This window comes from Geodermatophilus dictyosporus (assembly GCF_900115505.1).
In the GTDB taxonomy this organism is placed as follows: Bacteria; Actinomycetota; Actinomycetes; order Mycobacteriales; family Geodermatophilaceae; genus Geodermatophilus; species Geodermatophilus dictyosporus.
This window is the reverse complement of sequence record NZ_FOWQ01000008.1, coordinates 1-57671: the sequence shown is the minus strand read 5'-3', so window position 1 is coordinate 57671 and position 57671 is coordinate 1. Positions and strand designations below refer to the sequence as shown.

The following is a 57671-nucleotide window of genomic DNA, read 5'->3' as shown; positions in this document are numbered from 1 at the left end:
CCGGCCGGTCGCCTCCGGGTCCTGGTGCGGGTCCTGGTGCGGGTCCTGGTGCGGGTCCTGGTGCGCGTCCTGGTGCGGGTCCTGCAGCGGGTCGCTCTCCACGACGTCGTCCTCGACGAGCTCCTCGTCGGTGACGACCTCGCCCGTATCGGGCGTCAGCGGCGCCGGGTCGGAGCTGCCGGGGTCGACGTCGTCGGCCGACAGCGTGCCGGAGGGGCCACCGGCCCCGTCGGCGGCGGGCGGCATGGCGCGGTCGACGAACGGGATGGTCGGGCAGTCCTTCCAGAGCCGCTCGAGCGCGTAGTAGGCCCGCTCCTCGGCGTGCTGGACGTGCACGACGACGTCCACGAAGTCCAGGAGCACCCAGCGGGCCTCGGCCACACCCTCGCGGCGCACCGGCTTCACCCCGTGCCGGCGCAGCCGCTCCTCGACCTCGTCGACGATCGCCTGGACCTGCCGCTCGTTGGGCGCGGCGGCCAGCACGAACGCGTCGGTGATCGCCAGCCGGTCGCTGACGTCGACGATCGAGACGTCGGTCGCGAGCTTGTCGGCGGCGGCCTGGGCCGCGAGCAGCGCGGTCGACCGCGCCTCGGCCGAGGCGGTCATCGGGGCACCTCCTGGAGGTGGGGAGCTGGTGGGTCGGTGGGGTCGGAGGGGGACGGTCCGGGTGCGCGGTCGTGGGCCGGCCGGCCCCCGCGGGATCCGCCGGTGGGGCGGGCGCCGGACGCGGAGCGGTAGAGCCCGCGCTTCTCGATGTACTGCACGACGCCGTCGGGCACGAGGTACCAGACCGGCATCCCCCGGGCGACGCGGTCACGGCAGTCGCTGGAGCTGATGGCCAGGGCCGGGATCTCGACCAGGCTGACCGAGCCCTCGGGCAGGTGCCCGTCGGCCAGCGTGTACCCGGGCCGGGTGACGCCGACGAAGTGCGCCAGGCGCAGGAAGCGCTCGCTGTCGCGCCAGCTGAGGATCTGCGCCAGCGCGTCGGCGCCGGTGATGAAGAACAGCTCGGCGTCGGGGCGCTGCTCGTGCAGGTCGGTCAGCGTGTCGATGGTGTAGGTCGGGCCCTGGCGGTCGACGTCGACCCGGCTGACGGAGAATCGCGGGTTGGAGGCGGTGGCGATGACCGTCATGAGGTAGCGGTCCTCGGCGGCGCTGACCACGCGCTCGCTCTTCTGCCAGGGCTGGCCGGTGGGGACGAACACCACCTCGTCGAGGCCGAACAGGCCGGCGACCTCGCTGGCGGCCACCAGGTGCCCGTGGTGGACGGGGTCGAACGTCCCACCCATCACCCCGATCCGGCTGCCGGCCACCGATCGAGCCTAGCCGGGTAGCCCGGACGCGGCCCGCGAGGACCCGGGGCGGGAAGAGGGGGACGGCCGGCCCGGCGCCCGGGTGCGGACCGCGCCGCACCCGGGCCGCCGGGACCGCCCCGGCCGTGACCGGCACCCCCGTGCCGTCGGTCACGGGTGCCCGGCTCCTCTCGGACGCCGGGTCCGACCCGCGGCCGGACCCCGCGACGGGCACCACGCTGACAACGGCGCGGCACCGTTGCGGTCACGCCCGACGGACCGGGAAGCACGCCCGCGTGCCCCGCCGAGGCGGCGGGTCGGCGTGCGCGTCAGAGGGTGGTGACGAAGTCCGCCAGCTGCGTGGCGTTGCGGCACTCGACCATGTCGATGACGTCACCGTAGCGGTCGGCCGCCGAGTCCCCGCTCCCCCAGAGCCGCCGCGGCTCGGGGTTGAGCCAGTGGGCGGAGCGGGCCCGCTTCACCAGGTCGGCGAGCACCGGCAGCCCGGGCTGCCGGTAGTTGGTCCGCCCGTCGCCGAGCACCAGCAGCGACGTCTTGGGGCCCACCGCCGACGGCCAGCGGTCGGCGAAGACCTCCAGGGCGTTGCCGTAGTCGCTGTGCCCGTCGAAGGCCACGACGTCGGCCTCGCGGCCGATGCGGGCGACCGCGTCGGACACGTCGGCGCCGGGCCGGAAGAAGCGGGTGACCTCGTCGGTCGCGTCGACGAAGGCGAACGCCCGGACACCGGAGAAGTGCTCGCGCAGCGCCTGGGTGAGCATCAGCGTGAAGTGGCTGAACCCGGCCACCGACCCGCTGACGTCGCAGAGCACCACGAGCTCGGGCTTGTGCACCTTCCGCGGCCGGTGGTGGGTCACCACCGGCACCCCGCCGGTGCCCAGCGACGCCCGCACCGTCCGCCGGAAGTCCAGCCGCCCGACGCGGCCCATCCGCCGCCGCGCCGACAGCCGCACGGCCAGCCGCCGGGCCAGCGGCGCCACCGTCCGCCGGAGCTCGGCGAGGTCGGCCTGCTGCGCGCGCAGGAAGTCGACCTGGTCGGCCAGCGGGCGCACCGCGCTCCTGGCCACCCGCTCGCGGCCGCGCTCGGCCGCCGCCCGCCGGCGCACCTCGGCGTCCACCGCGGCACGGAAGGCGGCCAGCCGCTCGCGCACCGTCTGCCGGGCCACCTGCTCGGCCAGCCCGCCGCGGCCGCCGTCTGCGAGCAGGCCGGCCAGCAGCTGGGCGACCAGCGTGTCCGGCGACAGGGCCCGCATCACCCGGTAGCCGAAGTAGGACTGGCCCGACGGCGAGGCCGGCGCCCGCCCCAGCAGGTCGACCGCCTGCCGGGCGAAGCGGCGCAGCGCCTCGTCGTCACCGTCCAGCAGCAGCCGGGCGAGCTCCTCGCGCATCCGCCGGGCGAGGTCGCCCTCGTCGCCGTGCCCGTCCGGCAGGTCCAGCGTCGAGGCGGGGTCGTCGTCCCCGGGCCCGCCGTCGCCGTCCGGCGGGTCGACGGCGGGGCGGTCGGCCAGCGGCCACCACAGGTCGAACAGCACGTCGTAGGCCGGCCGCTGGGCCGCCCGCTGCAGCAGCACCGCCGCCAGCCCGTGCCGCAGCTGCTCGCGCTCGAGCAGGTCGACGACGGTGAGGATCTCCGCGGCGTCGACGGCCTGGCTGATGCCCACCGGGATGCCGGCCTCGCGCACCGCGCGCACGAACCCGTCGAGGTGACCGGCGAGACCACCGGTGGCGGCCGCGCCGGACGACGTCGCCGCGGTCATCAGTTGAGCCGCAGCTCGGCGGCGGCGCGGTCCTGGTCGCTGGCGTGCTTGAGCACCACGCCCAGCGTCGAGCGCACCGCCGCCTCGTCGAGGGTGTCCAGGCCCAGCTCGAGCAGCGTCTGCGCCCAGTCCAGGGTCTCCGAGATCGACGGCGACTTCTTCAGCTCCAGTGCCCGCAGCGCCCGGATCGTGCGCACCAGCTGCTCGGCCAGCCCCGGCGCGAGGTCGGGCACCCGGGAGAGCACGATCTCGCGCTCCCGCTCGGCCGACGGGTAGTCCAGCGACAGGTACAGGCAGCGCCGCTTGAGCGCCTCGGACAGCTCGCGGGTGGCGTTGGAGGTGAGCACCACGGTCGGCCGGCGGGTCGCGGTCACGGTGCCGAGCTCGGGGATGGTCACCTGGAAGTCGCTGAGCACCTCCAGCAGCAGGCCCTCCACCTCGACGTCGGCCTTGTCGGTCTCGTCGATGAGCAGCACCGTGGGCTCGGTGCGCCGGATGGCGGTCAGCAGCGGCCGGGAGAGCAGGAACTCCTCGCCGAAGACGTCGTCGTGCACGGCGTGCCAGTCGGCGCCGTCGGACCCCTGGGCGGCCTGGATGCGCAGCAGCTGCTTCTTGTAGTTCCACTCGTAGAGGGCGCGCGCCTCATCGAGCCCCTCGTAGCACTGCAGCCGGATCAGCTCCGAGCCGGTGGCCGCCGCCAGCGCCTTGGCCAGCTCCGTCTTGCCGGTCCCGGCCGGGCCCTCGACGAGCAGCGGCTTGCCCAGCCGGTCGGCGAGGAAGACCGTCGTGGCGATCTGGGCGTCGGGCAGGTACCCGGCGGTCGCCAGCCGCTTGCCCACGTCGGCGACCGAGGAGAACTGGGGCATCTGCGACGGCGGGCGGGGCATGCGGCTCCTCAGGGGACGGGTGGGCCTCAGCGGGTGTGGCCGCTGCCCGTGACGACGTAGGTGGTGCTGGTCAGCTCCGGCAGGCCCAGCGGCCCGCGGGCGTGCAGCTTCTGGGTGGAGATGCCGATCTCGGCGCCGAAGCCGAACTCGCCCCCGTCGGTGAACCGGGTGGAGGCGTTGACCATCACCGCGGCGGAGTCGACCCCGGCGGTGAACGCGGCGATGGCGGCCGCGGAGTCGGCGACGATCGCCTCGGTGTGCCCGCTGCTCCACCGGGCGACGTGGTCGAGGGCGGCGGGCAGGTCGTCGACCACCCGCACGGCCATGTCCATCGACAGGTACTCGGCGGCCCAGTCCTCGTCGGTGGCGGGGACGACCGCGTCGTGGGCGGCGCGTGCCGCGTCGTCGCCGTGCAGGGTGACCCCGGCGTCCACCAGGGCGGACAGCAGGCGGGGCAGGAACGCGACGTCGCGGTGCACCAGCAGCGTCTCGGCGGAGTTGCAGACGCTCACGCGCGAGGTCTTGGAGTCCAGCACGACCGCCTCGGCCATCGCGGCGTCGGCGGAGACGTCGACGTAGACGTGGCAGTTGCCGACGCCGGTCTCGATCACCGGCACCTGCGCCTCGCGGACGACGCGCTGGATGAGCGAGGCGCCCCCGCGCGGGATGACCAGGTCGACGTGGCCGCGGGCGGACAGCAGCTCCCCGACCGAGGCGCGGTCGGCCGGCAGGAGCTCGACCGAGCCGTCCGGCAGCCCGGCCTTCTCCCCCGCCTCGGCGAGGACGGCGACCAGCGCGGCGTTGGTGCGGTAGGCCGAGGCCGAGCCGCGCAGCAGGGCCGCGTTGCCGCTCTTGAGGCACAGGCCCGCGGCGTCGACGGTCACGTTGGGCCGGGCCTCGTAGACGATGCCGACCACGCCGAAGGGCACCCGCACCTGCCGCAGCTGCAGCCCGTTGGGCAGCCGCGAGCCGCGGACGACGTCGCCGACGGGGTCGGGCAGGGCCACCAGCTCGCGCAGCGCGGCGGCGACCCCGGCCACCCGGGCGGGGTCCAGGCGCAGCCGGTCGACCGTCGAGGCCGGCGTCCCCTCGGCCACCGCGGCCTCGACGTCGAGCGCGTTGGCGGCGAGCACCTCGTCGGTGCGCTCGACCAGCGCGTCGGCCATCGCGGCCAGCGCGGCGTCCTTGACGTCGGTCGGCAGGGTGCGCAGCACGCGGGCAGCGGCGCGGGCACGCAGGGCGGCGGCCCCGATCAGGGGGAGCTCGGCGACGTCGGGCACGTCCCGGAGGGTACGCGCAGGACCGGTCGCCCGGACCCTTCGCCGGACGTGTGAGAATGGTTCTCATGCCCGGGATCCCGACGCGCGCCGTCGCCTCCGCCGCCGCTGCCGCCTCCGCCCTGCTGCTCGCCGGCTGCGGCTCCGACGACGCGCAGGCCGGCGCCGCCGACGGCGTCGGCGTGGTCGCCGCCTTCTACCCCCTGCAGTGGGCCGCCGAGCGGGTCGGTGGGGACCGCGTCGACGTCACGTCGCTCACCCCGCCGGGCGCCGAGCCGCACGACCTGGAGCTCACCCCGCAGGACGTCGCCACGCTCAGCGGGACCGACCTGCTCGTCTACCTCGAGGGCTTCCAGCCCGCGCTCGACGACGCCGCCGCCGAGGCCGGGGACGCCGCCTGGGACGCCGGGCAGGCCGCCGACCTCTCGCTGACCACCGAGGCGCACGAGCACGAGGGCGAGACCGAGGAGGAGCACGCCGAGCACGCCGACGAGGAGGTGCCCGACCCGCACTTCTGGCTCGACCCCACCCGCCTCGCCGACGTCGGCGACGCCCTGGCCGACCGCCTCGCGGAGGTCGACCCCGACGGCGCGGCCACCTTCCGCGACAACGCCGCGGCGCTGCGCACCGACCTCGAGGCCCTCGACGCCGAGATGGCGCAGGGCCTGTCGGACTGCGCGTCCACCACGATGGTCACCAGCCACGAGGCCTTCGGCTACCTCGCCGACCGCTACGGCCTCGACGTCGTCGGCATCAGCGGCCTGAGCCCCTCGGCCGAGCCCGACCCGGCGCAGCTCGCCGAGATCTCTACGCTGGTCCAGGAGCGCGGGGTGACGACCGTCTACACCGAGACCCTCGTCGACCCCGCCGTCGCCGAGACCGTCGCCGAGGAGGCCGGTGTGCAGACCGCCGTCCTCGACCCGCTGGAGGGGCTGACCGACGAGTCGGCCGGCTCGGACTACCTCGAGGTCATGCGGGCCGACCTGGCCACGCTGCGGGAGGGGCAGGGCTGCGCGTGACCGACCCCGCGATCCGGCTGGCCGGGGCCACCATCGGCTACGGCGACGTGGCGATCGTCCGCGACGCCGACCTGACGGTGCGGCGCGGCGAGGCGGTCGCGGTCCTCGGCTCCAACGGCTCGGGCAAGACCACCCTGTCGCGAGGCCTGCTCGGCCTGGCCACCGTCCTCGGCGGCACCGTCGAGGTGCTCGGTGCCCCCGTCGGCCGGTTGCGCGAGCGGGGCCGTGTGGGCTACGTGCCGCAGCGGCACACCGTCAGCGGGGCGATGCCGGCCACGGTGCGCGAGGTGGTCGGCGTCGGCCGGCTGCCGCGGCTGGGCCTGTTCGGCCGGCCCGGCGCCCGGGACCGGGCCGCCGTGGCCGAGGCCGTCGAGGCCGTCGGCCTGGCCGACCGGCTGGCCGACCCGGTGGCCGCGCTGTCGGGGGGCCAGCAGCGGCGGGTGCTCGTGGCGCGCGCCCTGGCCGCCGAGCCCGAGCTGCTGGTCATGGACGAGCCGACCGCGGGCGTGGACGCGGCGAGCCAGGCGGCGCTGGCCGACGTGCTGGCGCGGGTCTCGGCGGCCGGGACGACACTGCTCGTCGTGACCCACGAGACCGGCCCGCTGGCCGGCGTGCTCACCCGCGCCGTCGTCGTGGACTCCGGACGGCTCACCTACGACGGCCCCCTGGCCGGGGCGGGGACCGCCGGCCCGGACTGCCACCACCCGGACGAGGCCGCGCGGCCGCCGGTCCGCGGCTACCGCCTCGACCAGCCGCGGCCGGCGCCCGACGCCGTGCGCCTGCGCCACGGGAGCCGCTAGGTGGAACTGCTCGAGTACGGGTTCATGCAGCGGGCGCTGCTGGCCAGCCTCATGGTCGGCCTGGTCGCGCCCGCCGTCGGCGTCTTCCTCGTGCAGCGGCGGCTGTCGCTGCTCGGCGACGGGCTCGGCCACGTCGCGCTGACCGGTGTCGGCGTCGGTGTGCTCACCTCCAGCGCGCCGGTCGGCACGGCGCTGGTCGCCGCCGTGCTGGGCGCGGTGCTCATCGAGCTGGTCCGCGCCCGCGGGCGCACCAGCGGCGACGTCGCCCTCGCCGTCCTCTTCTACGGGGGCATCGCCGGCGGCGTCGTCCTGCTGTCGCTGGCACCGCGGGGGCAGGCGACCAACCTCGACGCCTACCTCTTCGGCGCCATCACCACGACCACGGCCGCCGACGTCGCCGTCTTCGCGGTCATCTCCGGGGTCGTGCTCGCCGTGGTGTGGCTGCTCGGCCGGCGGCTGTACGCGGTGAGCGACGACGAGGAGTACGCGCGCGCCGTCGGGCTGCCGGTGCTGCCGCTCAACATCGTGCTGGCCGCGCTGGTGGCCTCGACGGTCGTGCTGTCGATGCGGGTCGTCGGGCTGCTGCTGATCAGCGCGCTGATGATCCTGCCCAGCGCCGTCGCCCAGCTCGTGGGCCGCAGCTTCCGCAGCACCCTGTACCTCGCCTGCGGCGTCGGCGTGGTGGTCAGCGTCGCCGGGACCGCCGGCTCGTACTACACCGGCACCCCGTCGGGCGGCACGATCGTGCTGCTGGCCATCGCGCTGTTCCTCGTCGTCACCGCCGGGGTCGCGCTGCGCGACGCGACGGCGCGGCGGCGGCACGGCCGCCAGGTCGAGGTGCACGCCGCCCACCCGCACGAGCACGGCGAGGGGTGCGGGCACCGGCCGGTGCCGCACGGCGACCACGTCGACTACGACCACGACGGGCACCTGCACGCGCCGCACCGGACCGGCACCGGCACCCACTACGACGAGCACGACGGATCCGCCCACCCGCCCGCCGCCGTCGTCCCGCCGGTGGGGAGGGAGCGGCCGTGAGCGCGGCCGAGGTCCCCGCCCGCCGGCAGACACGGCAGCGGACGGCGGTGCTGGCGCTGCTCGACGAGCTCGACGGCTTCCGCACCGCCCAGGATCTGCACGCGCAGCTGCGCGAGCGCGGCGACGGCGTCGGCCTGGCGACCGTCTACCGGGCGCTGCAGGCCCTGGTCGACGACGGCCTGGTCGACGTGCTGCGCAGCGAGGTCGGCGAGGCCGCCTACCGGCGCTGCTCGCCGGTGCACCACCACCACCTGGTCTGCCGGTCGTGCGGGCGCACCGTGGAGGTGGCCGACCCGCCGGTCGAGCGCTGGGCCGCCCGGGTGGCCGCCGAGCACGGCTTCGCCGACGTCCAGCACCAGCTCGAGGTGTTCGGCACCTGCGCGGCCTGCGCCGCCCAGCGCTGAGGCCCGCTCAGCGGTAGGGGTCGGTCAGCTCGCGGAGCCGGGTGAGCGCCGCGCGCAGCTGGGCCGTGGCCTCCTCGCCCAGGTGCGCCGTCCACTCGGCCTCGACCTCGGCCTCCACCCGGCGGGCGACCGCCACCAGCTGCTCCCCGCGCTCGGCGATCTGCACCAGCCGCGCGCGGGCGTCGGTCGGGTCGGGCACGCGGCGCACGTAGCCGGCGCGCTGGAGCTGGTCGACGAGGTGACCGGCCGTCTGCTTGGTGACCAGCGCCTGCTCGGCCAGGTCGGTCAGCCGGGTGCCGGAGGGGCCGATGCGGGCGGCGAGGCGCGCCTGGGCGAGGGTGAGGTCGTCGAAGCCCTCGGCCGCCACCGTGGCGAGCAGCCGGGCCTCCATCGCCCGGTGCGGGTAGAAGCAGAGCAGGGCCAGGTTCTGGTGGTCCCCGTCCGGCCCGGCCACGCAACCCCCTTGACGATGGTCAGATCTTCTGACTAACTGGTCAGATCATCGTACCAACTGCGAGGAGGTCGTCGTGGACCTCGACGACGTGTGGCGCAGCATCGACGCGGAACGGGCGAGCCTGGCCGACCTGCTCGACGACCTCACGCCGGCGGAGTGGGAGACGCCGTCCCTCTGCACGCGCTGGCGGGTGCGCGACGTCGCGGCGCACCTGACGCTGGCGCACTCGAGACTCCGGGAGGTGATCGTCCCGGCGATCCGGGCAGGCGGCAGCTTCGACCGGATGGTCCGCGACTCCGCGCTGCGCCTCGGCCCGCTGCCCGACGCCGAGTACGGCCGGCGGATCCGGGCGATGGTCGGCTCCCGGCGGCGGGCACCGTTCGTCAGCCCGGTCGAGCCCCTCCTCGACGTCCTCGTGCACGGCCAGGACATCGCCCTCCCCCTGGGCCGGCAGCGGCCGGTCCCCCCGGTCCCCGCGGCCCTGGCGGCGCAGCGGGTCTGGGACCTGCACTTCCTGTTCCGGGCGCGCACGCGCCTGGCCGGCCTGCAGCTGCGGGCCACCGACGGCGACCTCGTGCTGGGCGAGGGCGCACCGGTCGAGGGCACGACCGGCGACCTGCTCCTGCTGGTCGCCGGCCGCACCGCCACGGTGCACCGGCTCTCCGGCGCGGGGGTGCAACGGCTGCCGACGGCGACGGGCCGCCGGGAGGAGTCGAGGAGGACGACATGACCCTGGGTGTGATCACCGACGTGTCCGCACCGGTGGAGACCTACGACGCGCTGCACGCGGCGATGCTCGGGCGGACGGACCCGGCCGTCGACGGCCTGCTGCTGCACCTGGCCCGGGCGACCGCGGACGGCTTCCAGGTGATCGACGTGTGGGAGTCGCGCGAGGCCTACGAGCGCGGCATCCGCGAGGTGGTCGGGCCGGTGTCCGCGGAGGTGCTGGGCGGACGCGCCCGGCCGCCCTCGACGACCACCGAGTTCGAGGTCCGCGGCCTCGTGCTGCCGCGGGCCGGCATCGCCGTCTGACCGCTGCATCCAGCCCGTCGGGGAGGAGGATGAGGTGGTCTAGGCGGTGATCGAGGACGCGTCGGCACCGGCGGAGGCGTACGACCCGGTGGAGCTGTACGACGCCGTGCACCGGCTGCACCCGGAGCGCACCGGTGGGGACGTCGACGGCCGGCTGGTCCACCTGGCCTGGCCGACCGCCGACGGGCTGCGGGTGGTCGAGGTGTGGGACTCCCGCGAGCAGTACGACCGCCACGGCCGGGAGGACGTCGGGCCGCTGGCCGCGGGGGTCCTCGCGGGACGGCCGTGGCCGACCGTGGTGGTCACCCGGCTCGACGTCCGCGGACTGGTGGTCCCGGCCGGAGGGGTGGTGGTCCCCGCCGGCGGAGCGGCCCGGTGCGGCGGTCCTCCGTTCAGTTGAGCGCGCGGGTCCCGGGCGGGAGGACGCCCCCGGCGACCATCTCGGCCGCGGCGTCCTGCAGCGCGGTGAGCGCGACCCGCTGGGTGAAGGGGCCGGTGGAGACCCGGGCGACGCCGAGCTCCTGCATCTCGCGGGCCGGCAGCGAGGCCCCGGGGACGCTGATCAGCGTCAGCTTCCCGCGGCCGAGGCCCTCGACGACCGCGGCGATCTCGTCGCGGTCGACCAGCCGCGGCACGAACACCACCGGGGCGCCGGCCTCGAGGAAGGCCCGGCCGCGCCGGATCGCCTCGGCGACGAGCTCACCGCGGTCGGCGCCCTCGGCGGCGCGCACGAAGGCGTCGGTGCGGGCGTTGAGCACGAAGTCGATCCCGGCGTCCCGGCCGGCGCGCAGCACCGCCTCCACGGCCGCGACGGCGTCGTCGAGCGGCTTCATCTGGTCCTCGAGGTTGCCGCCGACGACGCCCTTCGCGATCGCGCGGCGGGCGGTCTCCCCCGCGTCGCCGTAGCCGGCCTCCATGTCCATGCTGACCGGCAGGTCGACCGCGGCGGCGATCCGGCCCACCATGTCCAGGTGCAGGTCGAGCGGGATGTTCTCGCCGTCCTGGTAGCCGAAGGTCGCGGCGATGCCGTGGCTGGCGGTGGCGAGCGCGCGGACGCCGTCGGTGGCGGCCACCACCTGCGCGGAGACGACGTCCCACACGTTGGCGAGGACGAGGATCTCCGGAGCGGTGTGCAGGTCGAGGAGGGTGCGGGCGCGGGTGGCGAGGTCGGTCACGGCACCCGACCGTACGGCCTCGTCCAGAGGCTCGCCCCGAGCTCGCGAGGGGCGAGGAGGACGAGGCTCCTCACCGGTCGCGCAGTGCGCGCAGGGCGGTCTTGCGGGCCTCGCCGGTCAGCCGGTCGAGGAACACCTTCCCGTCGAGGTGGTCGACCTCGTGCTGCAGGCAGCGTGCCATCAGCCCGCTGCCCTCGACCCGGACCGGCTCCCCGTGGACGTCGAAGCCCTCGACGACGGCGTGCGCCGCCCGCACGGTGGGCGCCCACAGGCCCGGCACCGACAGGCAGCCCTCGTCGCCGTCCTGGGTCTCCTCCGACAGCTCGGTGAGCGTCGGGTTGACCACGTGCCCGATGACGCCGTCGACGTTGTACGAGAACACCCGCGCGCCGACGCCGATCTGCGGTGCGGCCAGCCCGGCGCGGCCGGGGCGGCCGACGGTCTCCACCAGGTCGCGCACCAGGGCGGCCAGCTCCCTGTCGAAGGCGCGCACCGGGTCGGCCGGGGTGCGCAGGACCGGGTCGCCGAGCTCGCGGATGGGACGGATCGTCACCGGGGCAGTCTCGCAGCCCCCCGCGGCGCCCCGACCAGCACCATCTCGTCGCGGTGCACCACCTCGCGGCGGTACTCCGGGTCGAGGTCGGGGGTGCGCCGGCCCAGCAGCGCGGGCAGCTCGCGGGCGTCGTAGGCGACCAGTCCGCGGGCGACGACGCCGCCGTCGGGCGCGACCAGGTCCACCGGGTCGTCGGCGAGGAAGTCGCCGTCGACGCCGGTGATGCCGGCGGCCAGCAGCGAGGCCGACCGCTCGCGGACGGCGCGCACGGCACCGTCGTCGAGCAGCAGCCGGCCGCGCGGCCGGCTGGCGTAGCGCAGCCAGAACTGCCGGCCGGTCGGACGGCGGCCGTGCGGCTCGAAGAGGGTGCCCACCCGCTCACCCGCCAGCGCCGCGGCGGCCTGCGGGGTGGAGGTGACGACGACGGGCACGCCCGCGCCCGAGGCGATCAGCGCCGCCTCGACCTTGGTGGCCATGCCCCCGGTGCCCACGCCGTTGCGGCGGGCGGTGCCGAGGGTGACCGCGGCCAGGTCGCCCGAGCCGCGCACCCGGTCGATCAGCCGCGCCGGGCCGGTGCGCGGGTCGCCGTCGTAGACGCCGTCGACGTCGGAGAGCAGCACCAGCGCGTCGGCGGCCGCCACGTGGGCGACCAGCGCGGCGAGCCGGTCGTTGTCGCCGAAGCGGATCTCCTCGGTGGCCACCGTGTCGTTCTCGTTGACGATCGGCAGCGCGCCCAGGGTGAGCAGCCGCTCCAGCGTCCGGCGGGCGTTGCGGTAGTGGCTGCGCCGGGTGAGGTCGTCGGCGGTGAGCAGCACCTGGCCGATGGTGACCCCGTGCCGGTCGAAGGCGTCGGCGTAGGTCTGCACCAGCCGCAGCTGGCCGACGCTGGCCGCGGCCTGCGCGGTGGCGAGGTCGCGCGGGCGGCCCTCGACGCCGAGCGGGGCCAGCCCGGCGGCGATCGCGCCGGAGGACACCAGCACCACCTCGCGGCCCTGCGCACGCACGGCGGCCAGCACGTCGACCAGCGCGGTCAGCCGCGCCGGGTCCAGGCCACCGGGCAGCGTGGTCAGCGACGAGGAGCCGACCTTGACCACCACGCGGCCGGCGCCGGCGATCTCCGGGCGGACACTCACGCGTCGTCCCCGGGCAGCTCGTCGTCGGGCAGCTCGTCGTCGGTCCAGGTCTCGGTGAGCTCGTAGGGCACCCGGCGGGCCTTCTTGGCCGCCAGCCGCTCCGCGGCGCGCACCCGGTGCGGGGCGTCGATGCGGCTGTCGGTGCCGCGGCCGCCCAGGCCCGCCGTCTCCTCGGCCAGCGGGGTGCCGGCGGGGAGGGTCGGCTGGAAGTCGAAGGCGACGTCGCCGATGACGACGGTGTCGCCCTCCTGCGCGCCGAGGCGGGTGAGCTCCTCCTCCACGCCGAGGCGGTTGAGCCGGTCGGCGAGGAAGCCGACCGCCTCGTCGTTGGTGAAGTCGGTCTGCCGGACCCAGCGCTCGGGCTTGACGCCGCGGACGACGAAGGTGCCCTCGTCGTCGGGGTCGGGGGTGACGGTGAACCCCGAGTCGTCGACCGCCCGCGGGGTGAGCGTGACGCGGGCCGGCTCGGGCGCGGGCAGCGCGGCGCGGTGCTCGTCCACGGCGGCGGCCAGCGCGTAGCCCAGCTCGGCCAGCCCCTCCCCCGTCGCGGCGCTGACCGTGGACACCCGCAGCCCGCGGGCCTCCAGGGAGGGCCGGACGAGGTCGGCCAGGTCACGCCCGTCGGGGACGTCGACCTTGTTGAGGACGGCGAACCGCAGCCGGCCCACCAGGTCGAGCTCCTCGCCGCCGTACTCGCGCAGCTCCTGCTCCAGCGCCTCGATGTCGGTCTCCGGGTCGCGCCCGGGCTCGAGGGTGGCGGTGTCGACGACGTGCACCAGGACCGCGCAGCGCTCGACGTGCCGGAGGAACTGCAGGCCCAGCCCCTTGCCGGTGGCCGCGCCGGGGATGAGCCCGGGGACGTCGGCCATCGTGAACACCGTGTCGCCGGCGCGGACCACGCCGAGGTTGGGCACCAGCGTGGTGAACGGGTAGTCGGCGATCTTGGGCCGGGCCGCGGACATCGCCGCGATCAGTGACGACTTGCCCGCCGACGGGAAGCCGACCAGGCCGACGTCGGCGACGCTCTTGAGCTCCAGGACTGCGTCGAAGGCCTCGCCGGGCTCGCCGAGCAGCGCGAAGCCCGGCGCCTTGCGCCGCGGGTTGGCGAGCGCGGCGTTGCCCAGGCCGCCCCGGCCGCCCTGCGCGAGGACGACGCGGCTGCCCGCGCCGACGAGGTCGGCGACCACCTCGCCGCCGACGCTGACGACGGTGCCCTCGGGCACGCGCAGCACCCGCTCCTCGCCGTTGGCGCCGTTGCGGTGGCTGCCGGCGCCGGGGCGGCCGTTGCCGGCGCGCTGGTGCGGCCGGTGGTGGAAGTCCAGGAGCGTGTGGACGCTGGGGTCCACCTCGAGGACGACGTCGCCGCCGTTGCCCCCGTTGCCGCCGTCGGGGCCGCCCAGGGGCTTGTACTTCTCGCGGTGCACGGACGCGACGCCGTGACCGCCGTTGCCCGCGGCGACGTGCACGACGACGCGGTCGACGAAAGCGGCCATGTCTGCTCTACCTGCTCACTGCCTGCTCAACGCCGACGAGCGCACGGGCCGGCCGGCCCGTGCGCTCGTGGCGTGGTGACGTGCTGGGACGGCCCCCTCGCAGGACCCCGCCGCGAGCTCGCGAGTGGCGGGGAGCAAGGGGGTCCTTCGTCAGGCCTCGACCGCGGTGATCGAGACGGTCTTGCGACCACGGCGGGTGCCGAAGGTGACCGAGCCGGGCAGCAGCGCGAACAGCGTGTCGTCGCCGCCACGGCCGACGCCCAGACCCGGGTGGAAGTGGGTGCCGCGCTGGCGCACGATGATCTCGCCGGCCTTGACGACCTGGCCACCGAAGCGCTTCACGCCCAGGCGCTGGGCGTTGGAGTCGCGGCCGTTGCGGGAGGACGAGGCGCCCTTCTTGTGTGCCATGTCGTCGTCAGCCCTTCGTGATGTCGCGGACGACCACGTCGGTCAGCGGCTGACGGTGGCCCTGACGCTTGTGGTAGCCGGTCTTGTTCTTGAACTTGTGGATGCGGATCTTCGGGCCCTTGCCGTGGCCGACGATCTCGCCGGTGACGGTGACGCCGGCCAGGGCCTGCGCGTCGCTGGTGACGGTCTCGCCGTCGACCAGGAGCAGGGCCGGCAGGGTGACGGTGTCGCCCGCCTCACCCACGAGACGGTTGACCGTGAACCGGTCGCCCACGGCCACCTTGTGCTGCCGGCCACCGGCCTTCACGACTGCGTACACCACTGACTCCTCGATCGCTGCTGTCTGTCCCGCGATGCGCCCTGCACGCGCACCCCGGCGCGGGCGCCGGGTGCTGGACGGGCCGCACCGCCTCATCGGCCCCGGGCAGGACCCGGTCCGGGGCGGTGCAACCCGACCAGCGTACCCGAGCGGTCGCAGCCGGGTCGAACGCGCCCCCGGCGCCTCAGGAGGCCGGCGGACCGGCCGGGCGGCTGGCCGCGCGGCGGCGGCGCGGACGCCCACCGGCGGCCGGGTCCGCGCCGTTGCCGGACGCGGTGGCGGGGTCGCTGCCGGGCGCCTGCGGGTCGCGGGAGGGCGCCGGGTCGTCGGGACCGGCCGACGCGGGCACGTCCTCCTCGTCCTCGTCGTCCTCGTCGGGGACCTGCCGCGCCGGCTCCGCGACCGGCTCCGCGCCGCCGGCCGCGGCGGGCTCCGGCACGACCGGGGTGGCCGCGAGCTCGGCCGCGGTGGGCTCCTCGATGACCGGCTCGGGACCGCCGGTCACGGGCCCGCCGCTCGCCGCCTCGGCGCCCACCGGCCCGGTCCCCTCCGTGTCCGGCACCTCGGCGACCTCGGCACGGTCGGCCTCGTCGGCGCTGTCGGCCTCGACGGTGTCGTCGGCCCCGGGCGTCTCGTCGGCGTCCCCGGAGGCCGCGGCGAGCACCGCGGCATCCTCGGCGGCGCGCTCCTCGCCGGCCTGGCCGCGGTTGCGGCGCCCGCGGCGGCGGCCGCCGGACCGCTGACCGTCCCCGCTCTCCGGACCGCTGCCCTCGGCCGCCTCGGCGCCGACCGGCACGGGGACCGGCTCGGCGTCCCGGCGCTCGGTCTCCCGGCGCTCGGTCTCCTTGCGCTCGGTCTCCTTGCGCTCGGCGTTGCTGCGCTCGGTCTCCTTGCGCTCGGCGTCCTTGCGGGACTGGTCGCGCCGGCCGTTGCCGCCGGAGTTCCCGGAGCCGCCCGGGCCGCCCGGGCCGCCCGGGCCGTTGCCCCCGCCGCCGCGCCGCTTGTCGTCCACGGGCTCGGTGTGCACGAGCACACCCCGGCCGCGGCAGTGCTCGCACGGCTCGGAGAACACCTCGAGCAGGCCCTGGCCGACCCGCTTGCGGGTCATCTGCACCAGGCCCAGCGAGGTGACCTCGGCGACTTGGTGCTTGGTGCGGTCGCGGCCCAGGCACTCGGTGAGCCGGCGCAGCACCAGGTCGCGGTTGCTCTCGAGCACCATGTCGATGAAGTCGATGACGATGATGCCGCCGATGTCGCGCAGCCGGAGCTGGCGGACGATCTCCTCGGCCGCCTCCATGTTGTTGCGCGTGACGGTCTGCTCGAGGTTGCCGCCCGAGCCGGTGAACTTCCCGGTGTTGACGTCGACGACGGTCATCGCCTCGGTGCGGTCGATGACCAGCGAGCCGCCCGAGGGCAGCCACACCTTCCGGTCGAGCGCCTTGGCCAGCTGCTCGTCGACGCGCAGGTCGCGGAACACGTCGCCCTCGCCGGTGTGCCGGGTCAGCCGCCCGGTCAGCTCCGGGGAGACGTGCGCGACGTAGGCCTCGACGGTGTCCCACGCGTCGTCGCCCTGGACGACGAGCTCGGTGAAGTCCTCGTTGAACACGTCGCGGATGACCCGGATGGCCAGGTCGGGCTCGCCGTAGAGCAGCGTGGGCGCGTTGCTGCTCGACGACGCCTTGGTCTGGATGACCTCCCACTGCGCCTGCAGCCGGGCGACGTCGCGGGTGAGCTCCTCCTCCGAGGCGCCCTCGGCGGCGGTCCGGATGATCACGCCGGCGTCCTCGGGGACGATCTTCTTGAGGACGTCCTTGAGCCGCTGGCGCTCGGTGTCGGGCAGCTTGCGGCTGATGCCGGTCATCGAGCCGCCGGGCACGTAGACCAGGAACCGGCCGGGCAGGTTCACCTGCTGGGTCAGCCGGGCGCCCTTGTGGCCGATCGGGTCCTTGGTGACCTGCACCAGCACCTTGTCACCGGACTTCAGCGCCTGCTCGATCGAGCGCTGCTTGCCGGACAGGCCGGCGGCGTCCCAGTTGACCTCGCCGGCGTAGAGGACGGCGTTGCGGCCCTTGCCGATGTCGACGAAGGCCGCCTCCATGCTGGGCAGCACGTTCTGCACGCGGCCGAGGTAGACGTTGCCGGCGAAGGACGTCGCCTGCGCCTGGGTGACGTAGTGCTCGACGAGCACGCCGTCCTCGAGGACGGCGATCTGCGTGCGCTCGCCGCGCTGCCGGATGACCATCCGGCGCTCGACCGACTCGCGGCGAGCGAGGAACTCCGCCTCGCTGAGGATCGGCGCGCGGCGGCGGCCGGTGTCGCGGCCCTCGCGGCGGCGTTGGCGCTTGGCCTCGAGCCGGGTGGAGCCGGCGACCCCGCGGACGTCGTCGTCGCTGGTGGTGCGGCCGGTGCGGCCGGCCCGCTCGGGGCGGTCGTCGTCGTCGGCCGCGGTCTCGGCGGCGGTGTCCCCGCCGCGGCGCCGGCGGCGACGGCGACGCCGGGTGCTCGACCCGCCCTCGGCCTCGTCCCCCTCGGCCGCCTCGTCGGCGTCGGCGTCGGTGTCAGCGTCCTCGTCGTCGGACTCGTCATCGGTGTCCTCGCCGGCACGCTCGGCGTCCTCGCCGTCGCCCTCGGCGTCGTCGCCGGTGCGCCCGCGGCCACGGCCACGGCGGCCCCGGCGGCGGCGCCGGCTGCCACCGCCGTCCTCGCGGTCGGCGTCGTCGCGGTCGGCGTCGCCCTCCACGTCGGTGTCGGTGTCGGTGTCGACATCGGCGTCGGTGTCGACGTCCTCGGTCTCGTCCGCGGCGTCCTCGTCGGCCTCGGGACGCGGCTCGTCGGCCGCGGGGACCTCGCCGCCGCGGCGCCGGGACCGGCCACGGCGCGGGCGCGGCGCCGGGGTCTCCTCGGCGTCCTCGTCCGGCCCGGCGGCCTCCTCGACCTCCGGGGACTCCGGCAGCGGCCGGCGGCTGCGCCGGCGCGGCGCCGGGGCCACCTCGGCCTCGGGTGCCACGAAGCTGACGAAGGCCGGGATCGCCGGGGCGACCGGCGGCGGGGGCGGGGTGTAGGTGCCGGGGTCGGCCGCACCGGCGGGCCGGGTGGCCCGGCGGCGGGGGCGGGCGATGACGGCGGTGGGCTCCGGGGAGCTGAACTGGGCGCCGAAGGGGGACGGCGCCGGGTCGTCCTCGGGCTCCTCCTCGGCGGGGGTCCCGATCACCGGGGACTCCACCACCGGGGACTCCGCCACCGGGGGCTCGGCCACGGCGGTCTCGGCCACGGCGGTCTCGGCCACGGCGGTCTCGGCCACGGCGGTCTCGGCGGGCGGCTCGTCGGGGATCTCGCCGGTGGCGGCCTCCCCGCTGAGCACCTCGGCGACGGCGGCGTCGCCGGGCGGGAGGTCGGGCGCCGCGGGGGTGTCGGTGGCGGGGGTCCCGCCGGTGTCCCCGGGGGTGCTGTCGCCGGTGGTGGTCGTGTCGTCGTCCTGGTCGGCCACGAGGGCTCGCCTCCTGTGTGGTGCTCCCGGGCGCCGGTCGGAGGACAGGCGGCCGCGCAGGAGCACGGGTTGGGCGGGCCGGGCGGCCGCGAGGGGTGCGGCGGCCGCCCGGCCTGCGAAGTCTGTGGTCGGTCCCGCGCGGCGGTCGCCGCGGCCGGAGCCGGACTGCAGGTGGTGCGGACTGCAGGTGGTGCGGTCGTGCGGTGGTCTCGGGTGGTTCCGGGCGGCGGCACGTCTGGCAGCCGTGCCGCTCGACGGCGCAGGAGCGTCCGGGCTCCCCGGTCAGACCGCGGCGTGCTCCCCCTGGCAGCGGGCGCGCGCCTCTCGGTCGGGACCGAGCGGGTCGGCCACGGTCCCGCTGCCGTCGAGCCGGCCCTGCGCCTCACGCACGGCCCGTGGGGGCGACGGCGGGCGCAGGTCGGCGACGGCAGCCAGAGCGGCCACCACGTCGTCGGGTCGAACGGCGGGCGTCACCTGCCGGACGACCACGTGCAGTATGGCACAACCTGCCTCCCCGCCCGTGGACGCCGAGGCCACCGGGCCCCGGGCGTCGACGTCGCGCAGGCCGTTCTTGGTGCGCTTGGCGACGAGCACCTCGTCGCGGGCCAGCAACGCGTCGACCGCGGCGGCGAGCACACCCGGCTCCACGCCGGGCAGCTCGACCCGCCACCGGGCGGCGTCGATCCGGTCGGCCAGCGACCCGCCGCCCTCGGCCGCCTCCACGCACTCCAGGACGTCGACGCCGGCGGGCAACGACGCGTCCAGCGCGGCGCGCACCTGCTCGGGGTCGCAGCGCCGGGCCAGGCCGATCTCGAGGTACTCGGCCTCGCTGGCCGCCCCGGTGGGCGCCGCGCCCACGTAGGAGATCTTCGGGTGCGGCGAGAAGCCGGCCGAGAAGGCCATCGGCACCTGCGCGCGGCGCAGCGCCCGCTCCAGCGCGCGGGCGAGGTCACGGTGCGAGGCGAAGCGCAGCGGGCCGCGCTTGGCGTAGCGCAGCCGCAGCTTCTGCACGGTGGGCGGCGGGGGCGGCCCGTCGGGCTGGCGGGCCACTACCGGGCCACCTCAGCGACCCACGACGGTGAGCGGGAGCAGGCTGCGCCCGGTGGGACCGATCTGGATCTCGGTGCCGTTGGTCGGGCAGACCCCGCAGTCGTAGCAGGGGGTCCACCGGCAGTCGGCGACCTCCTCCTCCGACAGGGCGTCCTGCCAGTCGTCCCAGAGCCACTCCTTGTCCAGCCCGGAGTCCAGGTGGTCCCAGGGCAGGACCTCGTCCTGGGTGCGCTCGCGGGTGGTGAACCAGTCGAGGTCCAGGCCCAGCGGCGCGAGCTCGGCGGCCGCGGCGGCGGTCCAGCGCTCGTAGGAGAAGTGCTCGCTCCACCCGTCGAAGCGGCCGCCCTCGCGCCACACCCGCTCGATGACCCGGCCCACCCGGCGGTCGCCGCGGGAGAGCAGGCCCTCGACCACGCCGGGCTGGCCGTCGTGGTAGCGCAGGCCGATGGAGCGGCCGGTGCGGCGGTCGGCGTTGATGGCCTGACGCAGCACCCGCAGCCGGTGGTCGATCGTCTCGGCGCTGGCCTGGCCGGCCCACTGGAACGGGGTGTGCGGCTTGGGCACGAAGCCGCCGATGGAGACGGTGCAGCGGACGTCCTTGCGCCCGCTGGCCTCGCGGCCGGCGCGGATGACCTCGACGGCGAGCTCGGCGATCTCCAGCACGTCCTCGTCGGTCTCCGTCGGGAGGCCGCACATGAAGTAGAGCTTCACCTGCGTCCAGCCGTTGGCGTAGGCCGTGGTGACCGTGCGGACCAGGTCCTCCTTGGACACGGTCTTGTTGATCACCCGGCGGATCCGCTCGCTGCCGCCCTCCGGGGCGAAGGTCAGCCCGGAGCGCCGGCCGTTGCGGGACAGCTCGTTGGCCAGCGTGACGTTGAACGCGTCCACCCGGGTGCTCGGCAGCGACAGCCCGGTGTTGGTGCCCTCGTAGCGGTCGGCGAGCTCCTTGGCCACCTGGCCGATCTCTGAGTGGTCGGCGCTCGACAGCGAGAGCAGCCCGACCTCCTCGTAGCCGGTGGCGCGCAGGCCCTGGTCGACCATCGAGCCGATGCCGGTGATCGTCCGCTCGCGCACCGGGCGGGTGATCATCCCGGCCTGGCAGAACCGGCAGCCGCGCGTGCAGCCGCGGAAGATCTCCACGCTCATCCGCTCGTGCACGCTCTCGGCGAGCGGCACCAGCGGCGTCTTCGGGTAGGGCCACTCGTCGAGGTCCATGACCGTGCGCTTGCCGACCCGCACCGGGACGTCGTCGCGGGTGCGGGCGACCGCGGCGATCGCGCCGTCGGGGCCGTAGGAGACGGCGTAGAAGCGGGGCACGTAGACGCCGTCGACGCGGGCCAGGCGGGCCAGGAGCTCGACCCGGCCGCCGGGGCGGCCCTGCTCCTTCCACGCCGCGACGACGTCGGTGACGTCCCCGACGACCTGCTCGCCGTCGCCGAGGACGGCGCAGTCGACGAAGTCGGCGATCGGCTCGGGGTTGAACGCCGCGTGCCCGCCGGCGACGACGACCGGGTGCGTCTCGTCGCGGTCGGCCGCGTGCAGCGGGACCCCGGCGAGGTCGAGGGCCTCGAGCAGGTTGGTGTAGCCGAGCTCGGTGGCGAAGCTGACGCCGAGGACGTCGAAGTCGCGGACGGCGCGGTGCGCGTCGACGGTGAACTGGCCGACACCGTGCTCGCGCATCAGCGCGGCCAGGTCGGGCCACACGGCGTAGGTGCGCTCGGCGAGGGCGTCGGGGCGCTCGTTGAGCACCTCGTAGAGGATCATGAGGCCCTGGTTGGGCAGCCCCACCTCGTAGGCGTCGGGGTACATCAGCGCCCAGTGGACGGCGACGTCGTCCCACGCCTTGACCTGCGCGTTGAGCTCCCCGCCGACGTACTGGATCGGCTTCTGCACCTGGGCCAGCAGCGGTTCGAGACGGGGGTAGAGGCTCTGTCCAGACATGACCGGTCCAGGGTAGACGCCGCGCCCCGTGCTGCGACCCCCGCGCCGAGAGGCGCCGCAGCGTGTGCGGGCCTACACTCACGGTGACCAGCACGACGGCCTCAGGGGGGAACGTGCCCGAGCCGGCCGGGACCACGACCGTGCCCAGGGACGCCGACGGCGTCTCCCGCACCCGGTCCCCGCAGACCCTGCCCCGCGGCCGGGCGGTGTTCTCCCTGCCCCGCGGCCGGGCGGTGTTCTCCCTGCCCCGCGGCCGGGCGGTGTTCTCCCTGCCCCGCGGCCGGGCGATGCCCCCCGAGCAGTGGGCCACCCACCACGCCTTCGTCCTCCGCGCCCTCGCCGTCCTCGTCGCGGCGGTGCCGGTCTACGCCCTGCTGCGCGGCCACGGGCCGGCGACCGCGGCACTGTCCACCGCTCCCCTGCTGGCGCTGACCCTCCTCGCGCGCACGACGCTGCTGCGGCGCAGCACCCGTGCGGCGGCCGCCGCGCTCGCGCTCATGGCGGTCGCGGCGGTGGGCGTGCAGCTGTCGGGCGGGCAGACCGAGGCGCACTTCCTCTTCTTCGCGCTGCTCCCGCTGGCCGCCCTCTACGCCGCCCGGGCGCCCTTCCTGCTCGCCGTCGGTTTCGTCGCGGTGCACCACTTCGTGCTGGGCAGCCTGCTGCCCCACGCGGTGTTCCAGCACGACGTCGCCCCCCTGCCGATGGCCTCCCTGCACGCGGCGTTCGTGCTGCTGGAGAGCTGGGCCTGCCTCGCCGCCTGGCGCCGCTTCGACGACCGCCGCGAGCTCGTCGAGCAGCTGGTGGCCGAGCGCACCGCGGAGCTCTCCGCCCAGCGCGACGAGCTGGCCCGGCTGGCGGCCGTCGTCCAGTGCACCGACGACGCCGTCGCCACCCTGAGCCCCGACGGGCGGATCACCAGCTGGAACCCCGGCGCCGAGCGGCTCTACGGCTGGGCGGCCGGCGAGATCGTGGGCCGCCACATGTCGGTGCTGACCGGCGACGGGGAGTCCCCCGCCGACCTCACGGCGCTGTCGGGCAGCATGGCGCCGGTGGAGCGCCGGCACCGCCGGCGCGACGGCTCGGAGTTCGACGCGCTGGTCACCTTCTCGACCATCCACCACGAGGACGGCACCCTCACCGGCGTCGCCGGGATCGCCCGCGACATCACCGGGCGCAAGCGGGCCGAGGCCGAGGCCCGCGCGGCCGCCCGGCAGCTGGAGGAACAGGCGGGCGAGCTGGCCCGGCTGGCCCTGCACGACCCGCTCACCGGCCTGGCCAACCGGACGCTGCTGGCCGACCGCCTCGAGCACGCCCTGGCCGACCGCCGCGCCCGCCGGCACGCCGTCCTGCTCGTCGACCTCGACGACTTCAAGGCGGTCAACGACGAGTGCGGGCACGAGGCCGGCGACGCCGTCCTCACCGCGGTCGCCCGGCGCCTGGAGTCGGTGGTGCGCCCGGCCGACACCGTGGCCCGCCTCGGCGGCGACGAGTTCGTCGTCCTCATGGAGGACGTCGAGGGCCGGCGGGACGTCGTCGCCGTCGCCGAGCGGCTGCTGGGCGCGCTGCGCGAGCCGGTGGCCTTCGGCGACGAGCGGTTCACCGTGGGCGGCAGCGTCGGGGTGGCGCTCACCGGCGCCACCGACCGCCGCGGCATGGACGACCTGCTGCGCGACGCCGACCTGGCGATGTACGTGGCCAAGTCCGGCGGCAAGAACCGGGTCCGGGTGTTCGAGCGCGGCATGCGCGAGGAGGTCACCGCCCAGGACGAGCTGGTGCGCGACCTGCGCGCCGCCGTCACCAACGGCGAGCTGCGGGTGCTCTACCAGCCGCAGGTGGACCTGCGGACCGGCGTGGTGACCGGCGTGGAGGCCCTGGCGCGGTGGCAGTCGCCCAGCCGCGGGCTGGTCGAGCCGGCCGGCTTCATCCCGGTCGCGGAGACCTCCGGCGTCGTCGACGCCATCGACGACTGGGTGATCGGCGAGGCCTGCCGGCAGCTGCGCGCCTGGGACGACGCCGGCCTGCCCGCGCTGGGGGTGGCGGTCAACGTGTCCGCCCGGCGGCTGGGCACCGGCGACCTCGCGGTCGCCCTCGCCGCGGCCGCGCGGGACGCCGGCGTCGACCCCGCCCGGCTGGAGATCGAGGTGCCCGAGGCGGTGGCCGCCGGACCCGATGCCGCCGCCGGCATCCGCGAGGTGCGGGCGCTGGGCGTGCGGGTGGCCATCGACGACTTCGGCACCGGGTCCTCGTCGCTGTCCCGGCTGCAGGACCTGCCGCTGGACCGGCTGAAGATCGACACCACGTCGGTGGCGCTGCTGGCCGCCGACGCCGCCGCCGGGTCGCTCGCCGACGCGGTCATCGCGCTGGGCAACAGCCTGGGCCTGCAGGTGGTCGCCGAGGGCGTCGAGGAGCCGGGCCAGCTCGCCGCGCTGCGGGCGCTGGGCTGCGACACCGCGCAGGGCCACCTGTTCGGCTCGCCGGTGCCGGCCGACGCCGTCACGGCCCTGCTCCGCGACGGCCGCGTCCTCACCGCCGTCGCTTAGCGGCGGGCTCTAGCGGAGCAGGAGGCGCTCCAGCCGCCGGGCGCCGATCGCCAGGCCGACGACCCCCATGACGAGCAGGTAGGCGGCCGAGCCCAGCAGCGCCCAGCGGACGTCGCCGGTGACGACCCCCCGCACCAGCTCGATGCCGTGGTAGAGCGGGGTGCACTCGACGAGGAGCTGCAGCGGCCGCGGGTAGGCCGACAGCGGGTAGAAGGTCGTGGAGAACAGGAACAGGGGCAGGACGGCGACCTGGACGAACTCGAAGTCCTGCCAGCCGCGCAGGAAGGTGCTCGCGGCCAGCCCCACCGCGGCGAAGGCGAACCCGATGAGCACGGCGGCCGGCAGCGCCAGCACCGCCCACCAGGAGCCGACCAGGCCCAGCGCCAGCATGACGAGCAGGAACGCCGCGGAGTACACCGCGCCCCGCAGCAGCGCCCACACCGTCTCCCCGACCGCGGCGTCGGCCGCCGACACCGGGGTGGCCAGCACCGCGTCGTAGAGCTTGGCGTACCTCAACTTGAAGTAGAGGTTGAAGACGGCGTCGTAGACCGCGCCGTTCATCGCGGCCGAGGCCAGCAGCGCCGGTGCGACGAACTCCTGGTAGCTCAGCGCCGTGCCGCCGTCGGTGACCACCTCGCCCACCAGCCCGCCGATGCCGACGCCGATGGACAGCAGGTAGAAGAACGGCTCGGAGAAGCCCGAGACGTAGACCACCCAGTTGCGGCGGGCCACCAGCAGGTTGCGGTGCACCAGGGAGCCGGCGCGCCGGGGCGAGAGCGGGTAGAGCGGCACGACCCGCAGCACGAGCGACACCGACGGGCCGGCCGGCCGGGGGACGCTCACCGGACCAGCCGCCGGGTCAGCGCGCGCGCGGCGAGGACGGCGCCGGCCGCGGTCCACAGCAGCAGGTAGCCGGCGTGCAGCAGCGCCGGCCCGGCCTCCGCCGTCCCCAGGGCCAGGTCGCGCGCGAGGGTGACGCCGTGCCACAGCGGGGTGGCGTAGGCGATCCCCCGGAGGACGGCGGGCAGCTGCTCGACCGGGAAGAACGTGCCGCTGAACAGGAACATCGGGACCAGCAGGAACCGCTGCAGGGCGGCGAACGCGGCGTCCTCCTCCAGCCGGGCGGCCAGCGCGGTGACCGGCGCGGCGAAGGCCAGCCCGGTGAGCAGCGCCACCGGCACGGTGAGCACCACGAGCGGGCTGCGCGCCGCGCCGAAGGCGAGCAGCACCAGCAGGAAGGCGGCCGCCGAGGTGGTCACCCGGAAGGCGACGTAGAGCAGGTGCCCGGCCACCAGGTCGACCGGGCGGGCCGGGGTGGCCAGCAGCGCCTCGTAGGTGCGGTCCCACTTGATCGCCCCGAGCACCGGGTAGCTCGACTCCCCGGTGGCGGTCTGCATGGCCGCGGCCACCAGCAGGCCGGGCGCGAGGAAGGCCAGGTACCCGACGCCGCCGGGCACCCCGGGGCCGCGGTCGACCAGCGAGCCGAGGACCAGACCCATCGCGGCGAGGAAGAGCACGGGCTCGAGCACGCTGCCGATCGCGCTGCTGCGCCAGTAGTGGCGGTGCGCGGTCAGCCGCTGCAGGAACAGCGACCAGGCGGCCGGTCCGGGCACGTCAGTCGACCAGCGTCCGGCCGGTGAGCCGGAGGAAGACGTCCTCCAGCGAGCTGCGCCGCACCAGCGACGACACCGGCTGCAGGCCGTGGGCGAGGACGGCGGACAGCGCCGCGTCGCCGTCGTCGGTGTAGAGCAGCAGCCGGTCGGGCAGCACCTCGACCCGCTCGGCGAGGCCGCGGGCGGTCAGCGGGGCGAGCGCGTCGGCGTGCGCGGCCGGTCCCGGGCCGCCCTCGGTGAGCGGGAACCGCAGCTCGCACACCTCACGGGTGGACCAGGCGGCGATGAGCTCGGCCGGCGACCCCTGCGCGGCGATCCGCCCCTTGTCCATGACGACGAGCCGGTCGCACAGCTGCTCGGCCTCGTCCATGTAGTGGGTGGTGAGGACGAGGGTGACGCCGCGCTGCTTGAGCCGGTAGAGCCGCTCCCAGAGCACGTGCCGGGCCTGCGGGTCGAGCCCGGTGGTGGGCTCGTCGAGCAGGACGACGTCGGGGTCGTTGACCAGCGCCCGGGCGATGGTGACCCGCCGCTTCATCCCGCCCGACAGCGGCTCGACCCGGTCACCGGCCCGGTCGGTGAGCTGCACGAAGTCGAGCAGCTCGGCCGCCCGCGCCCGCACGGTGGCCCGCGGCAGGCCGAAGTAGCGGCCGTAGACCAGCAGGTTCTCCTCGACGGTGAGCTCCAGGTCGAGGTTGTCGGTCTGCGGGACGACGCCGAGCCGCCTCCGGATGGCCGGGCCGTCGACGGCAGGGTCCATTCCGAGGACCCGCAGCTCCCCCGCGGTCGGCGGCGAGACGGCGCCGATCATGCGCATCGTCGTGCTCTTGCCGGCCCCGTTGGGTCCGAGGAAGCCGAAGGCCTCCCCGGGCGCGATGTCGACGTCGATGCCGTCGACCGCGGTGTACCCACCGAACCGCTTCACCAGGCCCCGGGCCCGGACCAGCGACTCCCCCACGCCCCCGACGCTATCCCCGGCCCCGGGGGCGGGGTCCAGCCACTTACAGGCTCGGGAAGAACAGGCCGATCTCGCGCGCGGCGGACTCGGCGGAGTCCGAGCCGTGGACGATGTTGTTCTGCACCTCGAGACCGAAGTCGCCGCGGATGGTGCCGGGTGCGGCCTTGACCGGGTCGGTGGCGCCGGCGAGCGCGCGGAACGCCTCCACCGCACGGGGCCCCTCGACGACGAGGGCCAGCAGCGGGCCTCCGGTGATGAACTCGACCAGCGAGCCGAAGAAGGGCTTCTCGCGGTGCTCGCCGTAGTGCTCCTCGGCGACCTCGCGGGTCAGCGTGCGCAGCTCGGCGGCGACCAGGCGCAGGCCCTTGGCCTCCAGCCGCGAGACGACCTCTCCGACGAGGCCGCGGGCGACGCCGTCGGGCTTGACGAGGACCAGGGTGCGATCAGTCACGGGGCGGCAGCCTACGGGACGCCGCGCGTCAACCGAGGTTGACAAGCCGGATGGCGTCAACCATGGTTGACGCATGGCCTCTCCCACCGACGTCACCACCGCCGCCGCGGCCGACGACCCGGACACCGGCCTGCGGGCCGTCCGGGCGCTGCGCGAGCTCGCCGAGCGCCTGGAGGTGCTGCAGGTCGGCAACGCGCGGGCGCGGGGCTGGTCGTGGCAGCAGATCGCCGGGGCGCTCGGGGTGTCCCGGCAGGCCGTCCACAAGAAGCACGCCCGGAGCAGGAAGGACGTCTGAGGTGTTCGAACGCTTCACCCTCGAGGCCCGCACCGCGGTCGTGGTGGCCCGGGAGGAGGCCCGCGACCTGCGCGCCGGGCGGATCGAGCCGGTGCACCTGCTGCTCGCCCTCAGCCGGGACCCGGGGCGCGGGGGCAGCGCCCTGCGGGCCGTCGGGCTGGACCAGGCGACCCTCCGGGACGCGCTCGCCCGCTCCGGCGGCCCGCTGGACGCCGACGCCCTCGCCGCCGTCGGCATCGACCTGGACCGGGTGCGGGCGGCGGCGGAGTCCGCCTTCGGGCCGGGCGCGCTGGACCGCGGCTCCCCGGAGCACCCCGGGCACATCCCGTTCGCCGACGGGGGCAAGCGGGCGCTCGAGGGCGCGCTCCGGCACGTCCTGGCGCAGCGCCGCCCGCGCCGCGGCCGGGTCATCGACACCGGGCACCTGGTCGTCGGCGTCCTCGCCGTGGCCGACCCGGTCGTCGAGCGCGTGCTGCGGCAGCTGGGCACCGACGTCGTCCGGCTGCGGCAGGAGCTCGAGGACCGCTCCGCCGCCTGAGCGTCAGTCGCCGGCGGCGGGCTCGCGGAACGGCGACCCGAGCAGGTCCTTGCGGATCTGCAGCAGGTACAGCCAGATGAGCACGAAGACGCCGCCGACGAACCACATCGCCGAGTCGATGAGCCCGGTGAGCAGCAGCGGCACCTGCAGCGCGGTCCCGATCTCCAGCCCGCGCGGCCGCCGCTGGACGCCGCTGGCGAGGACGAGCACGAGGGCGAGCGCCAGCAGGATCGTCAACCGGACGCCGCCGAGCCCCGCCTCGGTCTGGGCGATGGCGCGTGGGACGAACAGCACCGCGATGCCCTCGAGCAGCAGCACGGCCGCGGCGGCCCCGCGCAGGGCGCGGGCGGCGCGGACCGGGTCGGGCGCCGTCACGACCGGCCGCCGAGCACCGTGCGGGCCTCGCCGGCGGTGACCACGCTGCCGGTGACCAGCACGCCCGAGCCGCCCAGGGCGTCGTCGGGCCCGGCCTCGGCCAGCTCGATCGCCTCGGTGAGCGCCTCGGGCAGCCGCGGGGACACGCTGACCCGGTCGGCGCCGAACACGTCGACCGCCAGCGCGCCCAGCTCGTCGGCCGGCAGCGCCCGCGGCGAGCCGTTCTGGGTCACCACCAGCTCGGCGCAGACGGTCTCCAGCTCGCGCAGCATCCCCTCGACGTCCTTGCCGTGCACCACGCCGACGACGCCGACCAGCCGGGTGAAGTCGAAGGACTCCCGGATCGCCTCGACGGTGGCGGCCATGCCGGCGGGGTTGTGCGCGGCGTCGACGAGCACCGTCGGGCTGGTGCGCACCCGCTCCAGCCGGCCCGGGGAGCGCACGGCGGCGAAGGCGGCCCGCACGGTCTCGACGTCGACCGGTCCGGTGGCCGCGCCGGCGCCGAGGAACGCCTCGACGGCGGCCAGCGCGGTGGCCGCGTTCTGCGCCTGGTGCGCGCCGAACAGCGGGAGGAAGACGTCGCCGTACTCGCCGCCGAGGCCCTGCAGCCGCAGCTGCTGCCCGCCGACGGCGACCTTCCGGTCGAGCACGCCGAACTCGGTGCCCTCGCGGGCGACCACGGCCTCCACCTCGACCGCGCGGCGCACCAGCGCGTCGAGCGCCCCGGGCTGCTGGTGGGCGAGGACGGCGATCGCGTCGCGCTTGACGATCCCGGCCTTCTCCCCCGCGATCGTCGCGACGTCGGGACCCAGGTACTCCGAGTGGTCCAGCGCCACCGGCGTGACGACGGCGACCCGCGCGTCGACGACGTTCGTGGCGTCCCACGTGCCGCCCATGCCGACCTCGACGACCGCGACGTCGACCGGGGCCTCGGCGAACAGGGCGTAGGCCAGCCCCACCGTGACCTCGAAGAAGCTCATCGGGTGCTCGCCGGCGGCGTCCACCATCTGCACGTAGGGCGCGATGTCGTCGTAGGTCTCGACGAGGCGCTCGGCGCTGACCGGCTCGCCGTCGAGCACGATCCGCTCGCGCACCGACTGCAGGTGCGGGCTGGTGAAGCGGCCCACCCGCAGGCCGAAGCCGCGCAGCAGCTCGTCGACCATCCGCGCCGTCGTCGTCTTGCCGTTGGTGCCGGCGACCTGGACGACGGGATAGGCGCGGTGCGGGTCGCCCAGCAGGTCGACCAGCGCGGCGATGCGGCTCAGGGAGGGCTCCAGCCGGGTCTCCGGCCAGCGCGCCAGCAGCTCCTGCTCCACGCGTGCCATGTCGCCGAAGCCGTCGCTGCTCATCCTCCCCAGGATGCCAGCCGGACGGTTCCTAGGATGGAGGTCATGGTCACCGACTCCGCCACCCCGGTCAGCACCGCCCCGGGAGCCGGGGCCGGCGTACCCGACAAGCCCACCCTCGACGGTCTCGAGGACACCTGGGTCGCCCGCTGGGCCGAGCAGGACACCTACGCCTTCGACCGCGCCGCCGCCCTGGCCGCGCCGCGCGAGCAGGTGTACTCGATCGACACCCCGCCGCCGACGGCCAGCGGGTCGCTGCACGTGGGCCACGTGTTCAGCTACACCCACACCGACATCGTCGCCCGCTACCAGCGGATGCGCGGCAAGCACGTCTTCTACCCGATGGGCTGGGACGACAACGGGCTGCCCACCGAGCGGCGGGTGCAGAACTACTACGGCGTCCGCTGCGACCCCGCGCTCCCCTACGACCCGTCCTTCACCCCGCCGGACAGGCCCGGCAAGGAGCAGGTGCCGGTCAGCCGGCGCAGCTTCGTCGAGCTGTGCGAGCGGCTGACCGAGGAGGACGAGCGCGCCTACGAGCAGCTGTGGCGCCGCGTCGGGCTGTCGGTGGACTGGTCGAACGTCTACCGGACGATCTCGGCGACGTCGCGGGCCACCGCGCAGCGGATGTTCCTGCACAACCTGGCGCGCGGGGAGGCCTACGCGCAGGAGGCGCCGACCCTCTGGGACGTCACCTTCCGCACCGCCGTCGCCCAGGCCGAGCTCGAGGACCGCGAGCGCCCGGGCGCCTACCACCGGATCTCCTTCTCCGGCCCGGCCGGCCCGGTCTTCATCGAGACCACCCGGCCCGAGCTGCTCCCCGCCTGCGTCGCGCTGGTCGCCCACCCCGACGACGAGCGGTACCGGCCGCTGTTCGGGCAGACGGTGCGCACGCCGCTGTTCGACGTCGAGGTGCCCGTGGTCGCCCACCGCCTGGCCGAGCCGGACAAGGGCTCGGGCATCGCGATGATCTGCACCTTCGGCGACCTCAACGACGTCACCTGGTGGCGGGAGCTGCAGCTGCCCACCCGCGCGGTGATCGGCTGGGACGGCCGCTTTGTCCCCGACGCCCCCGACGGCGTCCCCGCGGAGGTCTACGGCGAGCTGGCCGGGAGGACGGCGTTCAGCGCCCAGCAGCGGATCGTGGAGCTGCTGCGGGAGTCCGGCGACCTGCACGGGGAGCCGAAGACCATCACCCACCCGGTGAAGTTCTTCGAGAAGGGCGAGCGCCCGCTGGAGATCGTCACCACGCGGCAGTGGTACATCCGCAACGGCGGGCGCTCCCCCGAGCTGCGCGACGCGCTGGTCGCCCGCGGCCGGGAGATCCAGTGGGTGCCCGAGCACATGCGGTACCGCTACGAGAACTGGGTCGAGGGGCTCAACGGCGACTGGCTGATCAGCCGGCAGCGGTTCTTCGGCGTCCCGTTCCCGGTCTGGTACCGGCTCGACGCCGCCGGCGACCCCGTGTACGACGAGCCGATCCTGGCTGACGAGGCGTCGCTGCCGGTCGACCCGGCCTCCGACGTCCCGCCGGGCTTCGACGAGTCGCAGCGCGGGGTGCCGGGCGGGTTCGTCGCCGACCCCGACGTCATGGACACCTGGGCGACGTCGTCGCTGTCGCCGCAGGTGGCCTCGGGCTGGGACACCGACCCGGAGCTGTTCGCGCACGTCTTCCCGATGGACCAGCGGCCGCAGGCGCACGACATCATCCGCACCTGGCTGTTCTCCACCGTCGTCCGCTCGCACTTCGAGCACGGCGCGGTGCCGTGGACGCACGCGACGATCTCCGGCTTCGTCGTCGACCCCGACCGCAAGAAGATGTCGAAGTCGAAGGGCAACGTCGTCACGCCGATCGACGTGCTCGAGCGCTACGGCACCGACGCCGTCCGGTGGCGCGCCGCCGGGGCCCGGCCGGGTGCGGACTCGCCGTTCGACGAGGCGCAGATGAAGGTCGGCCGGCGGCTGGCCATGAAGATCCTCAACGTCGGCAAGTTCGTGCTGGGCCTCGGCGTGACCGCGGACCTCGCCGCCGAGCAGGTGACCGAGCCGCTCGACCTCGGCGTGCTCGCTGCGCTGGGGACGGTGGTCGGGGAGGCCACCGCCGCGATGGAGGCCTACAACTACACCCGCGCGCTCGAGGTGACCGAGGCGTTCTTCTGGTCGTTCTGCGACGACCACGTGGAGCTGGTGAAGTCGCGCGCCTACGGCACCGGCCCGGCGGCGGAGTCGGCTCAGGCGGCGCTCGCGCTGGCGCTGTCGGTGCAGCTGCGGCTGTTCGCCCCGGTGCTGCCCTTCGTCACCGAGGAGGTCTGGTCCTGGTGGCAGGCCGGGTCGGTGCACCGCGCGCCGTGGCCGTCGGCCGCCGAGCTGCCCGGCGGCGGGGACCCTGCCGTGCTCCCCGTGGTCGCGGCCGCGCTGGCCGGCGTCCGCAAGGCCAAGTCCGACGCGAAGGTGTCGATGCGGGCCGACGTCTCCTCGGCGACGGTGACCGCGCCCGAGGCGCAGGTGCCGCTGGTGGAGGCCGCCCGCGGCGACCTGACCGACGCCGGGCGGATCGCCGCGCTGACCGTGGTGGCCGGCGAGGGCCCGCTGAGCGTCGACGTCGTCCTGGCCCCGCCCGCCGACGCCTGACCGTCAGGCGGCGTCGTCGGCCGCCCAGGCGGGTGCGGGTCCCAGGCCGAGACGCCAGCGGGCCGCCTGCTCCGACGGGCTGTAGGAGCCCAGGGCCAGGCGGAGCCCGCGCAGCTGCAGCCGGGTGGCCGTGACCTGGGGAGTGCCGCCGCGGCCCCGCCCGGGCACTCCCGCGCAGCCGGCGAGCGTGGGCGACACCAGGTGGGCCGCCGCCCCGGACAGCCCGCGGTAGAACACCCGCTCGGGCGGGCTGAGCCCCGGCGGGGCGGCGAGGAAGGCGCGCAGGTCGTCGGGGACCGGCGCCAGCTCACTCCGGTGGGCGGCGATCGCCTCGGCCAGCTCGGCGGCGGTACCCGGCAGGTCGGTGGCGCCCAGCTCCCGCGCGGTGCGGGCCCACTCGCCGACGTAGACGTCGGGCCAGCCGCGGCCGAAGCGGCCGGTCAGGTCCTGGCCCACGGCCTGCTGGGCGGCGAGGAACGCGTCGGTGAAGGCCAGGTGCACCCAGCGCAGCAGGGCCGGGTCGGACGCCGAGTAGGCGCGGCCCCGCGCGCGGCCGCGCACCCGCTCGTGCATCCCGCGGACCCGGGCCGCCTCCTGCCCGGCCAGCTCGGCCGAGCCGAAGGTGCTCACCACCAGCCAGCGGGCGGTGCCGGCCAGCCGCTTCCACGGGTCCTCGCGGTAGGCCGAGTGCCGCTGGACGCCGGCCAGCGCGAGCGGGTGCGCCGCTTGGCCCAGCAGCGCGGCGACCCCGCCGACGAGGGTGGACAGGTCGCCGTGCACCCGCCACACCACGCCGTCGGGCTCGAACCATCCCGGCCCGGTGCCCACCCGGGCGATGTCGCGGACCCAGTCGGGTGCGCCGGTCGGGTCACCGGAGACGCGGGCACGGAAGGCGCGGCGGGCCGCCTCGGGCAGGGCGGTCAGGACACGCACCCCGCCGAGCCTGCCAGCCCCGCCGTCCCCCGGCCCGTCGGAGCCGCGGTCGACCGTGTGCGCCCGGGCGGCGGTGTGCGGCTACGGCGTACCCCACGCCCGGCATGCGCCACGGACGCACACCACCTCGGCATTCACAGCCACCCGGCCCGTCCACGGACCCATGGGGACTCCCGCGCGGCCCCGGTCCCACGCCACCGTGGCGGAGTGGCCCTCGACCTGCTGCCGCTCCTCGGTCCGTTCGGCGTCGCCCGCGCGGCCGACCTCGCCGGACGGGTCGACCGGCACACCGTCGGCCGCTGGGTCACCCGCGGGCGGCTGTTCCGGCCGCACCGCGGTGTCGTCGTCGACCCGGCGTGCTGGGACGACTGGCAGACCCGGGCGCTCGCCGGCGCCCTGGCCGTCGACGGCACCCTGAGCCACGTCACCGCCCTCGCCGTGTGGCGGGTGCTCGAGGACGACGGTCCGGTGCACGTGTCCGTCCCCGCCGCGCGACGGGCACCGCGCAGCCGCGGCCTGGTCGTCCACCGTGTGCGGGAACTGGTGCGCGACCGGCTCGGCCCCTTCCCGGTCGCCCCGCTGCCGCGGTCGCTGGTCGACGCGTGGGGTGGGCGTCCGGGCGGCACGGGTCGCGGCGGCTGGTCGACGGGGCGCGGGCCGCCGTGATCGGCACCCTCCGCGACCGGCAGGTGACCGTGGCCGGGCTGCGGGCGGAGGTCGCCCGCCGTCCTGCACTACCGGGTCGCCGGGGCCTGGTGGCGCTGGTGGAGCTGGTCGAGCAGGGCTGTCGGAGCGAGCTGGAGATCTGGGGCGTGCGGCACGTGCTGACCAGACCGGGGATGCCACGGTTCGTGCAGCAGCACCCCGTCGTCCTGCCGTTCGGGACGGTGTTCCTCGACGCCGCGGTGCCGGCCCTGCGAGTGGCGGTCGAGCTGGACGGCGCCGCCTTCCACGGCAGCGCCGCCGACCGGGAGCGCGACACCCGCCGGGACGTCGCCCTGGCCGCGCTCGGCTGGGTGGTGCTCCGGTTCAGCCACCGCCGCCTGACCCGGGAGCCCGACGCCTGCCGCCGGGACGTCCAGCAGGTCTGCCGGGCGCGGGAGGTCCTGCTCGGCGCCCGGTGATGTGCACCCGTGGCGCATCGACGGCCGGCGGTGCGCCACAACCGCACACCACCCGGCCGCGACCGGCCCCGGACAGCGCGACGGCCCGCCTCCCTCGCCGGGGAGACGGGCCGTCGGGACTGCGTCAGTGCGTCAGGCGGACTTCTCGCGGCGCTCGCGGCTGGGCTTGCGCGGCACGATCGTCGGGTTGACGTGCTCCAGCACGACCTCCTTGGTGATCACCACGGAGGCGACGTCCTCGCGGCTGGGCACCTCGTACATCACCGACTGCAGCACCTCCTCCATGATCGCCCGGAGCCCGCGGGCGCCGGTGCCGCGGAGGATGGCCTGGTCGGCGATCGACTCGAGGGCGTCGTCGGTGAACTCCAGCTCCACCCCGTCGAGCTCGAAGAGCCGCCGGTACTGGCGCACCAGGGCGTTCTTCGGCTCGGTGAGGATGCTGATCAGCGCCTCGCGGTCGAGGGCCTGCACGCTGGTGATCACCGGGAGCCGGCCGATGAACTCGGGGATCATCCCGAACTTCAGCAGGTCCTCGGGCATGACCTCGGCGAACGCGCTGGAGGCCTCGATCTCCTTCTTGCCGCGGATCTCCGCGCCGAAGCCGATCCCCTGCTTGCCGACCCGCTGCTCGATGACCTTCTCCAGTCCGGCGAAGGCACCACCCACGATGAACAGCACGTTCGTCGTGTCGATCTGGATGAACTCCTGGTGCGGGTGCTTGCGGCCACCCTGCGGGGGCACCGACGCCGTCGTCCCCTCGAGGATCTTCAGCAGCGCCTGCTGCACGCCCTCACCGGAGACGTCGCGGGTGATCGACGGGTTCTCGCTCTTGCGGGCGATCTTGTCGACCTCGTCGATGTAGATGATCCCGGTCTCGGCGCGCTTGACGTCGTAGTCGGCGGCCTGGATCAGCTTGAGCAGGATGTTCTCGACGTCCTCGCCGACGTAGCCGGCCTCGGTCAGCGCCGTGGCGTCGGCGATGGCGAACGGGACGTTGAGCATCCGGGCGAGGGTCTGCGCCAGGTGGGTCTTGCCGCACCCGGTCGGGCCCATCAGCAGGATGTTGGACTTCGCCAGCTCCACCGACTCGTCGCGGCTGGCGCGCTCACCGCCGGCCTGCACCCGCTTGTAGTGGTTGTAGACGGCGACGGCGAGGGTCCGCTTGGCCTTCTCCTGGCCGATGACGTACTGCTCGAGGAAGTCGTGGATCTCCTTGGGCTTCGGCAGCTCGTCGAACTTGAGGTCCGACGACTCCGAGAGCTCCTCCTCGATGATCTCGTTGCAGAGGTCGATGCACTCGTCGCAGATGTAGACCCCGGGGCCAGCGATGAGCTTCTTGACCTGCTTCTGGCTCTTGCCGCAGAACGAGCACTTGAGCAGGTCACCGCTCTCACCGATTCGTGCCACCTGCTGACCTCCACCTCGGGGGAACCAGGTCCTGCGTGGAACGGACCTGCGGATGATGTGTCGCTGACGTTGCCCGTGTGCTCGGCCCCGCTGGAGGCGGGTGCCGCGAGGGGTGACCTCCCGGCGCTGCCAACCGGGGATCGGGCGCTCGCCGACGGTACCTGCCGCCACCGGCGCCGCGGGACTCCGACGCCCCGGTGCGCCGGGGTGGGTCGACTCGCTCGTCACTCCCGGCACTGCACCCCGAACGGTACGGGTCAGAGGCGCGACACGCGCGACTCCGGGCCGTACCGTCCGGGGATACTGCGGTCGGTCACACCGGGAGCGCGTTGAGCTTCCGGCTCTGGATCACCTGGTCGACGATGCCGTACTCCTTGGCCTCGGTCGCGGTGAGGATCTTGTCGCGGTCGATGTCGGAGCGCACCTGGTCCACCGCCCGGCCGGTGTGCCGCGCGAGGATCTCCTCCATCTGCGACCGCACCCGGGCGATCTCGGCGGCGTGGATCTCCAGGTCGGAGACCTGACCGCCGGCCTCGCCGGAGGGCTGGTGGATGAGCACCCGGGAGTAGGGCAGCGCCAGGCGCTTGCCCGGGGTGCCAGCCGCGAGCAGGACCGCGGCGGCCGAGGCGGCCTGGCCCATGCAGACGGTCTGGATGTCGGGCCGGACGAACATCATCGTGTCGTAGATGGCCATCAGCGAGGTGAAGGAGCCACCGGGCGAGTTGATGTAGATGGTGATGTCGCGGTCCGGGTCGGCGGACTCGAGCGTGATGAGCTGGGCCATCACGTCGTTGGCCGACGCGTCGTCGATCTGCACCCCGAGGAAGATGATGCGCTCCTCGAAGAGCTTGTTGTAGGGGTTGGACTCCTTCATGCCGTAGCTCGTGCGCTCCACGAAGGAGGGCAGGATGTAACGGCTGGAGGGCATCTCGAAGCTCATGGCGGTTCTCCTCGCGGCCGTCAGTTGTCGGTGACCGGGTTGGTGCTGTCGGTCATGGCGGCACGGCTGACGACGTGGTCGACGAAGCCGTACTCCAGGGCCTCCTGCGCGGTGAACCACCGGTCGCGGTCGGAGTCCTTCTCGATCTGCTCGATCGGCTGCCCGGTGTGGAAGGACTGCAGCTCGTTGAGCTCCTTCTTGGTGCGGCGGAACAGGTCGGCCTGGATGGCGATGTCCGCGGCGGTGCCGCCGACGCCGGCCGAGGGCTGGTGCATCATGATCCGCGCGTGCGGCAGGGCGTAGCGCTTGCCCTTGGTGCCGGCGGTGAGCAGGAACTGGCCCATCGACGCGGCCAGGCCCATCCCGTAGGTGGCGACGTCGCAGTCGATGAACTGCATCGTGTCGTAGATGGCCATGCCGGCGCTGACCGAGCCGCCGGGCGAGTTGATGTAGAGGTGGATGTCCTGCTTGGGGTCCTCGGCGGACAGCAGGAGCATCTGGGCGGCGAGCTGGTTGGCGATGACGTCGTCGACCTGGGTGCCCAGGAAGATGATCCGCTCGCGCAGCAGGCGCTCGTAGACCGAGTCGTTGAGGTTCATCCCCCCGGCGCCGCCCCGCATGAGCGGGGACATCGCCGGGTTCGGGTCGGTGCTCACGGGTGTGGTGACCTCCGTTGGGCGGGGAAGCAGTCGGTCTCGATGGGCGGGCTCGTGGGAGCGGGACCGGGGAGCCCGGACGGGCCGTACCCCCGGCGTCCACCCCGAGTCACGTCGACCCTAACGCGCACCCCCGGGCCCGGAGTCCCGGCGCGGGGGCCTGTTCGCCGACGGCGCAGCGCGGCGCCGGCGGAGACGACGGACGCCGTCCTCCCCGCGGGTGCAGGGAGGACGGCGTCCGTCGAGGCGGGGTCGGAGACTAGCCCTTGGCGACGTCCCCGCTGTCCTCGGTGGCGCCCTCCGCGGCCTCGACGGCGACGGCGGTCGCCACCTCGGCGTCGGGCGCCTCCTCGGCGTCCTCAGCAGCGGCGTCCTCAGCAGCGGCGTCCTCAGCAGCGGCGTCGTCGGTGGCGACGTCGTTGGTGGCGACGTCGTTGGTGGCGACGTCGTTGGTGGCGGCTGCGGCGTCGTCCGCGGCCGGGACGGTGCGCGGGCGCAGCGCCTCCAGGTCGACGACGTTGCCGGAGGCGTCGGTGATGGTGGTCTGCTCCAGCAGCTGGGCCAGCGCCTTGGTGCGGCGGACGTCGGCGACGAACTCGGCGATGTTGCCGCCCTGCTGCAGCTGCTGGGCGTACTGCTCCGGGCTCATCCGGTTGCGCGAGGCCTGGGCCATGATCTGCGCGGAGAGGTCGTCGTTGTCGACGGTGATCTCCCGGGCGTCGGCGATGGCGTCGAGCACGAACTGGGTGCGCACCGCCTCCTCGATCTGGGTGCGCTGCTCGGCCTCGTAGGCCTCGCGGCTCTCCGAGCCGGTCATCGACACGAACGCGTCCCAGTCCATGCCGGCCTGCTGCAGCTCGTTCTGCAGCGCCTGGTTGCGGTACTCGATCTCGCGGTCGACGAGGCCGTCGGGGATCGGCACCTCGGTGGTGGCCAGCAGGTGCTCGACCAGCTTGTCGCGCGCCTGGGCGCCCTGCTGCATGGTCTTGACCCGCTGCAGCCGGGTGCGGACGTCGTCGCGGAGCTCCGCCAGGGTGTCGAACTCGCTGGCGGTGGAGGCGAAGTCGTCGTCCAGCTCCGGCAGCTCCTTGGCCTTGACCGAGCGGACGGTCACGGTGACCTGCGCCTGCTCGCCGGCGTGCGGCCCCTGCTGGAGCGCGGTCTCGAAGGTCGCCGACTCGTCGGCCGACAGCCCGCGGACGGCGTCGTCGAGGCCCTCCATGAGCGAGCCGGAGCCGACCTCGTAGGACGTGCCGCTGGTGCTTCCGTCCTCGAGCACCTCGTCGCCGACGCGGGCCTCGAGGTCGATGGAGACGAAGTCGCCGTCCTGGGCGGCGCGCTCGACGCCGGTCAGCATCGAGAAGCGCTCGCGCATGACCGAGACCTGCTGGTCGATCTCCTCGTCGGTGACCTCGACGTCGTCGACGGTCACGGCGAGGTCGTCGAGGGAGGGCAGCTCGACCTTGGGGACGACGTCGACCTCGGCGGTGAAGGCGAGGGTGTCGTTGTCGTCGAGGCGGGTGACCTCGATGTCGGGCTGGCCGAGCACGCGGACGGAGTTCTCGCGGACGACCTCGGAGTAGACCTCGGGGATCGCGTGCTGCACGACCTGCTCGAGGACGACGGGGCGGCCGATGCGCTGGTCGAGCACGCGGTTGGGCACCTTGCCGGGACGGAACCCGGGGACGCGGACCTGGCGGCCGAGCTCCTTGTAGACCTCACCGAAGGCGTGGTCCAGGTCCCCCCACGGCACCTCGATCGCCATCCGGACCCGCGTGGGGCCCAGTTCCTCGATGGTGCTCTTCACAGCGGCAGTGCTCCTCGGTAGACAGACGGGGACGGGCGCCGGGCAGGGACGACGCCGGGTCGGCCCCCGAGTCTAGAGACGCCGCGCGCGGGGTCGGGGTGGCGGGATTCGAACCCACGGCCCCCCGCTCCCAAAGCGGGTGCGCTACCAAGCTGCGCCACACCCCGTGGCGGTCCGAGTCTAGGCGTGCGCCCCCGGACGGCGTCCCGCCCACGGGGCCGACTCCTCCAGGGCGGCGGCCACGCGGACCAGCAGGTCCTCGCGGCCGGTGGCGGCGGCGAGCTGGACGCCGACGGGCAGGCCGGCGCCGGTGGTGTGCAGCGGCAGGCTGACGGCGGGCTGGCCGGTGACGTTGAACTGCGCCGTCCAGGGGATGAAGGAGCCGATGCGGCGGCCCTCCTCGCGCGGGCCGGCGGCGGTGAACCAGCCGAGCTCCGGTGGCGGGGCAGCCACGGTCGGGGTGACCAGCAGGTCGAAGCCCTCGCCGCCGTCGTCGGCCGGCGTCCAGAAGGCGGCCATGCGGCGCGACCAGGAGCCCAGCCGGGCGCGGGCGGCGAGGTACTCGGTCGCGGTCATCCGGTTGCCGAGGGCGCGGTAGTGGACGTTGCGCGGCTCGAGCTCGCCGTCGGCGATGTCGCGGCCGAGGACGCGCTCGAAGTCGGCGAGGGTGCGGGCGGTGTCGGCGGCGATGGTGGCGTTGAAGTCGCGCTGGAAGGTGTCGTCGAAGAAGGCGGCGGGGGCGGCCTCCTCCACGGTGCAGCCGAGGTCCTCGAGCAGCCGGCCGGCCGCGGCGACGGCGGCGCGGCACTCGGGGTCGTCGAGCCCGCGCCCGTCGGGCGGGGCGCCGAGCAGGCCCACGCGCAGCCGGCCGACGGGTGCGCCGACCTCCTCGCGCAGGGGGCGGGGCAGCGGCGGGGCGGCGTAGGGGTCGCCGGGCATCGGCCGGCCGATGACGTCGAGGACGGCGGCGGCGTCGCGGACCGTTCGGGTGACGACGCCGTCGATGGCGGCGCCGGCCCAGCCCTCGCCGACGTCGGGGCCCTGGCTGACGCGGGCGCGGGTGGGCTTGAGGCCGACCAGGCCGCACTCGCTGGCGGGGATGCGGATGGAGCCGCCGCCGTCGCTGGCGTGCGCGACCGGCACCATGCCGGCCGCGACGGCCGCGGCCGACCCGCCGCTGGAGCCGCCGGTGGAGCGGGTGCGGTCCCACGGGTTGCGCGCCGGGGCGTTGGCGGCGGGCTCGGTGGTGACCGTGGTGCCGAGCTCGGGGACGTTGGTGCGGCCGAGGACGACGAAGCCGGCCTTCCGGAAGGCGTCGGCGAGGTGGCTGTCGCGCCGCCAGCGGATGCGGGCCTCCTGGAGCGGGGCCAGCCCGTAGGCGGTCTCCTCCCCCGCCATGTGCGCGCCCATGTCCTTGAGCAGCAGCGGCACGCCGCGGAACGGCCCGTCGGGCAGGCCGCTCTTCGCCTCTTCCCTCGCGGCGTCGAAGCGGTCGCGGAGGACGGCGTCGAGCTGCGGGTTTGCCGCCTCGATGCGGGCGATCGCGGCGTCGACGAGCTCGGCCGCACCGGCCTCCCCGCGGCGGACGAGGTCGGCGGAGGCGGTGGCGTCCAGCCACGTGGCGTCGGTCACGCTCGGACGCTATCGACCGGGCGGCTACGCTGGGCGGGCACCTCGCGGGTGTAGCTCAATGGCAGAGCCCCAGCCTTCCAAGCTGGCCATGCCGGTTCGATCCCGGTCACCCGCTCCACGCATCACCGCAGGTCAATGGGCCTGCTAGCTCTCCTGGAGAAGCTATGGAGGAGCCTCCAGAGGGCCCGTTGAACCCTCTCAGGACCCCTGTTTTCCTCTGCATTGGTCATGGATTGGTCACGCCGGGAGCCTCGACGTGGCCGGCTTAGACGACTGGTCCCCCGCTTCCGGCGCTTGTCCTGGTTGCCCGGTTAGTCACGCCGACTCAGGTCAGGCCGGCCACCGCATCGCCGCTCTCCGCCTCGACGGGCGGCTCGGCGGGCCACCGGGGCTGCTTACCGGCTCGCCGGCGGGCAGCCCATCGACCCGGAGCGCGTGTTGGCTCAACTCGTCACCCACCGACTCGAGGACCGCGCAGGCGGCCGTGACGGTGCCGAGCGCCTCGGCGGTCCCGATCGTGCGGCCGTCCGTCACCGGCAGGGCGCGAGTGCCGCAGCTGACAGCGTCAACGCGCCGCCTACGGCGTCGGCCAAGCTCAGACCGTGCCGCAGGCAGGCGTCGGCAAAGTGTTCCGTCGACCACCGGCAGACTGCATGTCGTGAGCACCGAGAGCGTGTCAGCCGCTCAGAAGCTCGCTGAGCACTGAGCGGCGCTGCTGGCGGATGCCTGGTACGTCAGCGCCGGTGACTAGCTCGTGACCGATGCGGCGGCATGGGTCGACAGGTTGGTCGTGACGGCCTTCACCGACCCTGCAGTAGCGCAGCCGCAGGCGGCACTACGGGAGGCGTCGCACTCCGAGTCGGTGAGGCGTGGCCCTTCGCCCGCAGGGTGGGGGCGGCCGGCTGCTCCGCGGGCGTGCTGAGAGAGGGTGACGCGAGCACCCTCCTCCCGCTGTTGGCGCCAGCTCACGATCCACTAACTCCCCGTCCCACGCACGTCGAACTGGCACGCCTGCCAGGCCAAGTCGCGGCACTTGGCCGGGGCGGCTTCCGCCTGTCGGCGAATCGACTGTTGGCACGGTGGAGGCGTTACGACCTGCTCGACCCTGTCGCCGCGGCCATACAGCAAGAGGACCCACTGCAGGGCTGGACGGCTGAAGCCGGAGCACTACGAGCCCTCCGTCGCCCGCTGGGATGCCGCCTAGGCCGTGGGCGATGACTAGCACCTCCGGAACTGGCGGGCCACCGCCAGGCGACCTTCCCCTTGAGTTGCCACCATGGGACGCAGCAGCGACCGGCCGCGAGGATCCAGCCAGTGACGTTGCTCTGGTCCTACCCATCGAAGGAGTGGTGAGGTGCGAATACTTGACGAAGAAGATCTCGATGACGTGATCTTTTGGATCAGACATGGTGGATTTCCTGGCGAGGCGACGGACGAAGATGTCGCGTGGGCGCGGAACCTGCTGAGGAGCAATAAACGCCTGAAAGCGGTCATCATGGCACTGGGCGGGCGTTCCATGCTATGGGTAGGAACGGACACGGAAGAAGCAGTTAGGCCACCTACCGACTCCGGCGAGTTCCCGCGAGATTCCTCGGGTGGGTACGCCCTTGGCGTTAGCGATGGCGCCATTCTGCCGGGAATCCCTCAGTCGTGGCGCCTGCTGACTTTCGCCTGCCCGCAGGGTGACTCGGAGCTCCTAGTTGCGCGCTACCCTCCGGAACCTCCACTTTGCCCCAATGACGGCAGCGCGATGCTGTACAGGCGGGATCTTGCATGAGCGACTCGGTGCCTCTGGGTGTCTCGGTTGAACAAGCGACAAGCACACGTTTCGCCTTGGTCGGTTACCTTCCTACCTATGCTGGCATTCTCGCGGTCCTCCTGCTGATCTCAGCAGACGCACCTCCCGGGCCATTCGACTTCAAGCACGCAATCGTACAGCTTCTCAATATTTCTGTGTCAGGCGCGCTGGTACTAGCACTAGTAGCTCTGCTCCTGTCGGTCCTGCTGCACCCCTTGCAGTTGCCGCTCGTTCGCATTTTGGAAGGCTACTGGCCTGCCTGGTGGGGCCTCTCGGGCCTGAAGCGTCGTGCGATTCGCCGGCAACGAGCCATCCGCGACCGCTTAGTGTCCGAGTCCCAAGCGCTCGGGAATCCAAACCCGAGGGAGGCTGAGCAAATTCTTACAGCGAGTTGGACGCTCACTCGCCGCTTTCCCGACAAGGATTCGGCGTTGATGCCTACAACCCTCGGGAATGTTCTCCGCGCGGCCGAGTACTCCGCTGGGTCAGCCTATGGGGCCGACGCGGTCACATGGTGGTCGCGAATATACCCTGTTATCTCAGCCAGAACGAAAGAGATCGTTGATGACCGCCGCGCGCAGTTGGATGCCTCTTGCAGGCTCTGCGCAGTAGCGATGATGGTCGGCCTGACGAGCATACTCGTACTCCTCGACGACGGCCTGTGGATCGTCATCACCCTAGGGCCCCTTTTCCTTGCTTGGCTGAGCTACAGGGCGGCAGTCTCTGCTGCCTCCCAATATGGCGATGCAATTGGGGTGGCTTTCGACCTGCACAGGTTTGACGTCCTCGCAGCGCTACATCTTCCGTTGCCAGCAACGCCCAGTGATGAGAGGACAGTCAATGGGCAACTCACATTGTTGTGGCTGCAAGGCGTGCCGTTAGACGGCATCGCCTATCTTCATGAACCCCGCCAGCCTGACTCAAAAGATGAGCGTACAAGCTGAGCTAGGAGTGAACTAGATGCCCGAAGCGCCGGGGACTCGCAGCGTCACCTTCAGTCGAGACTGGGCAGGTCTGTCCAGCTCTGGTCGGATCATCATAAGTATCGAACGTGTAGCCAGCGGTCAGCCATTAGGTCAGATTCTCTCTCACGAATCCGCTCATGATCTGCTGTTGAAGTCAACGCATCTAGGGCTGGTACAGCTGGCGCTGTCAGGGGAGGGTCTCGATCCAGCCCCAGCAGGACAGGTGAGGGATAGGTGCGCACGCCTGCTGGACGACTTGATCGAAGCGTCACGATTCACCCACGAAGCGGTCGCCACGTTCGCTTCAAGTATCGGCGTGCCTGAGCGAGAGCTGCCTGCCTATTGGAGCCGCCACCCCAAAGATTACCAGGATGCCGCTCATGTCATCGAATGGTTGCGCGCTAGGCCGGTTGCTGACGACGACAAGATCAATATTGCGCTCACTCTCGGTCAACTCGCATTAGCGGTTTCGATCCTCGATGACTGGTCCCCGCTTCATCTTCGGGACGTAGATGCGATGGAGCGATGGCTCAATGCGCCGCAAAATCGACCTGACCGTCGCTTTCCTGCTCTCAGCAGGTTCTTTGCTGCACAAGAAGACGATATACTCCGCTCCGTCAGTAAGAGCGGGACGAATTTCGCCGCCTCAATCAGTAGCCAGGTTCCGCTCGGTGGGCAAAGCATTTCCTATCGCGGCTTGGTTGAGCCAGTGACTGGTCAGCCATTGTTCCGCGACATCGCGTCGCATATCATTAAGGATCTCGCGGTCGACCCGAGCCTACCTCGGACCGATCGCGATCGACTGACTCGGGAGTGGGAGCAGAGATCGCAGCTTCTGAACATGGCTCCGACGAAGCTCGGGGTAATACTAGGGTCGACGACGTCAACTGCGGGTCAAGTGGCTTACTACCCCCCCGTCTCAGTTCTTCCTGCGCATCCGCTGGTCCACGTCCAGAACAATTGCTCAACCGCTCCGATTCCAGGCATCGAGCCTGTAGGAAAGAAGCCCCGCTACCTGCCTCCCGGAGACTCCGCACTTTGGTTCATGGACTCCAGTGGCGGTCGGAGCGCGGTTCATGTTTCCCCCGGTGCGCTTAGATCGTGGCTGGAGGGGTTATCTGAAGACACGACCGTTTGTGTTCGCGATGGTGGCTCCTTCCTCGGAACGGCGATCGGCGAGCCGCGATTGCGAAAGCGTAGGCACGTCGTGCTCGTACAGAATAGAACCCCCGCACAGGTGGCAATCGAAGTGTCCGCTCTTGGACTCGACGCCACTCGCGGCGTCGTTCTAGTAGCACATGTCGCGTCGGAACTAAAGGACGTCTCCTACGTGTTGCTTCGGCCGCAGGCGGATGCAGTCGTGGTCATCTTGCCCACTGCGTACATCAGTGCCCTAGAGTTCTGTAGAACCGTGACGGAGAGTACCGTAGGAGCGCGATTCGCTCCTCGTGGCGTTGCGGATTTTTTCCCCACGCAGCGAGCCAGGGTTGACGTCCGCCGTGTGATTGACACATTTGAAGGGCGTCACTGGGACACGGAACTTCTTCCTGAGTCCACCGGGTCGACGCCATGCACCACCGCCATCTCGGCCGCTGACAAACGTGTAGAGGAGTGCGTCTACCGATTAGTCGAGCTCTGGAACGACTTCAAAGATGTTCGCACCGCCAACGCTCAATGGCGATTGATTGCGTACGCCCAGGAGGTTTGGCGAGGAACCGACCTCTGGGTCACGGATGTGAACAGGCGTATAGACGCTCTTGAGAATCTTACTAGCCTGCTTCATGAATCATGGTTGCTTAGGCGAGAGGTTGCAGCGCTCCGTCTCAGTGTAGAGATGTACAGGCGGCTACTATCGGAATTGCCCCTCGACTGGCCGGTTAGGTTCCGATACGCAGGGAATGCAGGGCAAGCCATGCTGAGATTGTGGGGGGACAGTGGAGACGATTCGCTCAGGCGAGAGGCCTTACCGCTATTGCGTGCAGCAAACGTCATATGACAGCTGTGCGCGGTGTAGAACGTACCGCCGCTAGCCTGCTCGGAGCGTGCCGTCGCCGCACGAGATTCCCTCGAGCTCCTAAGGTCCTCGGCAGGGGTCGCATCGGCTTGAGGACGCCCGACGAAGCTCGACGGCCGTGGTCGCACGCGGCGCCGGGGGGATGCTGCGTGTCCTTGAAGCCGCCTGTCGCAGAAAGCTTGCCGGACGCAATTTAGAAGGCGCACACCGGAGGAAGACTCGACTCTCGGCCGTGCCTATATCGGGGTAGCACTACAGATGTTGCGCCGCCTAGAAGACGTTGCGGAAGTAGGTTCACGGGCTATGTCTCGCTGTGGCGCGCCGATGCAGGTGCCGGGCATGTCATCGCCGGCGTCTTCCCCGCCGCCGCGGCGGATCACTGACGAGCTGTGGGCGCTGGTCGAGCCCGCTGGCTCCACAACCGCGGTCACGGCCTGCCCGGGTGGTCACCCGGGGACGACGATGCACGCCAGGCGCGCGCCGCGATCGCTGCCGCCGTCGACATTCCTGCCCCCGGCGACATGCCCGCCACCCCCACCGTCGGAGCGGACGTTCTCACCCTCGTGCACAGCTACGCCCACCGCATGATCCGTCAGACCGCCGTCTTCGCCGGCATCGACCGTGACGCGCTCAACGAGTACCTGGTGCCCAGCCACCTCGGCTTTTTCCTCTACGCCTCCCCGCGTGGCGACTTCGTCCTCGGTGGCTTGCAGTCGGTGTTCGAGACCAACCTGAACCTGCTGCTGGACACCGTCACCACGGCCGAGTCCCGATGCCCTCTCGACCCCGGTTGCGCTCGTGGGACCGGCGCGTGCAGCGCGTGCCTGCACCTGGGCGAGACCTCCTGCCGTGCCTACAACACCTTCCTGGACCGCCGAGGGCTCCTGTCCGCGGGTGGATTTCTCCGATGACTCGATGCCCGACTCCGACTACCCGACGTCGCAGTCCGCACCTCCACTCGGGACGACGCCAGCGGCGTCCACCCGTCTCCCCGGGGATCAGGGCGGCCACGGCATTGCGCCTGCACGCACGGGTCGGCGGTGGCTCCCCGGCGGGGGCCGTCAGGTGATCCTGGTCTCGCTCGCTACCGCGCGCCTGCGCCGCTCCCACCGTTCGATCTCGTCCACAGCGGTCGACCGATAGTGGCCGGGCAGCCCGCCGGCCTCCATGTGCTCGATGACGTTGTCCGTCATGCTCTTCACAATGCCGGGATACCTGGCCTCGACGACCTCGAGCGCCTTGAGTACCGAGCGGAGATTCTTGCGGTCGCCGGCCTGTTGGGAAATGACCTTCCGCCATACTTCTGGGGCATCCAGCCGCAGATTGCGGCGATGCAGGGAGCTCGTCCAAAGGTGCGCGCCGAAATATGCCTGCAGATTCTTGCAGATGCGGAGAGCTTCAGCCTCGTCGATCGGCCGAGAGAACAAACCCATGCCGAGACCGTAGTTGCGCGATCAGCAGCGCCCATCGCCCAAGCTGGCTAGCCGACACGAATGAGCGACGAGTACGCGTCACTCACTTGAGCAGTAAGGCGACCGTTCAGGCATGCCGAGTCCACCGCGCCCGCGCCCGCGGCCGCTGCCCGAGTTCGTCGACACGGCATCGCCGTCCTCGTCCAAGACTCCACTGGCTGCCCCTGTCATCGGCAACGTCGCGTGCCTCGCCGGGGTGGAACGTTCAGGTCAGGAGCTCCGCGAAATCCACCCATTGGATCGAGCGCTCGTCGTCCGCAGACAGCTCGTCGAGCCGCAGCCAGCGTTGACATGACGGGGCTTCGTCGATCCGCGCGAGAACCCAGTCCGCAAAGCGACCTCGCTTGCCGAGATCGACCGTGGGATCAATCTCGGCCCACATCCTCACCTGAGCCTTGCCGGCCCGTGCACGAACCAGCAAGCCGACATCACTGATCAATACCGGAGCTAGCAGCGCCAGGTACGGATGGGCCTCGTAGACCAGCGGCCGCACCGGCACTCCGCGTGCCAGCAGTCGTCGCTCGGACAGTGACACCAGGCCACGGCTCTCCACCGCTCACTCCTCGACTCGGGCGGCCCGTTGATCGGCCACCACATCCTGGACCCACCGTGCGGCGTCCTTTTCCTGGGGGCGGGCCAGGCATGTCCGTGGGGATGAGCGTCGGCGGTAGTGCTGCGGCCGTCGCCGACGATTGACGCACCGGAGCACCGGCGTCGGCCCGCCTATGGAGGTGTGCCATGACGGTGCTGCCGATCGGCTACCCCGGGTGCCCACCGACGACCGACACCTGACCGCCCAACGTGACGGGCTGCTCGCGCTCGTGGTAGCTCTGGGACACCTACGTCGACCACGGCCTGACCTCCTCCAACCGCGAGCGACCCGGGCTGCGTGAGGCCTTGGCTACCTGGCGGGAGGGCGACACCCCGGCGGTGACGAAGCCCGACCGGCTCGCCGCATCGCCACCGTCCGTGCACCTGAGTCCGGCCGCCTGGGTGCTCTACGCATGGACAGCCGGCCACGATTACGACGCATCTACTGACGAGGCTCTGACTGGCAGTATGTGTCTGTGGGATCGGTGGCGTGTCAGCGGTGCTCGTCGCTCGAGTTTCGCCCGATCGCCCCTACCTTCGTCGAGTGCTCGGGCGTCATCGTCGAGCAGCGCTACGCCGGCGATCAGCAGGTCGGGTGGCACGTCCCCGGCCGGGTCCCCGCCATGGCGCCCGCATATGTGACCGTGGAGGTTCCATGCCTGGTTCGGCGTCACACCTTCGCGCTGGGGTTCACTATGAGTGACAGCCCGTGGCCGACGTGCCGCTGTGGGACCTTCGCTATCGGCCGGTGCTCGGCCTGTGCCACACCGGTTTGTGGCGACGACAGCAGCCGGGAGCACGGCTCGGGCCTGCGGCTATGCACGGCGTGCGCTCAATCGCCGGACATCATCGCGGACCTCAAAGCGGTCGGCTTGCCTGCTGAGCGCGACCCCGACGCCGTGCGACGCCTGCGTGCGTTGACCGAAAGGGCTGCGCCTGTGCGGGCCGCCCACAGGCGGGACGAGAACGGCGGGCACGCGGCCGAAGTTGCGAAGAACGAAAGGCTGGTCGGCGGCTTCAAGTCTTATGTGACTTCGATGCGGGCCGTTCGTGATGCTGGCCAGCCCGGTGAGTTCCGCCGAATGCGGGACCGGCTCGGCTGCGGTAACCACGACTGCCCCGAGCCAATTTGCCGGGCATTACGAGTGGAGCTCGGGATTGGCTGATTCCGTTAGCGGATCCCCTGCGGGACGCCGCTCCCGTCCTCAAGTCTGTTGGGCGTCGCCGCGGCGGGTTCCGTTACCGGGACGGGCTTGTAGTGAGTAGCCTCGTGATCGGATCAGGCGCCGTCCGCGCCCTCATGTGTGTTCCTGACTGCCGGCCGAGCCGCGACCTGGTTGCCCCGCCGAGGGCGCTCCGAAGCTGCCAAAGAGCCCGAAAGTTGCCCGCGCTCCAGGCTGCCAGAGAGCCCGAGAGTTGCCCGCGCTCCAGGCTGCCAAGACGTTGCATGCGTTGGTCGGGAGTCGGCGGGCGCGGATCAGGATAACGAGAGCCGGCCCAGAGCTGATAGTTGGGGCGGTGCCGTCGTAGCGCAGCCCCCGGCGTTCGTAGGGCAACAGCGAACCCAGCGTCCGCTTGACCACCCGGCGATGCCGGCCCAGGGGCTGGCTGAAGTCCCGACCAATCTGGCTGGCGTCCGCGGTCGCATCGGATGAAACTCGCCGGCCCTGCACCGCGGCCCGGAAGATCGTCCGGACGGCGGTGAACCGGTTCGCGAGGGTCAGCGGCGCCATTTTGTGCCGTCGGGGCGCATCCGCATCCCTGGATAGATGTGCTGATAACACCTTCGCCGCTCGCAAGTCCTCCCGTTGCGTGACGTGCCCATCCATCGAGCAAGGGTCTCGTCTCGAGGTGGAGATTGTGTCGCTGAGACGGGGCAACTCAGTCGGCGCAGTATGGCGACCCAAAGCGTTCGGACGCGAATTGAATCTGATCCGGTCCTGGAGTCTCCGACGTTGTGAAATGGTAGGTCGCTTCAACCCCAGCGATGCGGAAGGGGTCGGATCTTGAACCAAGTTGGCGGTGGTACGTCCTGCCGTTCAAAACGTACTCGATGTCCAGACCGAACTCGTAATTGAAGCCACAGGCTTGCACGTCCAGGTGCAGCGCTACCGGCTCGTCTTCCGATACGGTAAATACGTCGCCCAGGCCATTCAAGGCCGGGGCCCCCTCGTCGGGGCGCCCCTCTCCGGTGAGGCCTCGATCGACAACGTAGCCTTCTCCGTTTTGTAAGTACATATCGAGAAGTCGGAAGACGGAACCACCGCAGTCGCCATCTGCATCCGCCAGAGCCCAGTGTGGGGCCATTGCGGTCTGCCTATAGATAACTGGGGTGATGCTGTGGACGAGGATCGTGTCCGCGGTTGAGCCCGAAAGCACCAGGTCCATGCTTCCCCACTGGTATGCGGTTGCAAGCTCCGACGCTAGTAAAAATTTCGAATCAACCACGCGGTTCAGAGCATCAAATGTTGCTGGGAACTGCTCGCCCTCGGCTACAGAGGCTACAAGCTTGCGGGAACAAGGGGTGTGAGGCCAGTCCGCGGCTCGGACGTTGAGAAGACTTTCCCCCCTTGCGACATCTAGCCAGTCCAGCCAGGCGGGGCTCCATCGGTCTAAGGCCGTCCCGGCCAAGGCTCCCGATACAAAGGTAATTATTGCAAATACGGTCGCGAAGATGCGCTTGGTCCCGCGCTTCAGCGGGCCGCCGCCCTCGCCCACGCTGGCTGTGGCGTCCGCAGCGGGAAGGTCGGCTGATGACCTAATGGATGGACGGCGCTCGGGTCGAGCTTCCTTAGGTGTGTCCGTCGCTCTGTGCGCAGTGTTCGTGGGAGCGCTAGCTCCTCGTTGTGTCTCCGCTCGACCGTCTGCTCGCTGGTTTGGCGTCCTTGGCTTGCGCCTCGCTGTCACGGTTCCCCCAGTCCAGCGGTTGAACGAAGTGGAGGAGAGGCTAGCGCTGTAGCAAGGATGTGTATTGGGGACACCCGTGGCTACGTCGGCCCGCGTAATGGCGTAGCTCCTGCGGCACCCGGTGATCCAGTCCGAGCGCGATGACCCCAAGTGACCGTCCGCCGGAACCAAGGGGCACCGGTCCGACCCGCCGCCCGCGGTCGAGGTTGAGCGCGGCGGCCAGTAGTGGCCGGGCTTCCAGCGCGCCTGGCGGCTGTGCGTTGACGGCCGTGGCTGGCGCGCCGAGGTCGAGTTCACCGATGACTACAACTGGGGCCGGGGCAAGCACCTGGACAGCGCACCGCCGGAGCGCCCGCGGCTCGTCGCCGCGGGCCGACCCTTCAGGATGGGAGACGCCATGCCCGACCAGCCGTCGAGCCGGCCTCCAGCGCCCGTCGGGGATCGTCGCGCGGGACGGCGCGCAGGGGATCCCTCGCGGGCGTGGAGTGTGTCGCCTGCGCGAGTGACGTCGTGGTGACGAGCCAAACGACGGGGATTCGTGATGATCACCGTCCGTGGACAGCGGCTGTGGCCGTCGCCGGTGATCGACCCACCGGAGCGCCGGCGTTGGCCTGCCCGTGGAGGTGCGCCATGAAGGCGCTGCTCATCGGCTACGCCCGCGTCTCGACCGACGCCCAGGACCTGACCGCGCAACGCGAGGGACTGCTCGCCCTCGGCGTCGACTACTCGCGCATCTACGTCGACCACGGCTTGACCGGTACCAACCGCGAGCGTCCTGGGCTGCACGAGGCGCTGGCCGCCTGCCGCGAGGGTGCCACCCTGGTGGTGACAAAGCTGGATCGGTCGGCCCGCTCCCTGCCCGACGCCCGGGCGATCGCCGAGGTGCTCACCCGACGGCAGGTCCGGCTCAGCCTGGGCGGGCAGGTGTACGACCCGCACGATCCGGTCGGCCAGCTGCCGTTCAACGTGCTGGCCATGGTCGCCGAGTTCGAGTCCGACCTCATCCGGCTGCGCACCCGCGAAGGCATCCGGGTGGCCAAGGCCAAAAGCAAACTGCGCGGAAAACAGCCCAAGCTCAACCCGCGCCAGGAAACGCACCTGGTCGACCTCTACCGGCAGGGCGAGCACAGCACTGCCGAACTGGCCGACCTGTTCGGCGTCGCTCGCTCAACCGTCTACCGCGCCCTTGAGCGCGACCGAGTCCGCGGCAATCAGCCAGCGCGTCAGCTCGGGACCCCTGCAGGCCCTGGCCACTGACGTCGACGAGCGAGACGCGGGTGTCCCGCAAAGAGGCGGGACTTCCGAGACAATTGTCATCATGCAGGAATTGGCGACTGAATCGTTCGCCCGGCGCCGAGGGTTCGAGGGGCACGGTGTAGGACGTGATCCGTGCCCCTCGACTCGGTGATCTCAGTTGACGGGGCTTGGGGAGATGCGGCCCTTGATCTTCAGGGTTCCGCGCCTGGCGTCGAGCACTCCGCCGGAGAAGGTCCCGCTGCCCACCAAGGTGACGTCGCCGTCGGGTTCTACCGGTGAACCCGGTCCTGACGTCCGCAAGGTCAGCGACAGGGTCGAGTCCTCCTCGGTGGGGGGCATGAGCGGCACATTTGGAAGCTCGGCGCTGTGGTCGAACTTCAGCTTCAGCGGCAGCGCGATCGACCCATTCGTGAAGGTGCCGCTGCCGCCACCCATCTTCGTCACCGTCACCCTGTTCGGCCCGAAGGGAGTGTCGAATGTCCTCGTACGGATCGGCGGGAACGTGGTGACGACCACCGTGGAACTGGTGAACTTGAGGCCGACCTTGATGGCGGCCACGAATGGGCCTTGAGCCGGATTGAAGTCCGTCGTGATGGTGGCCTCACCAGTGAAGGTGGCTTCCAGGGCTGCCCCTCGAGTGCTGGCCGTGGTTGCTGCGTCGGTCATGATCTCTCCTCGTACCAGGGTCCCGGGTGGACTCGGTGAGATCAGGTTGCCGAGCGGTCCTGATCGGTTTCTGAAGAAGGGCTTAAGTCCCTTGAGCGCTCCCCTGACGATGGGCAGCGTGGGATAAGTCTGACGCAGTTGGACTCGTGGGCGGCTGCCCCGGACCACAGGTCACCGGGGAAGGCGCGAGGAGCTGGCGTTGAACATCCGGCTGCTGGGGGCGTTCGAGGTCACCGCCGCGGGCAGGACTCTGGCGCTCGGCGGAACCAAGCAGCGGGCTGTCCTCGCTATGTTGGCGCTGCAGGCGAATCGAGTGGTGCCGATCGACTCGCTGATCACCGGCCTGTGGCACGAGGCGCCGCGCAGCGCCGTCAACGCCGTACAGGTGCATGTATCCCAGCTGCGGCGTCGACTGCAGGTCGACGACGCATCCGACCAGGGTGTGGTGTTACTGCGGCGGAAGCCGGGCTATGTGCTCGGGTGCGCCCCCGAGACGCTGGACGTGTGGCGTTTCGAGCGGCTCGTCCGGGAGGGCGTGAGAGCTCTCCCTGCAGCGCCGGCGCTGGCCTCGGCGACGTTGGCTGAGGCGCTCGGGCTGTGGCGTGGGGCGCCACTCGCCGAGTTCGCCGATGCACCGTTCGCTCCGCTGGAGACAGCTCGGCTGGAAGAGCAGTGGCTCACCGCTCTGATCGCACGGGTGGAGGCCGATCTGGCTCTTGGCGAGCATGCCCGGCTCGTCGGTGAGCTTCACACCCTCCTGACCCGCTATCCCCTGCAGGAACGGCTGCACCGTCAGCTGATCCTGAGCTTGTACCGATCGGGGCGACAGGCCGAGGCCCTGGAGGCCTATCAACACGTGAGGCGCATCCTCGCCGAGGAACTCGGCATCGATCCCGGCCGGGCACTGCAGGAACTGGAAACCGCCATCCTGGCCCAGGACCCGCAACTGGACTGGTTGCCGCCGCCGGCACCGAGCGTGCCCTGGTCGATCGGCGCCGGCTCCGGGCCGACGACCACGACCGGAGCCGGCTCCCTCCGCAGCAGCCCTGAATTGCCGGAGGTGCGTAACCCGCCGCCGCGCAATCCGCACTTTACCGGCCGCGAGGACATGCTCACCGAGCTGCGGAAGCGGCTGCACGCCGGGGAGGCCACGCTCGTCGTACAGGCGCTGTACGGGCTGGGTGGAGTGGGCAAGACCCAGTTGGCGATCGAGTACGCACACCGGTTCGCCGCCGACTACGACCTGGTGTGGTGGGTCGACGCCCAACAGCCGGTGCTCATTCCGGACCAGCTCGCCGCCCTCGCCGACCGGCTCGGACTTCCGTCTGGGCCCACGGTGACCGCCACTGTCGACCGACTGCTCGCCCAGCTGCGCAGCCGGGATCGCTGGCTGCTGATTTTCGACAATGCGGAGCGGCCGCAGGACGTTGCCGACCATCGGCCGAGCGGGGCTGGGCATGTGCTGATCACCTCCCGCTTTCCCGGCTGGGGAGCCCTGGGCGGGCGACTGGAGGTCGACGTGATGGCCAGGGCAGAGACGATGGCGCTGCTGCGGGCCCGCATTCCGGCGATGAGCGAGGAGTTGGCCGACCAGCTCGCCGCCGAGCTCGGTGATCTGCCGCTGGCCGCTGCGCAGGCTGCCGGTTATTTGGAGCAGACCGACCTGCCGGCAGGCGACTATGTGCGCCGGTTCCGCGCCCGCCGAGCCGACCTGCTGGCCCGCGGCGACGTGCTGGGCTATCAAGGTCGGGTCGACACCACCTGGGCGCTGTCGATGGAGCAGCTGCGCGGCCAGGACCCAGCCGCGGTGCAGCTGCTAGAGCTGGCCGCCTTTCTAGCTCCCGAGCCCATCCCGCTGGCGCTGATCGGCGTCCACGTTGACCTTCTCGAAGAGCCGCTGCGCGCGACCGCCGCGGATCCCGACGCCCTGGCCGATACCATCGGCGCGCTGGTCGGCTACTCGCTTGCCCGCCGCCGCCCCGACGGCTTCCAGGTTCACCGGCTGGTGCAGGCGGTGATCCGCTACCAACTCTCCCCTAACCACCAAGAGGCCGTCGCCCACCGAGCAGTGGCGCTGCTGGCCGCCGCATCTCCCGGCAATCCGGAGAATCCGGCTGGCTGGGGTGTCTACGCTCGGCTAGCCCCGCACGTGCTCGCCACCGCCCCGCTGGGAGATTCCTCACCCACTGGCCGGCATCTCGTCCTAGACACCGCCCGCTACCTGCAAGCTAAGGGCGACAATTCCGCCAGCCGGGCCGTCTGCGAACAGTTGCTCAACCGCTGGCGTCCGATCCTCGGTCCCGACCATCCCGACACCCTGACCGCCACGAGCAATCTGACCCTTAGCCTGGTTCAGATTGGCGAAGTGGAGTCGGCCCGCGTCCTGGGCCAGGACACGTTGCAGCGCTGCCGTCAGGTGCTCGGACTGGACCACGCCATCACGCTGTTGGCGGCGGCCGCCCTGACCCTTGCGCTGACAGGGCTAGGCGAGGCGGAATCGGCACGCTCCCTAGGCGAGGACACCCTGCAGCGCAGCCGTCGGGTCCTCGGACTGGACCACGCCATCACTCTGGAGGCGGCGGGCACCCTGACCGGTCTGCTGGCTTCGCTGGGCGAGGGGGAATCGGCACGGGCCCTTGGCCAGGACACCCTCCAGCGCTGCCGTCGGGTCCTAGGCAAGGACCACGCCAGAACCCAGTGGGCGGCCGCCACCCTGACCGGTGCACTCGCAGCGCTGGGCGACGCGGAATCGGCCCGCGCCTTGGGCCAGGACACCCTGCAACGCAGCCGCCGGCTGCTCGGCGCGGATCACGCCGTCACCCTGTTGGCGGCCAACGCCCTGACCGTCGCCCTTGTTTCGCTGGGCGAGGCGGAACCCGCCCGCGCTCTGGCTGAGGACACCCTTCAGCGCTGCCGTCGGCTGCTCGGCCCCAATCACGCCATGACCCTGTTGGCGGCGGCCACTCTGACCGGTGCCTTAGCTTCGCTGGGCGAGGCCGAACCGGCCCGCGCTCTAGGCGAGGACACGCTGCACCGCAGCCGCCGAGTCCTTGGCCCGAATCACGCCACCACGGTGGTCGCGGCGGCCGCCCTGACCGGCGCGCTGGCTTCGCTGGGCGAGGCCGAACCGGCCCGCGCTTTAGGCGAGGACACGCTGCAGCGCAGCCGCCGGGTCCTCGGCCCTAGACACCCAATTACGCAGCACCTAAAGCAGGCCAGCGAAGACCGCTAAGAAGACGTTGCATCAGTCGCTCTAAATGCGTCGGGTGCATATGAGGGTGACGGCGAAACGGACCAGCGCGGTGATCGTCGTGGCGGTGCGGTCGTAGCGCAGCGCGAGACGCTTGTAGGACAGCAGCCAGCCCTGGCCACCAACACGCTAGGCACCGCAGCCACCGCCGCTGCGCACCGGCTCGGTTGAGGCCACAGGATGGCGGTATGGCACCGGCGGCCCACTATGTCGCGCTCGGCGACTCGATCTCGATCGACGACTATTCGGGTGGCCCCGGGCGGGGCGGGGCCAGCCTCCTGCACCGCAACCGCGACGACGACTTCGCCGAGTGGCGCGGCCGCGATCTCCTGACCGTCGACCCCGACGCAACGTTTTCGCTGCTGGCCACGGACGGCGCGACGACGCGAAGCCTGCTCGAAGTTCAGCTGCCGCGGCTGGCCGCGCTCACGCGCCGGCCGACGATCGTCACCGTCACCATCGGTGGGAACGACCTGCTCGGCGCGTTCGGGGACACCTCAGCGGCGCGCGGGGTAGTCGTGCGGGTGCGCAGCGCCTTGGCCAGCGCCCTGCCCGTGATCGACGAGCTGCTCGCGCCGGGCGGGCGAATCGTCGTCGGCACCGTCTACGACCCCAGCGACGGCACTGGGGACGCCGGCCGACTCGGGCTCCCACCCTGGGACGACGCCGTCGCGGTTCTCGCCGAGCTCAACGCGTCGCTCCGCAGCGTCGCCGGAGAGTACGGCGCGACGGTTGCCGAGATCGCCGAGCGCTTCGCCGGCCACGGGCTTCTCTCGGGGGACCCGACGCGGCCGGAGGCGCGGCCGGCCGAGCGGGCGCTGTGGTTCTGCAACCTGATCGAGCCGAATGCGTGGGGCGCCGGCGGCGTCCGGGCGGCCTTCTGGGACGCGATTCACGACAACTGAGGGAGCCCACGGCTCCTCGCCCATGGGTCTCCTGTTCGGTCGGGAGTAGGCGACCTTAGACGGCTCCTCGTCTACGTCCATCCACCCGTCACGGTGGGACCGCGCACGCGCCGGCTGACCTGTCCGCCGCGCCCACGGACTCGCAGCAGGACGCGCTGGCCGGCGGCCTGAGGGTTGCCAGAGGTCTCGCCACATGGACCGCTTGAGCCTGGCCGGACACTCGACCCAGCACCGCCGCACATCGGACAACACCCCGCCCCTCGCACATCGCCCGCCGACCGGTCAGAGCCCTCTCGACCGGTACCGGGGACTACAAGATCGCAAGGCATCACACGTCTTGCACCTGCGGTACGAAGAGACGCCCCGTCGCCGAGCGGGGTGCTCGCGGGCGTCACCGGCGAGGCTCGACGTCTTGCTGCCCGTCGTGATCGTGTGTGGCCTTCGCAGTGAGTGCCCGCCGGTGACGCCTGCCGATGTCCTGGGCGGTTGACGCCTGATAGGAGCGTGGGCCGCGGCGGCCCGCAGGTGCGTGCGCTCCCGCCCGGGACCTCGGCGGTCGCGAGCACGGAGTCGACGCGAGAGGAGTCGGCGTGCTCGCCGGCATCGACACGCACAAAGACACCCTGGCCGTGGCCGTCATCGACGATCGCGGCCGCCCGGTGGCGGTCACCGAGCTGGCCAACACCGAGACCGGCTTCGACGCCCTCGAGGAGCTGCTGAGGCGCCACCAGGTGGCGCGGGTGGGCATCGAGGGCTCGGGCAACTACGGCCGCGGCGCCGCGGTGCGCCTGGTGCTCACCGGCGGGCTGGAGGTGGTCGAGGTGCCATCCAGCCTGACCTCCCGCGAGCGCACCGCCCGCCCGGCCCGAGGCAAGACCGATCCGGGCGATGCGGTCGCCATCGCCCGGATCACCGCCCGCGAACCGGGCCTGCCCCCGGTGCGCCTGCCCATCGGGCAGGCCGCGGACCTGCGGGCGTTGTGTGACTACCGGACCCAGTTGGTGGCCGAGCGCACCGCGCTGGCCAGCCGCACCCACGCCGAGCTGCACGGCCTGCACCCCGGCTA

The 57671-nt window shown here is 72.7% G+C and carries 51 protein-coding genes, 2 tRNA genes and 2 pseudogenes (2 of these 55 only partly in view); 21 read left to right on the top strand and 34 right to left on the bottom strand.

Annotation, left to right across the window (positions count from 1 at the left end):
• Position 1: a 1-nt sliver of a histidine phosphatase family protein gene (locus BMZ33_RS17675; RefSeq protein WP_091113868.1), read on the bottom strand. 761 nt of this gene lie to the left of the window's left edge; a 1-nt sliver of its 762-nt coding sequence is all that appears in the window; only part of the start codon is in view: it crosses the left edge, with 1 base visible at position 1; its stop codon lies off the left edge, out of view.
• Positions 1-606, bottom strand: partial view of a ribosome silencing factor gene (gene rsfS / locus BMZ33_RS24230; protein WP_169064504.1) — the 5' portion only. Its footprint begins 3 nt before the window's first position; the window shows 606 of its 609 coding nt (coding positions 1-606); it begins with the start codon at positions 604-606; its stop codon lies off the left edge, out of view. The genes BMZ33_RS17675 and rsfS overlap by 4 nt, the downstream gene beginning before the upstream one ends.
• Positions 603-1313 carry a nicotinate-nucleotide adenylyltransferase gene (gene nadD / locus BMZ33_RS17665; protein WP_169064503.1) on the bottom strand — a complete coding sequence of 237 codons (711 nt, stop codon included), beginning with the start codon at positions 1311-1313 and terminating at the stop codon, positions 603-605. The genes rsfS and nadD overlap by 4 nt, the downstream gene beginning before the upstream one ends.
• A gap of 308 nt (positions 1314-1621) precedes the next feature.
• Positions 1622-3067 carry a vWA domain-containing protein gene (locus tag BMZ33_RS17660; protein ID WP_091113864.1) on the bottom strand — a complete coding sequence of 482 codons (1446 nt, stop codon included), beginning with the start codon at positions 3065-3067 and terminating at the stop codon, positions 1622-1624.
• Entirely contained in the window at positions 3067-3954 is an 888-nt protein-coding gene (locus BMZ33_RS17655) for an AAA family ATPase (protein WP_091113860.1), read from the bottom strand. Before BMZ33_RS17655 ends, BMZ33_RS17660 begins: the two co-directional genes overlap by 1 nt.
• Positions 3955-3980: 26 nt before the next feature.
• Positions 3981-5234: a glutamate-5-semialdehyde dehydrogenase gene (locus BMZ33_RS17650; RefSeq protein ID WP_091113856.1), complete on the bottom strand. Its 1254-nt coding sequence runs from the start codon at positions 5232-5234 to the stop codon at positions 3981-3983.
• A 65-nt stretch (positions 5235-5299) separates the two neighbouring features.
• Between BMZ33_RS17650 and BMZ33_RS17645 the strand changes: the two genes are divergently transcribed.
• Genes BMZ33_RS17645 through BMZ33_RS17630 form a run of 4 tightly spaced genes read left to right on the top strand, consistent with a single transcriptional unit; the run spans position 5300 to position 8492 of the window.
• Positions 5300-6250 carry a metal ABC transporter substrate-binding protein gene (locus tag BMZ33_RS17645; protein WP_091113852.1) on the top strand — a complete coding sequence of 317 codons (951 nt, stop codon included), beginning with the start codon at positions 5300-5302 and terminating at the stop codon, positions 6248-6250.
• Entirely contained in the window at positions 6247-7050 is an 804-nt protein-coding gene (locus BMZ33_RS17640) for a metal ABC transporter ATP-binding protein (RefSeq protein WP_169064502.1), read from the top strand. The genes BMZ33_RS17645 and BMZ33_RS17640 overlap by 4 nt, the downstream gene beginning before the upstream one ends.
• Positions 7051-8088 (top strand): metal ABC transporter permease, encoded by a 1038-nt coding sequence (locus BMZ33_RS17635; protein ID WP_091113848.1) that lies wholly within the window; start codon positions 7051-7053, stop codon positions 8086-8088.
• Positions 8085-8492, top strand: coding sequence for a Fur family transcriptional regulator (locus BMZ33_RS17630; protein ID WP_091113843.1), 408 nt, complete (start codon positions 8085-8087; stop codon positions 8490-8492). Before BMZ33_RS17635 ends, BMZ33_RS17630 begins: the two co-directional genes overlap by 4 nt.
• Before the next feature lie 7 nt (positions 8493-8499).
• Here the strand turns inward: BMZ33_RS17630 and BMZ33_RS17625 are convergent, their stop codons facing one another.
• Positions 8500-8946: a MarR family winged helix-turn-helix transcriptional regulator gene (locus BMZ33_RS17625; protein ID WP_169064501.1), complete on the bottom strand. Its 447-nt coding sequence runs from the start codon at positions 8944-8946 to the stop codon at positions 8500-8502.
• 73 nt (positions 8947-9019) lie between these two features.
• On the opposite strand from BMZ33_RS17625, the gene BMZ33_RS17620 reads away from it, so the two are divergent.
• From BMZ33_RS17620 to BMZ33_RS17610, 3 genes are read left to right on the top strand one after another with little or no spacing between them, the layout of a single operon-like run.
• Complete coding sequence (locus BMZ33_RS17620) at positions 9020-9676, top strand: maleylpyruvate isomerase family mycothiol-dependent enzyme (protein WP_169064500.1); 657 nt, start codon at positions 9020-9022, stop codon at positions 9674-9676.
• On the top strand, positions 9673-9978 hold the full coding sequence (locus BMZ33_RS17615) for a hypothetical protein (RefSeq protein ID WP_091113836.1): 306 nt from the start codon (positions 9673-9675) through the stop codon (positions 9976-9978). Before BMZ33_RS17620 ends, BMZ33_RS17615 begins: the two co-directional genes overlap by 4 nt.
• A gap of 46 nt (positions 9979-10024) precedes the next feature.
• On the top strand, positions 10025-10378 hold the full coding sequence (locus BMZ33_RS17610; RefSeq protein WP_091113833.1) for a hypothetical protein: 354 nt from the start codon (positions 10025-10027) through the stop codon (positions 10376-10378).
• Here the strand turns inward: BMZ33_RS17610 and BMZ33_RS17605 are convergent.
• The 9 genes from BMZ33_RS17605 to BMZ33_RS17565 form a co-directional block, all read right to left on the bottom strand.
• Positions 10371-11153, bottom strand: coding sequence for an isocitrate lyase/PEP mutase family protein (locus BMZ33_RS17605; RefSeq protein ID WP_091113830.1), 783 nt, complete (start codon positions 11151-11153; stop codon positions 10371-10373). The two genes, BMZ33_RS17610 and BMZ33_RS17605, sit on opposite strands and share 8 nt — an antisense overlap.
• A 70-nt stretch (positions 11154-11223) precedes the next feature.
• Positions 11224-11706, bottom strand: coding sequence for a peptide deformylase (def, locus tag BMZ33_RS17600; RefSeq protein ID WP_091113824.1), 483 nt, complete (start codon positions 11704-11706; stop codon positions 11224-11226).
• Complete coding sequence (proB, locus tag BMZ33_RS17595; protein ID WP_091113821.1) at positions 11703-12839, bottom strand: glutamate 5-kinase; 1137 nt, start codon at positions 12837-12839, stop codon at positions 11703-11705. The genes def and proB overlap by 4 nt, the downstream gene beginning before the upstream one ends.
• The gene (gene obgE / locus BMZ33_RS17590) at positions 12836-14332 is read right to left on the bottom strand and encodes a GTPase ObgE (protein WP_091113817.1); all 1497 of its coding nucleotides are present in this window, start codon (positions 14330-14332) and stop codon (positions 12836-12838) included. Before obgE ends, proB begins: the two co-directional genes overlap by 4 nt.
• Positions 14333-14482: 150 nt before the next feature.
• Complete coding sequence (gene rpmA, locus BMZ33_RS17585) at positions 14483-14740, bottom strand: 50S ribosomal protein L27 (RefSeq protein ID WP_091113813.1); 258 nt, start codon at positions 14738-14740, stop codon at positions 14483-14485.
• Between the two features lie 7 nt (positions 14741-14747).
• On the bottom strand, positions 14748-15059 hold the full coding sequence (rplU, locus tag BMZ33_RS17580) for a 50S ribosomal protein L21 (protein WP_091113808.1): 312 nt from the start codon (positions 15057-15059) through the stop codon (positions 14748-14750).
• Positions 15060-15243: 184 nt separating this feature from the next.
• Positions 15244-18546: an Rne/Rng family ribonuclease gene (locus tag BMZ33_RS17575; RefSeq protein WP_169064499.1), complete on the bottom strand. Its 3303-nt coding sequence runs from the start codon at positions 18544-18546 to the stop codon at positions 15244-15246.
• A gap of 282 nt (positions 18547-18828) precedes the next feature.
• Complete coding sequence (locus BMZ33_RS17570) at positions 18829-19596, bottom strand: TIGR03936 family radical SAM-associated protein (RefSeq protein ID WP_091113806.1); 768 nt, start codon at positions 19594-19596, stop codon at positions 18829-18831.
• A gap of 12 nt (positions 19597-19608) precedes the next feature.
• Entirely contained in the window at positions 19609-21537 is a 1929-nt protein-coding gene (locus BMZ33_RS17565; RefSeq protein ID WP_091113803.1) for a TIGR03960 family B12-binding radical SAM protein, read from the bottom strand.
• 83 nt (positions 21538-21620) lie between these two features.
• Here BMZ33_RS17565 and BMZ33_RS17560 point away from each other — a divergent pair, with 83 nt between their 5' ends.
• The gene (locus BMZ33_RS17560; RefSeq protein ID WP_136697339.1) at positions 21621-24077 is read left to right on the top strand and encodes a putative bifunctional diguanylate cyclase/phosphodiesterase; all 2457 of its coding nucleotides are present in this window, start codon (positions 21621-21623) and stop codon (positions 24075-24077) included.
• A gap of 9 nt (positions 24078-24086) precedes the next feature.
• On the opposite strand, the gene BMZ33_RS17555 is transcribed toward BMZ33_RS17560, so the two are convergent.
• The 4 genes from BMZ33_RS17555 to ndk are packed head-to-tail and all read right to left on the bottom strand — an operon-like array spanning position 24087 to position 27096.
• The gene (locus tag BMZ33_RS17555; protein ID WP_091113796.1) at positions 24087-24920 is read right to left on the bottom strand and encodes an ABC transporter permease; all 834 of its coding nucleotides are present in this window, start codon (positions 24918-24920) and stop codon (positions 24087-24089) included.
• Positions 24917-25690 carry an ABC transporter permease gene (locus tag BMZ33_RS17550; RefSeq protein WP_091113792.1) on the bottom strand — a complete coding sequence of 258 codons (774 nt, stop codon included), beginning with the start codon at positions 25688-25690 and terminating at the stop codon, positions 24917-24919. The genes BMZ33_RS17555 and BMZ33_RS17550 overlap by 4 nt, the downstream gene beginning before the upstream one ends.
• Position 25691: 1 nt before the next feature.
• Positions 25692-26645, bottom strand: a complete 954-nt coding sequence (locus BMZ33_RS17545) for an ABC transporter ATP-binding protein (RefSeq protein ID WP_091113789.1) — start codon at positions 26643-26645, stop codon at positions 25692-25694.
• A gap of 43 nt (positions 26646-26688) precedes the next feature.
• Positions 26689-27096, bottom strand: a complete 408-nt coding sequence (gene ndk, locus BMZ33_RS17540) for a nucleoside-diphosphate kinase (RefSeq protein WP_091113786.1) — start codon at positions 27094-27096, stop codon at positions 26689-26691.
• A gap of 73 nt (positions 27097-27169) precedes the next feature.
• Between ndk and BMZ33_RS17535 the strand changes: the two genes are divergently transcribed.
• Positions 27170-27391, top strand: a complete 222-nt coding sequence (locus tag BMZ33_RS17535) for a helix-turn-helix domain-containing protein (protein WP_091113782.1) — start codon at positions 27170-27172, stop codon at positions 27389-27391.
• 1 nt (position 27392) lies between these two features.
• Positions 27393-27929, top strand: coding sequence for a Clp protease N-terminal domain-containing protein (locus BMZ33_RS17530; RefSeq protein WP_091113778.1), 537 nt, complete (start codon positions 27393-27395; stop codon positions 27927-27929).
• A 3-nt stretch (positions 27930-27932) separates the two neighbouring features.
• On the opposite strand, the gene BMZ33_RS17525 is transcribed toward BMZ33_RS17530, so the two are convergent.
• Together BMZ33_RS17525 and BMZ33_RS17520 are read right to left on the bottom strand one after the other, a co-directional pair.
• A complete protein-coding gene (locus tag BMZ33_RS17525; protein WP_091113774.1) occupies positions 27933-28304 on the bottom strand; it encodes a DUF4233 domain-containing protein in 372 nt (123 codons plus the stop codon).
• Positions 28301-29653 (bottom strand): bifunctional folylpolyglutamate synthase/dihydrofolate synthase, encoded by a 1353-nt coding sequence (locus tag BMZ33_RS17520; protein WP_091113771.1) that lies wholly within the window; start codon positions 29651-29653, stop codon positions 28301-28303. Before BMZ33_RS17520 ends, BMZ33_RS17525 begins: the two co-directional genes overlap by 4 nt.
• 42 nt (positions 29654-29695) lie before the next feature.
• Between BMZ33_RS17520 and valS the strand changes: the two genes are divergently transcribed.
• On the top strand, positions 29696-32281 hold the full coding sequence (gene valS / locus BMZ33_RS17515; protein ID WP_091114416.1) for a valine--tRNA ligase: 2586 nt from the start codon (positions 29696-29698) through the stop codon (positions 32279-32281).
• A 3-nt stretch (positions 32282-32284) separates the two neighbouring features.
• Here the strand turns inward: valS and BMZ33_RS17510 are convergent, their stop codons facing one another.
• The gene (locus tag BMZ33_RS17510) at positions 32285-33214 is read right to left on the bottom strand and encodes an oxygenase MpaB family protein (protein WP_091113767.1); all 930 of its coding nucleotides are present in this window, start codon (positions 33212-33214) and stop codon (positions 32285-32287) included.
• Positions 33215-33421: 207 nt separating this feature from the next.
• Here BMZ33_RS17510 and BMZ33_RS23470 point away from each other — a divergent pair, with 207 nt between their 5' ends.
• Complete coding sequence (locus BMZ33_RS23470) at positions 33422-33880, top strand: hypothetical protein (protein WP_169064498.1); 459 nt, start codon at positions 33422-33424, stop codon at positions 33878-33880.
• Positions 33877-34338, top strand: coding sequence for an endonuclease domain-containing protein (locus BMZ33_RS23465; RefSeq protein ID WP_169064497.1), 462 nt, complete (start codon positions 33877-33879; stop codon positions 34336-34338). The genes BMZ33_RS23470 and BMZ33_RS23465 overlap by 4 nt, the downstream gene beginning before the upstream one ends.
• A gap of 132 nt (positions 34339-34470) precedes the next feature.
• Here the strand turns inward: BMZ33_RS23465 and clpX are convergent, their stop codons facing one another.
• The 6 genes from clpX to BMZ33_RS17475 form a co-directional block, all read right to left on the bottom strand.
• On the bottom strand, positions 34471-35745 hold the full coding sequence (gene clpX / locus BMZ33_RS17500) for an ATP-dependent Clp protease ATP-binding subunit ClpX (protein WP_091113764.1): 1275 nt from the start codon (positions 35743-35745) through the stop codon (positions 34471-34473).
• Positions 35746-36058: 313 nt separating this feature from the next.
• A complete protein-coding gene (locus BMZ33_RS17495) occupies positions 36059-36685 on the bottom strand; it encodes an ATP-dependent Clp protease proteolytic subunit (protein WP_091113761.1) in 627 nt (208 codons plus the stop codon).
• Positions 36686-36705: 20 nt separating this feature from the next.
• Complete coding sequence (locus tag BMZ33_RS17490; protein ID WP_169064496.1) at positions 36706-37341, bottom strand: ATP-dependent Clp protease proteolytic subunit; 636 nt, start codon at positions 37339-37341, stop codon at positions 36706-36708.
• Positions 37342-37600: 259 nt separating this feature from the next.
• A complete protein-coding gene (gene tig, locus BMZ33_RS17485) occupies positions 37601-39148 on the bottom strand; it encodes a trigger factor (RefSeq protein WP_091113757.1) in 1548 nt (515 codons plus the stop codon).
• Positions 39149-39241: 93 nt separating this feature from the next.
• Positions 39242-39315 (bottom strand) — tRNA-Pro (locus BMZ33_RS17480).
• A gap of 13 nt (positions 39316-39328) precedes the next feature.
• Positions 39329-40780, bottom strand: a complete 1452-nt coding sequence (locus tag BMZ33_RS17475) for an amidase (RefSeq protein ID WP_091113754.1) — start codon at positions 40778-40780, stop codon at positions 39329-39331.
• Between the two features lie 44 nt (positions 40781-40824).
• On the opposite strand from BMZ33_RS17475, the gene BMZ33_RS17470 reads away from it, so the two are divergent.
• The 3 genes from BMZ33_RS17470 (at position 40825) to BMZ33_RS17460 (ending at position 46468) form a co-directional block, all read left to right on the top strand.
• A tRNA-Gly gene (locus BMZ33_RS17470) sits at positions 40825-40898 on the top strand.
• Between the two features lie 1655 nt (positions 40899-42553).
• Positions 42554-43522 (top strand): hypothetical protein, encoded by a 969-nt coding sequence (locus tag BMZ33_RS22795; protein WP_136697338.1) that lies wholly within the window; start codon positions 42554-42556, stop codon positions 43520-43522.
• 2556 nt (positions 43523-46078) lie between these two features.
• The gene (locus BMZ33_RS17460; RefSeq protein ID WP_136697337.1) at positions 46079-46468 is read left to right on the top strand and encodes a hypothetical protein; all 390 of its coding nucleotides are present in this window, start codon (positions 46079-46081) and stop codon (positions 46466-46468) included.
• 150 nt (positions 46469-46618) lie between these two features.
• Here the strand turns inward: BMZ33_RS17460 and BMZ33_RS17455 are convergent, their stop codons facing one another.
• Both BMZ33_RS17455 and BMZ33_RS17450 read right to left on the bottom strand, forming a co-directional pair.
• Positions 46619-46990, bottom strand: a complete 372-nt coding sequence (locus tag BMZ33_RS17455) for a hypothetical protein (protein ID WP_091113743.1) — start codon at positions 46988-46990, stop codon at positions 46619-46621.
• Between the two features lie 244 nt (positions 46991-47234).
• Entirely contained in the window at positions 47235-47582 is a 348-nt protein-coding gene (locus BMZ33_RS17450) for a hypothetical protein (protein WP_136697336.1), read from the bottom strand.
• Positions 47583-47875: 293 nt separating this feature from the next.
• Here BMZ33_RS17450 and BMZ33_RS24795 point away from each other — a divergent pair.
• A pseudogene (locus BMZ33_RS24795) lies at positions 47876-48262 on the top strand (hypothetical protein); the annotation flags it as partial.
• Between the two features lie 1239 nt (positions 48263-49501).
• Here the strand turns inward: BMZ33_RS24795 and BMZ33_RS22790 are convergent.
• Positions 49502-50338: a hypothetical protein gene (locus BMZ33_RS22790; RefSeq protein WP_136697335.1), complete on the bottom strand. Its 837-nt coding sequence runs from the start codon at positions 50336-50338 to the stop codon at positions 49502-49504.
• Between the two features lie 819 nt (positions 50339-51157).
• Between BMZ33_RS22790 and BMZ33_RS17440 the strand changes: the two genes are divergently transcribed.
• Positions 51158-51784, top strand: a complete 627-nt coding sequence (locus tag BMZ33_RS17440) for a recombinase family protein (RefSeq protein ID WP_091113732.1) — start codon at positions 51158-51160, stop codon at positions 51782-51784.
• Between the two features lie 153 nt (positions 51785-51937).
• Here the strand turns inward: BMZ33_RS17440 and BMZ33_RS17435 are convergent, their stop codons facing one another.
• Positions 51938-52450, bottom strand: coding sequence for a hypothetical protein (locus tag BMZ33_RS17435; protein WP_091113729.1), 513 nt, complete (start codon positions 52448-52450; stop codon positions 51938-51940).
• Between the two features lie 199 nt (positions 52451-52649).
• Between BMZ33_RS17435 and fxsT the strand changes: the two genes are divergently transcribed.
• Complete coding sequence (fxsT, locus tag BMZ33_RS17430) at positions 52650-55682, top strand: FxSxx-COOH system tetratricopeptide repeat protein (RefSeq protein WP_091113728.1); 3033 nt, start codon at positions 52650-52652, stop codon at positions 55680-55682.
• Between the two features lie 21 nt (positions 55683-55703).
• Here the strand turns inward: fxsT and BMZ33_RS23775 are convergent.
• Positions 55704-55814 (bottom strand): annotated as a pseudogene (locus BMZ33_RS23775) (IS5/IS1182 family transposase); the annotation flags it as partial.
• Positions 55815-55888: 74 nt separating this feature from the next.
• Between BMZ33_RS23775 and BMZ33_RS17425 the strand changes: the two are divergent.
• Both BMZ33_RS17425 and BMZ33_RS17420 read left to right on the top strand, forming a co-directional pair.
• Entirely contained in the window at positions 55889-56605 is a 717-nt protein-coding gene (locus BMZ33_RS17425) for a GDSL-type esterase/lipase family protein (RefSeq protein WP_091113725.1), read from the top strand.
• A 590-nt stretch (positions 56606-57195) separates the two neighbouring features.
• Positions 57196-57671, top strand: a 476-nt coding sequence (locus BMZ33_RS17420) for an IS110 family transposase (protein ID WP_136697219.1), incomplete at its 3' end; no start/stop codon positions are given.

Bases quoted from the DNA above. Each gene is read 5' to 3' on its own strand.
- BMZ33_RS17535 (WP_091113782.1), top strand. From the start codon at position 27,170: ATGGCCTCTCCCACCGACGTCACCACCGCCGCCGCGGCCGACGACCCG.
- BMZ33_RS17435 (WP_091113729.1), bottom strand. From the start codon at position 52,450: ATGACCGACGCAGCAACCACGGCCAGCACTCGAGGGGCAGCCCTGGAA.
- BMZ33_RS17460 (WP_136697337.1), top strand. From the start codon at position 46,079: ATGCCCGCCACCCCCACCGTCGGAGCGGACGTTCTCACCCTCGTGCAC.
- BMZ33_RS17660 (WP_091113864.1), bottom strand. From the start codon at position 3,067: ATGACCGCGGCGACGTCGTCCGGCGCGGCCGCCACCGGTGGTCTCGCC.
- valS (WP_091114416.1), top strand. From the start codon at position 29,696: ATGGTCACCGACTCCGCCACCCCGGTCAGCACCGCCCCGGGAGCCGGG.
- BMZ33_RS17565 (WP_091113803.1), bottom strand. From the start codon at position 21,537: ATGTCTGGACAGAGCCTCTACCCCCGTCTCGAACCGCTGCTGGCCCAG.
- BMZ33_RS17615 (WP_091113836.1), top strand. From the start codon at position 9,673: ATGACCCTGGGTGTGATCACCGACGTGTCCGCACCGGTGGAGACCTAC.
- BMZ33_RS17645 (WP_091113852.1), top strand. From the start codon at position 5,300: ATGCCCGGGATCCCGACGCGCGCCGTCGCCTCCGCCGCCGCTGCCGCC.
- BMZ33_RS17440 (WP_091113732.1), top strand. From the start codon at position 51,158: ATGAAGGCGCTGCTCATCGGCTACGCCCGCGTCTCGACCGACGCCCAG.
- BMZ33_RS17495 (WP_091113761.1), bottom strand. From the start codon at position 36,685: ATGAGCTTCGAGATGCCCTCCAGCCGTTACATCCTGCCCTCCTTCGTG.
- rpmA (WP_091113813.1), bottom strand. From the start codon at position 14,740: ATGGCACACAAGAAGGGCGCCTCGTCCTCCCGCAACGGCCGCGACTCC.
- BMZ33_RS17520 (WP_091113771.1), bottom strand. From the start codon at position 29,653: ATGAGCAGCGACGGCTTCGGCGACATGGCACGCGTGGAGCAGGAGCTG.
- BMZ33_RS22795 (WP_136697338.1), top strand. From the start codon at position 42,554: ATGAGCGACTCGGTGCCTCTGGGTGTCTCGGTTGAACAAGCGACAAGC.
- BMZ33_RS17655 (WP_091113860.1), bottom strand. From the start codon at position 3,954: ATGCCCCGCCCGCCGTCGCAGATGCCCCAGTTCTCCTCGGTCGCCGAC.
- BMZ33_RS17455 (WP_091113743.1), bottom strand. From the start codon at position 46,990: ATGGGTTTGTTCTCTCGGCCGATCGACGAGGCTGAAGCTCTCCGCATC.
- obgE (WP_091113817.1), bottom strand. From the start codon at position 14,332: ATGGCCGCTTTCGTCGACCGCGTCGTCGTGCACGTCGCCGCGGGCAAC.
- BMZ33_RS17425 (WP_091113725.1), top strand. From the start codon at position 55,889: ATGGCACCGGCGGCCCACTATGTCGCGCTCGGCGACTCGATCTCGATC.